General features: G+C 72.4%; 54 protein-coding genes (1 of these 54 only partly in view). 24 read left to right on the plus strand and 30 right to left on the minus strand.

Annotation, left to right across the window (positions count from 1 at the left end; translation table 11 throughout):
• Both KHA85_RS05685 and KHA85_RS05690 read right to left on the minus strand, forming a co-directional pair.
• On the minus strand, positions 1-562 hold a 562-nt coding region (locus KHA85_RS05685), incomplete at its 3' end, for an acyl-CoA dehydrogenase family protein (RefSeq protein WP_213185087.1).
• Positions 563-618: 56 nt separating this feature from the next.
• Positions 619-2790, minus strand: coding sequence for an acyl-CoA dehydrogenase family protein (locus KHA85_RS05690; protein WP_213185088.1), 2172 nt, complete (start codon positions 2788-2790; stop codon positions 619-621).
• Between the two features lie 215 nt (positions 2791-3005).
• Here KHA85_RS05690 and kstR point away from each other — a divergent pair, with 215 nt between their 5' ends.
• Positions 3006-3743, plus strand: a complete 738-nt coding sequence (gene kstR, locus KHA85_RS05695) for a cholesterol catabolism transcriptional regulator KstR (protein ID WP_213185089.1) — start codon at positions 3006-3008, stop codon at positions 3741-3743.
• A gap of 332 nt (positions 3744-4075) precedes the next feature.
• Here kstR and KHA85_RS05700 read toward each other — a convergent pair whose 3' ends face one another.
• Positions 4076-5389 carry a Glu/Leu/Phe/Val dehydrogenase dimerization domain-containing protein gene (locus KHA85_RS05700; RefSeq protein ID WP_236885246.1) on the minus strand — a complete coding sequence of 438 codons (1314 nt, stop codon included), beginning with the start codon at positions 5387-5389 and terminating at the stop codon, positions 4076-4078.
• Between the two features lie 154 nt (positions 5390-5543).
• Here KHA85_RS05700 and KHA85_RS05705 point away from each other — a divergent pair, with 154 nt between their 5' ends.
• A complete protein-coding gene (locus tag KHA85_RS05705; protein ID WP_213185091.1) occupies positions 5544-6515 on the plus strand; it encodes a LysR family transcriptional regulator in 972 nt (323 codons plus the stop codon).
• 6 nt (positions 6516-6521) lie between these two features.
• On the opposite strand, the gene thpD is transcribed toward KHA85_RS05705, so the two are convergent.
• Both thpD and KHA85_RS05715 read right to left on the minus strand, forming a co-directional pair.
• Positions 6522-7385 (minus strand): ectoine hydroxylase, encoded by an 864-nt coding sequence (thpD, locus tag KHA85_RS05710; RefSeq protein WP_213185092.1) that lies wholly within the window; start codon positions 7383-7385, stop codon positions 6522-6524.
• A gap of 108 nt (positions 7386-7493) precedes the next feature.
• The gene (locus KHA85_RS05715) at positions 7494-8486 is read right to left on the minus strand and encodes a D-2-hydroxyacid dehydrogenase (RefSeq protein WP_213185093.1); all 993 of its coding nucleotides are present in this window, start codon (positions 8484-8486) and stop codon (positions 7494-7496) included.
• Between the two features lie 85 nt (positions 8487-8571).
• Here KHA85_RS05715 and KHA85_RS05720 point away from each other — a divergent pair, with 85 nt between their 5' ends.
• From KHA85_RS05720 to KHA85_RS05730, 3 genes are read left to right on the plus strand one after another with little or no spacing between them, the layout of a single operon-like run.
• Positions 8572-9861, plus strand: coding sequence for an aspartate aminotransferase family protein (locus KHA85_RS05720; RefSeq protein ID WP_213185094.1), 1290 nt, complete (start codon positions 8572-8574; stop codon positions 9859-9861).
• 56 nt (positions 9862-9917) lie between these two features.
• Positions 9918-12914 (plus strand): FAD-binding and (Fe-S)-binding domain-containing protein, encoded by a 2997-nt coding sequence (locus KHA85_RS05725; protein ID WP_213185134.1) that lies wholly within the window; start codon positions 9918-9920, stop codon positions 12912-12914.
• The gene (locus tag KHA85_RS05730; RefSeq protein WP_213185095.1) at positions 12911-14374 is read left to right on the plus strand and encodes an NAD-dependent succinate-semialdehyde dehydrogenase; all 1464 of its coding nucleotides are present in this window, start codon (positions 12911-12913) and stop codon (positions 14372-14374) included. Before KHA85_RS05725 ends, KHA85_RS05730 begins: the two co-directional genes overlap by 4 nt.
• Positions 14375-14501: 127 nt before the next feature.
• On the opposite strand, the gene KHA85_RS05735 is transcribed toward KHA85_RS05730, so the two are convergent.
• On the minus strand, positions 14502-14777 hold the full coding sequence (locus KHA85_RS05735; RefSeq protein WP_213185096.1) for a WhiB family transcriptional regulator: 276 nt from the start codon (positions 14775-14777) through the stop codon (positions 14502-14504).
• Between the two features lie 96 nt (positions 14778-14873).
• Here KHA85_RS05735 and KHA85_RS05740 point away from each other — a divergent pair, with 96 nt between their 5' ends.
• Complete coding sequence (locus KHA85_RS05740; RefSeq protein ID WP_236885247.1) at positions 14874-15491, plus strand: response regulator transcription factor; 618 nt, start codon at positions 14874-14876, stop codon at positions 15489-15491.
• Positions 15492-15569: 78 nt separating this feature from the next.
• Here KHA85_RS05740 and KHA85_RS05745 read toward each other — a convergent pair whose 3' ends face one another.
• From KHA85_RS05745 to ehuB, 6 genes are all read right to left on the minus strand, one after another.
• Complete coding sequence (locus KHA85_RS05745; RefSeq protein ID WP_213185097.1) at positions 15570-16319, minus strand: GntR family transcriptional regulator; 750 nt, start codon at positions 16317-16319, stop codon at positions 15570-15572.
• A complete protein-coding gene (locus KHA85_RS05750; RefSeq protein WP_213185098.1) occupies positions 16316-17788 on the minus strand; it encodes an amidase in 1473 nt (490 codons plus the stop codon). Before KHA85_RS05750 ends, KHA85_RS05745 begins: the two co-directional genes overlap by 4 nt.
• An 85-nt stretch (positions 17789-17873) precedes the next feature.
• On the minus strand, positions 17874-18635 hold the full coding sequence (ehuA, locus tag KHA85_RS05755) for an ectoine/hydroxyectoine ABC transporter ATP-binding protein EhuA (protein WP_061916514.1): 762 nt from the start codon (positions 18633-18635) through the stop codon (positions 17874-17876).
• An 85-nt stretch (positions 18636-18720) separates the two neighbouring features.
• Positions 18721-19365, minus strand: coding sequence for an ectoine/hydroxyectoine ABC transporter permease subunit EhuD (gene ehuD / locus KHA85_RS05760; RefSeq protein ID WP_213185099.1), 645 nt, complete (start codon positions 19363-19365; stop codon positions 18721-18723).
• The gene (ehuC, locus tag KHA85_RS05765) at positions 19362-20093 is read right to left on the minus strand and encodes an ectoine/hydroxyectoine ABC transporter permease subunit EhuC (protein ID WP_213185100.1); all 732 of its coding nucleotides are present in this window, start codon (positions 20091-20093) and stop codon (positions 19362-19364) included. Before ehuC ends, ehuD begins: the two co-directional genes overlap by 4 nt.
• Positions 20094-20099: 6 nt before the next feature.
• Positions 20100-20948 (minus strand): ectoine/hydroxyectoine ABC transporter substrate-binding protein EhuB, encoded by an 849-nt coding sequence (gene ehuB, locus KHA85_RS05770; protein WP_197471379.1) that lies wholly within the window; start codon positions 20946-20948, stop codon positions 20100-20102.
• A 230-nt stretch (positions 20949-21178) separates the two neighbouring features.
• Here ehuB and otsB point away from each other — a divergent pair, with 230 nt between their 5' ends.
• From otsB to KHA85_RS05795, 5 genes are all read left to right on the plus strand, one after another.
• Positions 21179-21937 (plus strand): trehalose-phosphatase, encoded by a 759-nt coding sequence (gene otsB, locus KHA85_RS05775; protein ID WP_213185101.1) that lies wholly within the window; start codon positions 21179-21181, stop codon positions 21935-21937.
• 155 nt (positions 21938-22092) lie between these two features.
• Entirely contained in the window at positions 22093-23154 is a 1062-nt protein-coding gene (locus tag KHA85_RS05780; protein ID WP_308936867.1) for a metal ABC transporter solute-binding protein, Zn/Mn family, read from the plus strand.
• A 19-nt stretch (positions 23155-23173) separates the two neighbouring features.
• Positions 23174-24088: a metal ABC transporter ATP-binding protein gene (locus KHA85_RS05785; protein WP_438802043.1), complete on the plus strand. Its 915-nt coding sequence runs from the start codon at positions 23174-23176 to the stop codon at positions 24086-24088.
• Positions 24088-24936: a metal ABC transporter permease gene (locus tag KHA85_RS05790; RefSeq protein ID WP_213185103.1), complete on the plus strand. Its 849-nt coding sequence runs from the start codon at positions 24088-24090 to the stop codon at positions 24934-24936. Before KHA85_RS05785 ends, KHA85_RS05790 begins: the two co-directional genes overlap by 1 nt.
• A 24-nt stretch (positions 24937-24960) precedes the next feature.
• Complete coding sequence (locus tag KHA85_RS05795; protein ID WP_308936868.1) at positions 24961-25950, plus strand: aminoglycoside phosphotransferase family protein; 990 nt, start codon at positions 24961-24963, stop codon at positions 25948-25950.
• Between the two features lie 571 nt (positions 25951-26521).
• Here KHA85_RS05795 and rlmB read toward each other — a convergent pair.
• The 5 genes from rlmB to KHA85_RS05820 are packed head-to-tail and all read right to left on the minus strand — an operon-like array spanning position 26522 to position 30759.
• A complete protein-coding gene (gene rlmB / locus KHA85_RS05800) occupies positions 26522-27490 on the minus strand; it encodes a 23S rRNA (guanosine(2251)-2'-O)-methyltransferase RlmB (RefSeq protein ID WP_007628433.1) in 969 nt (322 codons plus the stop codon).
• A gap of 1 nt (position 27491) precedes the next feature.
• Positions 27492-28928, minus strand: a complete 1437-nt coding sequence (cysS, locus tag KHA85_RS05805; protein WP_213185104.1) for a cysteine--tRNA ligase — start codon at positions 28926-28928, stop codon at positions 27492-27494.
• A gap of 28 nt (positions 28929-28956) precedes the next feature.
• Positions 28957-29439: a 2-C-methyl-D-erythritol 2,4-cyclodiphosphate synthase gene (gene ispF / locus KHA85_RS05810; protein ID WP_007628436.1), complete on the minus strand. Its 483-nt coding sequence runs from the start codon at positions 29437-29439 to the stop codon at positions 28957-28959.
• Entirely contained in the window at positions 29436-30242 is an 807-nt protein-coding gene (ispD, locus tag KHA85_RS05815) for a 2-C-methyl-D-erythritol 4-phosphate cytidylyltransferase (RefSeq protein ID WP_236885248.1), read from the minus strand. The genes ispF and ispD overlap by 4 nt, the downstream gene beginning before the upstream one ends.
• 22 nt (positions 30243-30264) lie before the next feature.
• Entirely contained in the window at positions 30265-30759 is a 495-nt protein-coding gene (locus tag KHA85_RS05820) for a CarD family transcriptional regulator (protein ID WP_213185105.1), read from the minus strand.
• A gap of 197 nt (positions 30760-30956) precedes the next feature.
• Between KHA85_RS05820 and KHA85_RS05825 the strand changes: the two genes are divergently transcribed.
• Positions 30957-31526 (plus strand): hypothetical protein, encoded by a 570-nt coding sequence (locus KHA85_RS05825; protein WP_213185106.1) that lies wholly within the window; start codon positions 30957-30959, stop codon positions 31524-31526.
• 52 nt (positions 31527-31578) lie between these two features.
• Positions 31579-32637: a DNA integrity scanning diadenylate cyclase DisA gene (disA, locus tag KHA85_RS05830; protein ID WP_063973015.1), complete on the plus strand. Its 1059-nt coding sequence runs from the start codon at positions 31579-31581 to the stop codon at positions 32635-32637.
• A gap of 12 nt (positions 32638-32649) precedes the next feature.
• Here the strand turns inward: disA and KHA85_RS05835 are convergent, their stop codons facing one another.
• Positions 32650-33309 (minus strand): hypothetical protein, encoded by a 660-nt coding sequence (locus tag KHA85_RS05835; RefSeq protein ID WP_213185107.1) that lies wholly within the window; start codon positions 33307-33309, stop codon positions 32650-32652.
• An 84-nt stretch (positions 33310-33393) separates the two neighbouring features.
• A complete protein-coding gene (locus KHA85_RS05840) occupies positions 33394-34047 on the minus strand; it encodes a carbonic anhydrase (protein WP_061916542.1) in 654 nt (217 codons plus the stop codon).
• A gap of 38 nt (positions 34048-34085) precedes the next feature.
• On the opposite strand from KHA85_RS05840, the gene KHA85_RS05845 reads away from it, so the two are divergent.
• From KHA85_RS05845 to KHA85_RS05855, 3 genes are read left to right on the plus strand one after another with little or no spacing between them, the layout of a single operon-like run.
• The gene (locus KHA85_RS05845; protein ID WP_308936869.1) at positions 34086-34970 is read left to right on the plus strand and encodes an iron-sulfur binding domain-containing protein; all 885 of its coding nucleotides are present in this window, start codon (positions 34086-34088) and stop codon (positions 34968-34970) included.
• Positions 34971-34994: 24 nt separating this feature from the next.
• A complete protein-coding gene (locus tag KHA85_RS05850) occupies positions 34995-35309 on the plus strand; it encodes an antibiotic biosynthesis monooxygenase family protein (RefSeq protein WP_213185108.1) in 315 nt (104 codons plus the stop codon).
• Between the two features lie 41 nt (positions 35310-35350).
• The gene (locus KHA85_RS05855; protein ID WP_213185109.1) at positions 35351-35743 is read left to right on the plus strand and encodes a DedA family protein; all 393 of its coding nucleotides are present in this window, start codon (positions 35351-35353) and stop codon (positions 35741-35743) included.
• A 21-nt stretch (positions 35744-35764) separates the two neighbouring features.
• Here the strand turns inward: KHA85_RS05855 and KHA85_RS05860 are convergent, their stop codons facing one another.
• Positions 35765-36544, minus strand: a complete 780-nt coding sequence (locus KHA85_RS05860; protein WP_213185110.1) for a hypothetical protein — start codon at positions 36542-36544, stop codon at positions 35765-35767.
• Between the two features lie 153 nt (positions 36545-36697).
• The gene (locus tag KHA85_RS05865) at positions 36698-39352 is read right to left on the minus strand and encodes an ATP-dependent Clp protease ATP-binding subunit (RefSeq protein WP_213185111.1); all 2655 of its coding nucleotides are present in this window, start codon (positions 39350-39352) and stop codon (positions 36698-36700) included.
• A gap of 516 nt (positions 39353-39868) precedes the next feature.
• On the opposite strand from KHA85_RS05865, the gene KHA85_RS05870 reads away from it, so the two are divergent.
• From KHA85_RS05870 to KHA85_RS05900, 7 genes are all read left to right on the plus strand, one after another.
• On the plus strand, positions 39869-40963 hold the full coding sequence (locus KHA85_RS05870) for a glycosyltransferase family 2 protein (RefSeq protein ID WP_308936870.1): 1095 nt from the start codon (positions 39869-39871) through the stop codon (positions 40961-40963).
• The gene (locus KHA85_RS05875; RefSeq protein WP_007628465.1) at positions 40960-41241 is read left to right on the plus strand and encodes a hypothetical protein; all 282 of its coding nucleotides are present in this window, start codon (positions 40960-40962) and stop codon (positions 41239-41241) included. The genes KHA85_RS05870 and KHA85_RS05875 overlap by 4 nt, the downstream gene beginning before the upstream one ends.
• Positions 41238-43775 (plus strand): ATP-dependent helicase HrpB, encoded by a 2538-nt coding sequence (hrpB, locus tag KHA85_RS05880; RefSeq protein WP_213185112.1) that lies wholly within the window; start codon positions 41238-41240, stop codon positions 43773-43775. Before KHA85_RS05875 ends, hrpB begins: the two co-directional genes overlap by 4 nt.
• A gap of 124 nt (positions 43776-43899) precedes the next feature.
• The gene (locus KHA85_RS05885; RefSeq protein ID WP_213185113.1) at positions 43900-44874 is read left to right on the plus strand and encodes an IS481 family transposase; all 975 of its coding nucleotides are present in this window, start codon (positions 43900-43902) and stop codon (positions 44872-44874) included.
• Positions 44875-45049: 175 nt separating this feature from the next.
• Positions 45050-45541: a hypothetical protein gene (locus KHA85_RS05890; protein WP_083324251.1), complete on the plus strand. Its 492-nt coding sequence runs from the start codon at positions 45050-45052 to the stop codon at positions 45539-45541.
• On the plus strand, positions 45538-46302 hold the full coding sequence (locus KHA85_RS05895; protein WP_213185114.1) for a L,D-transpeptidase: 765 nt from the start codon (positions 45538-45540) through the stop codon (positions 46300-46302). Before KHA85_RS05890 ends, KHA85_RS05895 begins: the two co-directional genes overlap by 4 nt.
• Before the next feature lie 6 nt (positions 46303-46308).
• Positions 46309-46941 (plus strand): DUF1801 domain-containing protein, encoded by a 633-nt coding sequence (locus KHA85_RS05900; protein WP_213185115.1) that lies wholly within the window; start codon positions 46309-46311, stop codon positions 46939-46941.
• Here the strand turns inward: KHA85_RS05900 and lysS are convergent.
• The 3 genes from lysS to KHA85_RS05915 are packed head-to-tail and all read right to left on the minus strand — an operon-like array spanning position 46938 to position 50018.
• Positions 46938-48569 carry a lysine--tRNA ligase gene (gene lysS, locus KHA85_RS05905; RefSeq protein ID WP_213185116.1) on the minus strand — a complete coding sequence of 544 codons (1632 nt, stop codon included), beginning with the start codon at positions 48567-48569 and terminating at the stop codon, positions 46938-46940. The two genes, KHA85_RS05900 and lysS, sit on opposite strands and share 4 nt — an antisense overlap.
• A 21-nt stretch (positions 48570-48590) precedes the next feature.
• Entirely contained in the window at positions 48591-49550 is a 960-nt protein-coding gene (glsA, locus tag KHA85_RS05910) for a glutaminase A (protein WP_213185117.1), read from the minus strand.
• A gap of 39 nt (positions 49551-49589) precedes the next feature.
• The gene (locus KHA85_RS05915) at positions 49590-50018 is read right to left on the minus strand and encodes a rhodanese-like domain-containing protein (RefSeq protein WP_213185118.1); all 429 of its coding nucleotides are present in this window, start codon (positions 50016-50018) and stop codon (positions 49590-49592) included.
• A 237-nt stretch (positions 50019-50255) separates the two neighbouring features.
• On the opposite strand from KHA85_RS05915, the gene ygiD reads away from it, so the two are divergent.
• Positions 50256-51047: a 4,5-DOPA-extradiol-dioxygenase gene (gene ygiD, locus KHA85_RS05920; protein ID WP_213185119.1), complete on the plus strand. Its 792-nt coding sequence runs from the start codon at positions 50256-50258 to the stop codon at positions 51045-51047.
• 33 nt (positions 51048-51080) lie between these two features.
• On the opposite strand, the gene KHA85_RS05925 is transcribed toward ygiD, so the two are convergent.
• From KHA85_RS05925 to KHA85_RS05950, 6 genes are all read right to left on the minus strand, one after another.
• Positions 51081-51851 (minus strand): type III pantothenate kinase, encoded by a 771-nt coding sequence (locus tag KHA85_RS05925; protein WP_213185120.1) that lies wholly within the window; start codon positions 51849-51851, stop codon positions 51081-51083.
• A gap of 17 nt (positions 51852-51868) precedes the next feature.
• Positions 51869-52294, minus strand: a complete 426-nt coding sequence (gene panD, locus KHA85_RS05930) for an aspartate 1-decarboxylase (protein ID WP_007630228.1) — start codon at positions 52292-52294, stop codon at positions 51869-51871.
• A complete protein-coding gene (gene panC, locus KHA85_RS05935; protein WP_213185121.1) occupies positions 52295-53281 on the minus strand; it encodes a pantoate--beta-alanine ligase in 987 nt (328 codons plus the stop codon).
• Positions 53278-54231 carry a Rossmann-like and DUF2520 domain-containing protein gene (locus KHA85_RS05940; protein WP_213185122.1) on the minus strand — a complete coding sequence of 318 codons (954 nt, stop codon included), beginning with the start codon at positions 54229-54231 and terminating at the stop codon, positions 53278-53280. The genes panC and KHA85_RS05940 overlap by 4 nt, the downstream gene beginning before the upstream one ends.
• 161 nt (positions 54232-54392) lie before the next feature.
• Positions 54393-55679: a DUF6779 domain-containing protein gene (locus tag KHA85_RS05945; RefSeq protein ID WP_213185123.1), complete on the minus strand. Its 1287-nt coding sequence runs from the start codon at positions 55677-55679 to the stop codon at positions 54393-54395.
• A 122-nt stretch (positions 55680-55801) separates the two neighbouring features.
• Positions 55802-56082, minus strand: the 3' portion of a protein-coding gene (locus KHA85_RS05950) for a DUF3180 domain-containing protein (RefSeq protein ID WP_213185124.1). Its footprint extends 196 nt past the window's final position; only the last 281 of its 477 coding nucleotides appear in the window; the start codon falls outside the window, past its right edge; its stop codon occupies positions 55802-55804.

Raw genomic sequence — 56082 nt, forward strand, 5'->3', positions numbered from 1 at the left:
GGGTGACGCCGGGGGCGTCGGGGGCGACGACGACGAGGGCCGCACCCTCGGGCGTGGTCGCCGGCACGAGGATCGCGCGGGCCTGAGCCGCGTAACGGACGCTGGTGACGGTGCCGGTGAGGGTCCCGCCATCCAGGCGCACGGTCGGCGCGAGCGGCAGGGGGTTGCCGGGCTCGGCGACGGCGGCGGTGAGGATGCGGCCGTCCTCGATGCCGGAGAGCAGTCGCTCCTGCTGGTCCGCGGTGCCGAGGGTGACGATCGGCAGTACGCCCAGGCCCAGGGTCTCCAGGGCGGGGATCACCACGCCGGCGCGGCCGACCTCCTCGAGCACGACGGCGATGTCGGCGGGCGTGAGGTCGTCGCCGCCGAGCGCGGAGGGCAGGCCCAGCGAGAGCAGCCCGGAGGTGGCGAACGCCGACCAGAGGCGCTCGTCGAAGCCGGCGTCGTCGACACTGCGGCTGGGCAGCGCGGTGAGCAGTTCCTCGGCCGGGGCGGCCGTCGACAGCGCGCCGGCCACCGCCTCGGCGACGGCGGCCTGGGTCTCGGTACGCGTGAAGTCCACGATCAGTCCTGTTCGGGTACGGGGGCGGAAAAAGGGCAGGGGGTGACGGGCGGGGTTCAGTCTCGGGGCAGGCCGAGGATGCGCTCGCCGACCACGTTGAGCAGCACCTGCTCGGTGCCGCCCGCGATCGACAGGCAGCGGACCATGAGGAACTTGCGGCCCTGCTCGGTGAACTCGACGCCGCCGGTGCCGGTGAGCGTGAGGCCGAACTCGGCGATGTCCTGGCGGTGGCGCACGCCGACGATCTTGCGGACGCTCGACTCGGCGCCCGGACCGGAACCGGCGAGGCTGCGCAGCGCGGTGCGCAGGTCCAGCAGGTTGCCCACGACGCCGTCGGCGACGTGCTTGCCGAACTCGTCCAGAACCAGCGCGTCGCCTGAGACCCCGGCCACGTTGATGAGGCCGATGATCTCCTCCGCGGCGTCACCGAGGGAGGAGCCGCCGCCCATGGCCACGCGCTCGTTGGCGAGTGTCGTGCGGGCGATCTTCCAGCCGTCGTTGACCGTCCCGATCTGGAACTCGTCGGGCACGAACAGGTCCTCGAGGTAGACCTCGTTGAACAGGGCCTCGCCGGTGATCTCGCGCAGCGGCCGGGTCCGGATGCCCTCTGAGCGCATGTCCACCAGGAAGTAGGTGATGCCCTTGTGCTTGGGCGCGCCGGAGTCCGTACGGGCCAGGCACATGGCCCAGTCGGCCTCGCGGGCCAGCGACGTCCACACCTTCTGGCCGTTGAGCTTCCAGCCGCCGTCGACCTTCTCGGCGGTGGTGCGCAGAGCGGCGAGGTCGGAGCCGGCGCCGGGCTCGGAGAACAGCTGGCACCACCTGATCTTCCCGGCCATCGTGTCGCGCACCAGCAGATCGGCGTGCTCGGGGGCGGCCTGCAGGATGGTCGGCACCGCCCAGCCGCCGATCGTGATGTCGTGGCGGGTGACGCCGGCGGCCTCGAGTTCGGAGTCGATGAGCAGCTGCTCGGCCGGGCCGGCGCCCAGGCCCCACGGCTCGGGCAGGTGCGGCATGAACAGGCCGGTGTCGGCCAGGGCCTGCTTGCGCCCGTCGCCCTCCACGGCCGCGACCTTCGCCACGAGTGCGCGGATCTCCTCGCGCGTGGCGTCCAGCCCGTCGATCTCGGACAGGTCGATGTCGAGGTGGCGGCGCCTGCCGGCGAGGGTGAGCTCGGCCAGGCTGCGTCGCCAGCGGGCGGACCCACCGATGATCTGGCGCAGCGCGCTCGCGCGCCGCATGTAGAAGTGGGCCTCGTGCTCGAAGGTGAAGCCGATGCCGCCGAGGATCTGGATGCAGTCCTGGGAGTTGCGCACGGCGTTGTCGAAGGCCAGCGCCCCGGCGACCGCGGCGGCGACGGGCAGCTCGGAGTCGGAGTCGGTGAGGTCCTCCGCAGCGACGGCGGCGTCCCACGCCAGCGCGCGGACCTGCTCGGTGCGGCAGAGCATGTCGGCGGCGAGGTGCTTGATGGACTGGAACGAGCCGATGGTGCGGCCGAACTGTTCGCGGATCTTTGCGTAGTCCACGGCGGTGGCGAGCGTGTAGTCGGCGACGCCCGCAGCCTCCGCCGCGGCCAGCGTGACGAACAGCTGGTGGACGTGCTCGGTGGTGATGCCCTTGAGGATCCGGTCGGCCGGGATCGTCACGCCCTCCAGGCGAACGCGGCCGATCGAGGCCGAGATGTCGTATGGCGTCGACGGGGTGACCGTCACGCCCGCGGTGCCCGCCTCGAGCAGCGCCCAGCGCGTGGCGCCGTCGATCTCGACGGGCAAGAGCAGTCCTCCGTCGGGGGTGCCGCCGTAGGCGATGCCGGGGTCGCCGGTGACCTCACCCGAGCCGTCCAGCGTCGCGGTGTCGATGCCCAGGCACACGCCCACCGGCAGGCCGCCCTCTGCGAGGGTCTCCCCCAGCGCCTGCGCCACGGCCCCGCCCGCACGGGAGACCAGCACCCCGGTCAGGGCTGTGGACAGCACCGGGCCCGGCGCCATGTGGGCGGCTGCGGTCTCGAGCATGCAGGCCAGGTCGACGATCTCCGCGCCGGCACCGCCGTGCTCTTCGGCGATCGCGACACCGAACAGCCCCAGCTCGGCGAGTCGGGGCCACACCGCCTTCCAGGCTTCCGGATCCTCCTCCTGAACGCGTACCGTAGCCACGGGATCGGCGGACTTCGCCCAGGCCTTGATCGAACTCTGGATCTCGGTCTGGTCCGGTGTGGTGGCGATACTCACTGCAGGCTCCTCGACTCGGGCGGGGGACGCGTACCCGGCGCGGGACGCGAGGGCCCGCGCGTACACGCCTACAATGGAACGTGTTCTAGGTAACGTGTTCTAGAATGCACCAGTAGGGTCCGATCGGTACACCCGGGTCCCCGCCCGGTACGCCAACCCGAGACCGCCAGCCCGATCAGCAGTCCCGATCCGACCAGCGCAGAAGGTTCCTTGCCATGACCAAGAGCTCGACCGAGACCGGCTCCGCCGCCGCGTCCGCCGCCGCCGCTACCAGAGCCGACGAGCCCAGTACGTCGTCGCAACGCGAGCGCCGTCGCCGGATCCTCGACGCCACGTTGGCCCTGGCCGCCAAGGGCGGGTACGAGGCCGTGCAGATGCGCGCCGTGGCAGAGAAGGCCGAGGTCGCCGTGGGCACCCTCTACCGGTACTTCCCGTCGAAGGTGCACCTGCTCGTCTCGGCGCTCGCCCGCGAGTTCCGCCGGCTCGATCAGCGCACCGAGCGTTCGGCCCCGCCCGGCGACACCGCGCAGGAGCGGATGAAGGTCGTGGTGGACATGATCACCAAGTCGATGCAGCGCGACCCGAACCTCACCGAGGCCATGACCCGGGCCTTCATGTTCGCCGACGCCACCGTGGCCAACGAGGTCGAGGAGGTCGGCTTCCTCATGGACCGGATCATCGCCCGCGCGCTGGCACAGGGCGAACCGGACGAACTCCAGCTCTCGATCGCGCGCGTGATCTCGGACGTGTGGATGTCCAACCTGGTCTCGTGGCTCACCCGGCGGTCGTCGGCCGCGGACGTCGCCAGCCGGCTGGCGCTGACGATCGACCTGCTGCTGGGCACCGACGATTCGCCCCGCCGCGCGCGCCTGCACACGGCGATCGGAAACGGGAACGGCAACGGCAACGGCAACGGCAACGAGGCCGGTGAAGCCGACGCCGCCGCCGGATAGGGCCGCACAGTCTGACAGCGCGTTATGTGGCGGGGCACGTACGCGTGTCCACGCAGCCGCTCCCACTCTTGGCGTCTCGCTCCCGCGCCTGTACGCCTGAACCGCAGCCGCGCCTGACGATGGCGTCTCGCCCACCCTTCGGGGCGAGCGAGACGCCATGGAGACGTGCGGCTGTGCGGGCTGCGGCGAGTGCGCTGCGGCGGTCGCGGGAACCGGGAGCCTGGCTGTGCGGGCTGCGGCGAGTGCGCTGCGGCGGCGCGAATGCCGTGAGCCTGGCTGCGCGGGTAGTGGCGGGCGCGGGGCCCGGGCGCCTCGGGAGCCGGGGCCCGCGGTCAGGGCACGACGACCGGCGGCACCGTTCGGATCGTCCCGGAGACGTCGGCCGCCCACCGCAGCGGGCCGTTGCTCGGGTCCCAGCCGGTGAGCAGGTCCGCGACCTTCGCCGTCATCTCGCGCCCGAGACGCAGGAACGACGTCTCGGACCGGTCGTCGACCTCGCCGAGGATGAGCCACCACGCCCAGGCGACGGCGCCGGCGTTGACCACGAAGTCCGGTAGTACCGCGATCCCGCGGGCCGTGAGGTCGATTTCCGCGTCGGCGGTGGTGGCGGCGTTCGCGGCCTCCACGACGATCGGCGCCGTGACCTGCGCGCAGTTCTCGGCGGTGATCGCGTACGACACGGCCGCGGGCACCAGCACGTCGACGTCCATGCCGAGGATGCTGTCGCGGTCGAGACGCTGCACCCGGGCGGGTACGGCGGCGCGATCGATCTCGCCGAAGCGGTCGCGGGTCGCCAGTAGCGCGGGGACGTCGAGACCGGCGGGGTCGTAGAGTGTGCCGGCGGCGTCGGCGAGCGCGACCACCCGCATCCCGGCCTCGTGCAGGTACCAGGCGGCGCCTCCGCCCATGGTGCCGACGCCCTGGATCGCGACCGACGTGCGCTCGAGGTCCCAGCCGCGCACGTGCGCTGCCGCGAGACACGCCTGCGCGACACCGTAGCCACCGATGACGTCGCCCAGGAGCCCACCCGGGACCTCGGCGTTGAGCCCGCGGAAGATCCGATCGGCCGTGGCCGCGGGGTCGGCGGACCGCTCGATCGCCGCGTGGTACGACTGCCGCATGCCGAGGCGGCCGAAGACCTCGTCGATGAGGTGCTGCGGCACGCCCAGGTCCTCGGCGGTCACCCAGTGCCGGTCGAGGAACGGGCGCATCGCCTCGCAGAACCGGCCGAGCACCTCGACGGCCCGCGGGTCCTTCGGGTCGAAGTCGATGCCGCCCTTGGCCCCGCCGACGGGCAGGTCGAAGGCCGCCGTCTTGCGGGTCATGCCGCGCGCCAGGTCCTCGACCTCGCGGAGGGTGCATCCCGCGCGCATGCGGGTGCCGCCGGTGGCCAGACCGCCGACGAGCGTGTCCACGACGAGGTAGCCGCGGGCGCCGGTCTGATCGTCTTCCCAGTGCAGGCGCAGGTAGGGCTCGCGGCGGGCACCCGACGTCGCGGCCGGAGCGGTGGCCGGAGCCGCGGCCAGAGCCGTGGCCGACGTCGCGGCCGGAGCGGTGGCCGGTGCGGAAACGGTCTGTGCGGCGGGCACGGTCTGGGGACCGACTCCCGTGTGGCCGGTGGTGCCCGGGATCTCGATGGATGTCATGGTGCTCGCCTCCTCGGCGACCTCGTCCGTCGGCGGGTCCGGCGGGGGTGTCCCCAGCATGGGTTCGCGCACCCGGGCGGGTCCAGCGAGACTTCGTGGACCCGACCGTTCACTTTTCCTGCACGGTCGGGGCGCGCGCTCCTACGCTCGGGGCATGGAGCCGTCCCTGCACCGCCTGCGGTTGCTCCACGAACTGGAGCGACGGGGCACCGTCACGTCGGTCGCCACGGGCCTGGGGTACACCGTCTCGGCCGTGTCGCAGCAGCTCTCGCTGCTCGAGCGCGAGGCGGGGACGCCACTGTTCGAGAAGCGGGGTCGTGGTCTCGCGCTGACGGAGGCGGGACTCGTGTTGGCGGAGCACGCGCGCACGATCCTGTCCGCGGTGGAGGACGCGGGCCACGCGATGGAGGCGGCGAGGGCGGGCGTCGGGACGACGCTCACGGCCGGGGTGTGGGCGTCGGTGGCCACCACACTGCTGCCGGCCGGGATCGCGATCCTGTCCCGCGATCATCCGGGGATCGTCGTGCGCAGCCGCGAGCTGGCCCCGGAGGACACGACGGGCGCGGTCCGCGACGGCTCGCTGGACCTGTCGTTCGTGCTCGACTACTCGAGCTACGCGATGGCGGAGGTGCCGGACCTCGTGCGGCTGCCGATCGCGCAGGAGACCCTGCACGCGGTGGTGCCGCGCGGGTCGATGCCGTCCGCGCAGGTGTCGTTGTCCGACCTCGCGGGGGCGCCGTGGGTGGTCGCGCACCCTCGGTCACACTTCGGTCGGGCGGTGCGGATCGCGTGCCGGGACGCGGGCTTCGAGCCGGACGTGCGGCACGAGGCGGGCGAGCAGTCCACGGCGTTGGCCCTGGTCGCCGCCGGCCTCGGCGTCACGCTCGCGTCCGATCTCGGCCTGAGCACGTTCCCGGCCGACGTGGACGTGCTGCCGCTCACGGACGGGCTCACCAGGACGGTCTCCATCACCTATCGCCGCCGCGACGCCCGGAGGCGCCCGCTCCAGGTGTTCGTCGCAGCGTTCACGGCCGCCGCCCGGGAGGTCGGTCTGGACCCCCCGGGCGGCGGTGTGGACGGGCGGGACGCCCGGGACGACGCCGGCCTGCCCGACGTCAGCGCGTGAGCGGGCTCAGGGCCGACGCGCGAGGAAGTCCGGGCGCGGCGGCGTGCCCGCGAACGGCTCGGTGAGCTCGTTCTCGACGCTGTTGAACACGATGAACACGTTGGCGCGCGGCAGCGGCGTGATGTTGCCACCCGAAGCGTGCAGCGCGTTGCAGTCGAACATCGTCATGGAGCCCGCGCCGCCGGTGAGGACGTCGAGTCCGTGCTTGCGGTACATCTCGGTGATGTGCTCCTCGGACGGCACGCCCACCTTCGGCGCGGTCGTCACGAGCGACTCCTTGTAGTAGTCCTCGGGCGTCTCGCCGGCGCACTGGACGTAGTACTTGTGCGTGCCCGGCATGATCATCAGCGGACCGTTGTAGGTCTCGTTGGGCGTGAGCGCGATCGAGGCGCTGCAGGCGCGCGGCTTGGGTATGCCGTCCTCGGCGTGCCACGTCTCGAAGTCCGAGTGCCAGTAGAACGCGCCGCCGGCGAAGCCGGGCTTGTAGTTGAGCCGGCTCTGGTGGACGTACACGTCGGATCCGAGGATCTGGCGGGCCAGATCGATCGCGCCCGACTGCTCGACGGCCTCCCACACGACCTCACTGAGCTCGTGGACGTCGAAGATCGAGCGGACGGCCTGGCTGCCCTCCTCGCGGATGATCCGGGGATCGTCCTTCATCGCGGGATCGTCGCCGAAGCGCTGCAGTTCCTCCCAGCAGGCGTCGATCCGCGCGGCATCCAAGGCGCCCTCGCGCTGGATGTATCCCTTCTCCTCGAACTCGAGGACCTCGGGATCCCGGCTACTCCCCCAGATGACGGGGTCCCGGCGTTCGACGATCTCCGGGCGCCCGGTCACGCGGGTCTGGTAGTCATCAACGGCAATGGTCACTACGACTCCTTTCTCTCCTCAGCCTGAAACCCCGGCTGACTCGGGAAAACGAGGGGTGCCGCCCTCGTGGGGCCGACCGTATCCGTGTCGACGACCTCGGACAACCCGTCAACCGCTGACGTATCCTCGACTCTTGTCCACGGCGGGGCCGGGCTCGCCGCCGGCGAGCCACGTGCGCAGGTGGTCTCGGAACTGGACGGCGAGCGTGTCGCGCCAGCCCTCCACGTCGCCGGACATGTGGGGACTGATGTGCGCGCCCTCCAGCGTCCAGAGCGGGTCGCCGTCGGGAAGGGGTTCGACGACGAGGACGTCCAGGTGCGCGGAGAGCCTGCCCGCCGCGATCTCGGCCGTGAGGGCGTCCTGATCGATGAGCTGTCCGCGGCCCACGTTCACCACGTGTGCGCCGTCGGGAAGGGCGGCCAGCTCCGCGGGCCCGAGCATCCCCCTGGTCGACTCCGTCAGCGGCGCCACCATGACGAGATGGTCCACGTCGCCGAGATGGTCGACCAGGCGGGCCGAGTCCAGGACGCGGCCGAAGTCCTCGTCGTCGTCGCGTGGTCGACGTCCCGCCCCGGCCACGTCGAGCCCGACCGCCCGCAGCAGCCGCGCGGTGGCCCGGCCGATCCCGCCGGTACCCACGACCAGGGCGCGCCGGCCCGCCACCCGCGTGGTCTCCCGGCGGTGCCACACCCCCGAGCGCTGCAGGGCCTCGGTCTGGTGCAGGAGCTTGTCGTGCGCCAGGACGCAGGCCAGGACGTACTCGGCGATCGGCTCGTCGAACACTCCGCGGGCGTTGGTGACCAGCACGTCCGAGTCGCGGAGCTCATCGAAGAGCAGCTTGTCGACCCCGGCGGCGGCCACGTGCACCCAGCGCAGCGAGTCGGCGGCGTGGTAGGCGGAGGCCAGCGCCTCCGAGAAGAAGTCCCACAGGAGCAACACCTCGGCGCCCGGGAGCGCGTCGGCGAGGGTGTCCGCCGTGCACTCGCGCACGTCGGCGAGGCCGCGGATCTCCTCGAGGGTGGAGGGCGGGGCGACGCCGTCGGCGGTGAGAACGACGACGGTCGGGCGGGCGGCGCGGTCGGGATCGGGATGCGGCGTCATGGGGACACCGTAACCCGGCCCCGCGGCGGGAATCCGCAATCGTCGGATTGTTGACAATCGACCGGGGCGGCCACACACTGACCGCATGACCGCGCACCTGTCGCCCCTTCTCAAGCAGGCCACGCCCGTCGTCGTGGACCACGCCCTCGGCTCGTGGATCCACGGCACGGACGGCCGCGACTACCTGGACTTCACCACCGGCATCGGCGTGACCAGCACCGGCCACTGCCACCCCGACGTCGTGGCGGCCGCGCGGGAGCAGTGCGGGAAGATCATCCACGCGCAGTACACGACCGTCATGCACCAGCCGCTGCTCGAGCTCACCGCCAAGCTCGGCGAGCACCTACCGGCCGGCATCGACTCGGTCTTCTACGCCAACTCGGGTTCCGAGGCCGTCGAGGCCGCCGTGCGGCTGGCGCGGATGGCCACGGGCCGGCCGAACATCGTCACCGTCCAGGGCGGCTTCCACGGCCGCACGGTGGCCGCCGCGAGCCTCACCACCGCCGGGACCCGCTTCTCCGCCGGCTTCTCCCCGCTCATGGGCGGCGTGGTGATGACCCCGTTCCCCCACGCGCTGCGCCACGGCTGGACCACCGACGAGGCCGTGGACTTCGCGCTGGCCGAGCTCGACTACCTCATGGCCACCCGCGTCGACGCCCGCGAGATCGCGGCGTTCCTCATCGAGCCCGTCCTGGGCGACGGCGGGTACATGGCCACTCCCCCGCGCTACCTGCAGGGACTGCGCGAGCGCGCCGACCGGATCGGCGCGCTGCTCGTGCTGGACGAGGTCCAGGCAGGCATCGGGCGCACCGGCCGTTTCTGGGGCCACCAGCACACCGAGGGCCTCGTCCCGGACGTCATCATCACCGCCAAGGGCATCGCCTCCGGCTTCCCCATCTCCGCGATCGCGGCACCCACCGAGCTCATGGCCAAGGCCTGGCCCGGCTCCCAGGGCGGCACCTACGGCGGCAACGCCGTGGCGGCCGCGGCCGGGGTGGCGACGCTCGGCGTGGTCGAGCGCGAGAGCCTCGTGCAGTGCGCGGCCGAGCGCGGAGCCCAGCTCCTCGACGGACTGCGGCGTAGCCTGGCGGACGTGAGCGAGATCTGCGACATCCGCGGGACCGGGCTCATGCTGGGTGTCGAGTTCGGCGACGCAGGCGCGCCCGCCGGCAGCGCCGGGGCGCTCGAGGCCGCGCGCCTGGCGGCGGCCGTCCAGCAGGCGTGCGTGGACGAGGAGCTGCTCACCCTGACGTGTGGGCCGACCGGGTCGGTGGTGCGCCTCATCCCCGCGCTCGTGGTGACCGCCGAGGAAGTCGACGCCGGTGTCGAGCGCTTCATCCGGGCCGTGCACCGGGTGTGCGACGGGGCGGCGTGACCGCGCGCGTCGACGCGGCCGCGCCCGGCCGGGCCGGTGGGTCCGGCCGGCCCACGGTGGCGGTTAACGAGCTGGTCGACGCGCTCACCGCCGCGGGCCTGGCCCCAGAGGCCGATCGCCGCCGGGTCGCCGAGTACTCCTACGACGCCTCCAACTACCGGGTCACCCCGTCCGCGGTGCTCTTCCCCCGCTCGGAGGCGGAGGTCGCCACGGCGCTGGCCGTGTGCCACCGCCTCGGCGTGCCCGCGACCGCCCGCGGCGGCGGCACCTCGATGGCCGGCAACTCCGTCGGCACCGGGCTGGTGCTGGACCTGTCGCGTCACATGCACCGCGTGCTGGCCGTGGACGAGGCCGCGCGGACGGTCACCGCCGAGGCCGGCACGGTACTCACCGACCTGCGCGCGGCGGTCCACGCCGCGACCGACTCGCGCCTGACCTTCGCCCCCGACCCCTCGAGCCAGTCGCGGGCGTGCCTGGGCGGGGCGATCGGCAACGACGCGTGCGGCAACCACTCCGTGCGTCACGGCCGGACCGCCGACCACGTGGAGTCGCTGCGCCTGGTCACCGCGGACGGCCTGCGCCTCACCGCCACGCGCCGGGGCGTCGAGGCCACCGACCCGGACGACGCGGCCGCCGCCGCGCGCGCCGAGCACCTCACCGCCGAGCTGCGGGCGCTGGCCGCCGACCACCTGGCCGCGATCCGCACCGAGCTCGGCCGCATCCCCCGCCAGGTCTCCGGCTACCACCTGCGGCACCTGCTGCCGGAGGAGGGTTTCGACGTGGCCCGCGCGCTGGTCGGCTCGGAAGGCACGTGCGCGATCGTCACCGCCGCGACCATGCGCGCCGTGCCCCGCGCCGCGCGCACGGGCCTGCTCGTGGTGGGGTACGCCGACGTCGTGGACGCCGCCCGGGACGTCCCGGCGATCCTGCGCCACCGCCCCACGGCGGTGGAGGGGATCGACGAGGTGATCGTGGCGACCATGCGGCAGCGCCGCGGCGCCGACGCCGTGGCCGACCTGCCCGACGGGCGCGCGTGGCTGTTCGTGGAGCTCGACGACGACGCCAGCGACGACGACGGGAACGACGACGACGAGCACGACGACGAGGCGGGCGGCGCGGGCGGTGGGCTCGAGGCCCGGGTGGCGGGTCTGGCCGACGAGCTGGCCCGGGACGGCCACGCCCTCGACACGCTCGTCGTGACGGATCCGGTGACCCGCGCCGACCTGTGGCGGGTCCGCGAGGACGGCGCCGGGCTGAGCTCGCGGCTCAGCGATCCCGCCACCGGCGCCACCATCGAGTCCTGGCCCGGCTGGGAGGACTCGGCCGTGCCGCCCGAGCGGCTGGCCGACTACCTGGCCGAGTTCCGCGACCTGCTCGCCCGGCACGGGCTCACCGGCGTGATGTACGGCCATTTCGGCGCCGGCTGCATGCACATCCGGATCACGTTCGACCTGCGCTCGGACGCCGGGCGGGCGGTCTTCCGTGCGTTCTGCACCGACGCCGCCCGCCTCGCCGTGCGCCACGGCGGCTCCCTGTCCGGTGAGCACGGGGACGGCCGCGCCCGCTCGGAACTGCTTCCGCTGATGTACTCGCCGGAGATGCTGGGCGCGTTCGCGGAGTTCGCACGCATCTGGGACCCCGTGGGACTGCTCGCACCCGGCGGCCTCACCGCCACCCGGCCGCTCGACGCAGATCTCGCCCTCGCCGGCGTCGGGCCCGGGATCGGCCGGCGCGACCTGGGGCTGCTCACCTCCGCCGACGGCGCCCACCCGGTCCAGGCCTGCATCGGCGTGGGCCGCTGCCGCACCTCCGCCGGCGGCGTGATGTGCCCGTCCTTCCGCGCGACCGGCGACGAGAAGGACTCCACCCGCGGCCGGGCCCGCGTCCTGCAGGAGGTCGTGCGCGGCACGATCGCCGTGGACGACCCGGCCGTCGAGGAGTCGCTCGAGCTGTGCCTGGCCTGCAAGGCGTGCTCCTCGGACTGCCCCACCGGCGTCGACATGGCCACGTTCAAGGCCGAGGCGCTGCACCGCCGCTACCGCCGGCGCGTCCGGCCGCGCGTCCACTACTCCCTGGGCCTGCTGCCGCTCTGGCTGCGCGCCACCGTCCACCTCGCCGGGCCGCTCAACGCCCTGCTCGCCACCCCGGTCGGGCGGACCGCCGCCCGGCTCGGCGGGATCACCGGCGAGCGCGCGCTTCCGGCGTTCGCCTCCGCCCGCGCGCTCCGCGCCGAGCTCGCGCGCGTGCCCGCCAGCGTCTGGCACGTGCGCGACCGCCGCGTGGGCCGCGACGGCCCCCGCACCTCCGCCGAGGTCGTGCTGTTCCTCGACTCGTTCACCCGGGGGCTGCGCCCGCACGTCGCCGGCGCCGCCACCCGCGTGCTGGGCGGCTCGCACACCTCCGTCGCCTGCTCGGCCGGCCACTGCTGTGGCCTGACCCACGTCACCACCGGCCGACTGGACGCCGCCCGACGCACCATGCGCGCGACCGCGCGTCACCTCGACGCGATCCGCGGGCCGGACGGGGCGGAGGTGCCCGTCGTCGTCGTCGAACCCTCCTGCGCGGCCACCCTGCGCGGCGACCTCCCCCACCTCCTCGCCGACACCCCCGACGCCGACGTCGCCCGCCGCGTCGCGGCGCGGATCCGCTCGTCCGCCGACCACCTCGGGAAGCTCGCCGCCGAGGGGCGCCCGCCCGTCTGGCCCGGCGGCACCGCGCCCGACCGCGTCACCGTGCAGACCCACTGCCACGAGTACGCGACCTTTGGCAACCGGGTGCAACGCGCGACGCTCACCGCCCTGGGCGTGGGCTCGGTGCGCGAGGCCACCGGGTGCTGCGGCGTCGCCGGTGACTTCGGCTTCACCGCCGGCCACGAGGCCGTCACCGCCGCCGTCGCCGAACAGGCCCTCGCGCCCGCCCTGCGCGCCGACCCCGACGCGTCGGTCCTCACCGACGGGTTCTCGTGCGCCACCCAGACCGACCACCTCGGCCGCACCGGGCGGCACCTCTTCGAACTCCTCGATCCCGATCCCACCACCAGGAGGTCCTCATGACCCGCTCCGTCACCGACATCATCGCCGGACTCGGCACCGGCGTGTACGTGGACGGGCAGTGGCGCGACGCCGCCTCCGGCGCCACGTTCGACGTGGTCAACCCGGCCACCGGGCAGACCATCGCCACCCTCGCCGACGGCGGGGCCGACGACGCGATCGCCGCGATCTCCGCGGCCGGGCGGGCGCAGGAGGGCTGGGCTGCCGTCCCCGCGCGCGAGCGCGCCGAGATCCTGCGCCGCGCCTACGAGCTGCTGGTGTACCGGGCCGACGAGATCGCGCTGCTCATGACCACCGAGATGGGCAAGCCGCTGGCCGAGGCGCGCGGCGAGGTCACCTACGGCGCCGAGTTCTTCCGCTGGTTCTCCGAGGAGGCCTCCCGCATCCACGGCGACGCCCGCCGCTCCCCCGACGGTAAGACCCGGCTCATGGTGACGCAGGAGCCGGTGGGCCCGTCCATCCTCATCACCCCGTGGAACTTCCCGCTGGCCATGGCCACCCGCAAGATCGGCCCGGCCGTGGCCGCCGGCTGCACCATGGTGTTCAAGCCCGCCAACCTCACGCCGCTGACCTCCCTGTACGTGGTGGACGTGCTGCGCGAGGCCGGCCTGCCCGACGGCGTGCTCAACGTGGTGTGCACGACCGACGCCGGCGGGGTGGTGGAGCCGTGGATCGACTCCGGGATCGCCCGCAAGCTCTCCTTCACCGGCTCCACGCCCGTCGGGCGGAAGCTGCTCGAGCAGTGCTCACGCGGCGTGCTGCGCACGTCCATGGAGCTCGGCGGGAACGCACCGTTCGTCGTGTGCGAGGACGCGGACATGGACACCGCCGTCGACGCCGCGATGGCCGCCAAGATGCGCAACATGGGTGAGGCGTGCACGTCCGCCAACCGCATCCTCGTGCACCGGTCCGTGATCGACGAGTTCGGCCGCCGGCTGACCGAGCGGATGGCCGCCCTCACCGTGGGCGACGGCACCGCCGAGGGCACCGACGTGGGCCCGCTGGTCGAGGAGAAGGCCGTGGACAAGGTCGCCGAGCTGGTCGACGACGCCGTGAGCCGCGGCGCCGAGGTGCTGACCGGAGGCACCCGCGGCGAGGGCCCCGGCTTCTTCTACCCGCCCACCGTCCTCACCGGCGTCACCCCGGACGCCCGCCTGATGTCCACCGAGATCTTCGGCCCCGTCGCCGCGCTCGTGCCGTTCGACACCGACGACGAGGCCGTCGCGCTGGCCAACGACACCGAGTACGGGCTGGTCTCGTTCGTCATGACCGAGAACCTCGACCGCGCGCTGACCATGTCCGAGCGGCTCCAGGCCGGCATGGTGGGCATCAACGTGGGCGTCGTCTCCAACCCGGCCGCGCCGTTCGGCGGAATCAAGCAGTCCGGGCTCGGCCGCGAGGGCGGGACGACGGGGATCGAGGAGTTCCTCGAGACCAAGCTCGTCGCGATCCCCGTCCGCTGACAGGTTGACCGGGGGCGAGACCGAAGGAAATCCGCTACCCCGGCACCGGATCCGCTACCCCCACAGGCGTAGCGGATCCGGCGTCCGGGTAGCGGATTTTCGGGTGTCGCGCGAGAACAGGGAGGGTCTAGCCGGTGCGCACCCGGCCGGCCTGGCGGTGACGCTCGGCCTCGGTCATCCCGCCCCACACGCCGTACAGCTCACGGTTGTACGTGGCGTGGCGGCGGCAGGCGTCGATGACCGGGCACTGCGCGCAGAGCTTCTTGGCCGCGGCCTCCTTGCGCCGTCGCGTCGCCTTGGCCTCGTCCTCCCCGTTGTAGAACAGGTCCGGAATGTCCCGACACCGACCGAGATCGGCCCATGCCCACTGCTCGTCGGTCTTGGTCAACACGCTGTGCTGCATCTTTCCCTCCCACCGTCCGTTCCAGCTTCCGTCACATCGGAGGTGATTCGGCACACCCCCACGGGTGGGATGGGTCCGCACTGCTAAAGTTCCTTCATGCCTGTGACGGTCATGGTCCTCAACGACTTTCCGCTGGTCATCGCCGGTGTGGAGGCGCTGCTGGGCCCCTATGCGCACCGGGTGACACTCCTTCCCGGACACGGCGGGACACGCGTCCCCGAGCCGGTTGACGTGGTGCTGTTCGACACGTTCGGCTCCGGGCCCGGATGGCAGGACCAGTGCGCGCAGCTGGCGCGTGAACCACACGTCGGTGCGGTGGTCGTGTACTCGTTCATCACCGACCCCCGCACCGTGGATGAGGCGATGGCGGCCGGCGCGCGTGGCTTCCTCGCCAAGTCGCTGGTCGGCGAGGAACTCGTCGCGGGTATCGAACGCATCGCGGCCGGGGAGACGCTGACCGCGCCGGCTCGCGACGGGGACACCGGGCCGCACGCCGTGTGGCCCGCCGGGGACTCCGGGCTCTCCCCGCGCGAGGCCGAGATGCTCGCGCTCATCGCCCAGGGGCTGTCCAACGAGGACATCGCCACGGCCTGTTACCTGTCGATCAACACCGTGAAGTCCTACATCCGGGACGCCTACCGCAAGATCGGCGTGACGACCCGGCCGCAGGCGGTCGCCTGGGCTCTGAAGAACGGGTTCGAACCCGTCCACTGACCCGGCGTGGCGCGCCCCGGGCCTCGCCCCGGCCCCTGACGAGCAGCCGGACGGGTCGGACCGCCACGCCCGGCTGCGTCAGACCGCCGCGCCGGATCCGAGGACCCGTGCGAGCCCGTCCCTCATGTGGTCGACCAGCAGCGCGCGCGCCGGGCCCGGGTCGGCCGCGCGTACCGCGTCGGCGATCGCGCGGTGCTCGGCGAGCCTGGACTCGGCGTCCGAATACGTCCCCCGCATGGCGTGCAGGCACATGCTGGTCTCGACCAGCACCGTCTCGTGCACGCGCGACAGTCGCGGGCTCCGCGCGGCCTCGACGAGGGCGTGGTGGAAGTCCAGATCGGCCGCGACCATGGCCGCGGATCGCGGCTCGTCGGCGAGGGCCGCCATCGCGTCGACGGCGGCGTCGAGAGCGTCGGCTGTATCGGCCCCCAGTCCGAGGTCGAGCACGCGGTCGAGGGCGGCCGTCTCGACCGTCGTGCGCAGCAGATACATGTCCTCGACGGCCTCGGGGGTCAGGTCGGCGACGAAGAGCCCGCGGTTGCGGTGGGAGACCAGGAGGCCCTCCTGCGTCAACCGCTGCATGGCCTCGCGCAGGGGGCCGCGACTCACGCCGAGCGAACGCGCCAACGCCGCCTCGCCGAGCTGGGTGCCCGGTCCGAACGTACCGTCGGAGATCGCCCGACGGAGCGTGCGCGCGATGAGCGACGGCGTCGACTCGCGGACGACGGGGGCCAGGCTCGGGGCGGACTCCGCAGCGGGCACCGCGGCCGGCCCGGTGGCGGATGCTGCGGCCGACCCCGCGGCCGACTCCGGAACGGGTGTCGTCATCGGTCATCGCCCCCGGCGCCGCCGGCGTGGACCCGGGGCGTGGGCACTACCCTGCCCAGCGCGGCCTCGAGGGCGGCGCCGACCCGGACGACGAGCCGGTCCTCGAAGCGGGCCCCCACCACCTGCAGACCCACCGGCAGCCCGGAGTCGGTCGTCCCGCACGGAACGCTCAACGCCGGCTGCTGGGTCATGTTGAACGGATAGGTGTAGGGCGTCCACGAGGTCCAGTCCGGGCTGTGCCAACCCGTCGGCACGTCCGACCCCACCTCGAAAGCCGGGATCGGGGTGGTGGGCGTGATGAGGATGTCGTACCGCTGGTGGAAATCGGCCATCCTCGCCCCCAGCGCCATGCGGACGGCGACCGCGTCGAGATAGTCGGCGGCGGAGTAGTCGTGATACCGGCCCAGGGCCTCGCGCATCGACGGGTCCACGCGCTCGATCGCGTCCGGCCCGTGCGGCGCGAGGACCGCGGCCAGGCCCGCGAACCACAGGACGTGGAACGCGTCGACGGGGTCGGTCACGCCCGGGTCGGCGGTGTCGACGTGCGCCCCGAGCTCGGAGAGGACGCCGACCGCGCGGGTGACCTCGCGCTCGACGTCGGCATCGTTCCGACCGAAGCCCAGCGTGGGACTGTAGGCGACCCGCAGGCCCTCGAGCGGGCGGTCGCCCCGCGTCCCCTCGGTCGCCGCGGCCAGATACCCGCCCGGGCCGGGCGTGGTGGCGCGCGCGGGGACGGCGGACCAGTCCCGCGGGTCCGGGCGCAGCAGAGCGTCCATGAACGCGGCGGTGTCGGACACCGTGCGGGTCATCGGCCCGGCGTGCGCGAGCGTGCCGAACGGGCTCGACGGGAACATCGGGATGACCCCGTAGGTGGGCTTGAGCGCGACGATCCCGCAGAACGCGGCGGGGATCCGGACCGAGCCGCCGCCGTCGGTACCCAGTGCGAGCTGCCCGAGCCCGGCGGCGACCGCCGACGCCGCCCCACCGCTCGAGCCGCCCGGGGTCAGGGCCGGGTCATGCGGGTTGCGGGTGATCCCGGTGAGCGTGTTGTCGGTGACGCCCTTCCACGCGAACTCCGGGGTCGTGGTCTTGCCGATCACCACGCATCCGGCCTCGTGGACTGCGGAGGTCACCGGGGCGTCGTCGGGCCAGGACCCCGGATCGGCGGCCCCCGGTTTGTCGGCCAGCAGGTGGGAGCCCCGCAGAGTCGGGACGCCCCGGGTGTAGAAGATGTCCTTGATCGACGTGGGTACCCCGTCGAGCGGACCGAGCGGCACGCCGCTCCTGTACCGCTCCTCGGAACGCCTGGCCTCGGCGAGGGTCGCCTCGCGGTCGACGTGGCAGAAGGCGTTGATCCTCCCGTCCACCCGCTCGATGGCGTCGAGCGCCTCCTCGGCCGACTCCACCGGGGAGTACGCGCCGTCCCGGAAACACTCGGCGAGCTCCAGCGCCGTCAGGGTGACTGTCATGCGGGCACCTTCCACCGAACCGTCTGATTGTCGACAATCGTACAGCGCGGCGGCGCCCGGTCAAGGTCCGGGCGGCCCGCGGGCCTCAGCGGTCGAGGACCGCCTTGAGGAACGTGCGGGTCCGCTCCTGCTGCGGGTCCGTGAAGATCGCCTCCGGCGTCCCCTCCTCCACGATCTTCCCCTTGTCGAACACGAGGACGCGGTCGGCGACGTCGCGGGCGAAGCCCATCTCGTGGGTGACGATGAGCATCGTGATGTCGGTGGACTCGGCGATCATCCGGAGGACCCCGAGCACGTCCGCCACCAGCTCCGGGTCGAGGGCCGAGGTGACCTCGTCGAGCAGCAGGATGTCCGGGTCCATCGCGAGCGCGCGGGCGATGGCGACCCGCTGCTGCTGGCCGCCCGAGAGCGTAGTGGGGTGGGCGTTCTCCTTGTCCGAGAGCCCCACTGTGGCCAGGAGTTCCCGTGCCCGCGCCTCCGCTTCCTCCTTCGATCTGCCCAGGACGTGGATGGGCGCCTCGGTGATGTTCCTCAGCACCGTCATGTTGGGGAACAGGTTGAACTGCTGGAACACCATGCCGATCTTCGACCGGACGGCGCGCAGATGCTTCTGAGAGGGTTTGACCAGCTTGCCGTCCCTGAGCTGGTGGGTCAGCGGCTCGCCCTCCACCCAGATCACGCCGTCGTCCACCGACTCGATCGTCATCAGCAGCCGCAGGATCGTCGTCTTGCCCGATCCACTCGGTCCGATCAGCGCCACGCGCTCGCCGCGCCGCACGGTGAAGTCGAGGTGGTCCAGGACGGTGTGGTCGCCGAACTTCTTGACCACCTTCTCGAACACCACCATCGGGGCGTCGTCGGCGCCCGTGGAACCCGGCCCGGCCGATGGCGTGTGACCGGCGGGGGCGGCGTCGCCGGCCGGGGTGGTGTCGTCAGTAGGCAAGGGACTTCTCCAGTCTCCGGATGAGAATCGATGTCGGGTAGCTCGCGAGCAGGAAGATCACGCCGGCGAGCGTGATCGGCTCGAGGTACTGGAAGTTCCGGGCGCCGTACTGCTGCGCTGCAGTGACCATCTCCACCACGGTGATGGCGAAGAGGAAGGGAGTGTCCTTGAACAGCGAGATCGCATAGTTGCCGAGCGCCGGGACGGTGTTGCGGATCGCCTGCGGGAGCACGACCGCCCGCCACGTCCGGCCCGCGGGCAGGGACAGCGCCTGCGCGGCCTCCCACTGCCCCCGCGGCACGGCGTCGATGCCCGCGCGGTACACCTCGGCCATGTAGGTCGCGTAGTGCACGCCGATCACGCCGATGCCGATCTGCAGCGCGGTGAACTGCGGGAGCAGGAAGTAGGCGAACAGCAGCTGGACCACGAGCGGGGTGAGCCGGATGAACTCGGTCACCATCCGCAGGGGCACGGTGATCACCGCGGGCGCGGCCCGACGGAGCACCGCCACGATCAGTCCCAGTGCGGCGGCGATGAGGAATCCGACCACGGTGGCGAGCAGCGTGATCCTGAACCCCTCGAGCAGGACGGGCACGGCCTCGGCGGCGCGTTCCCAACTCCAGTCGACGCTCATCGTCCGACCCCCACTGCCTCGTCGACCCGTTCGGGACGCAGACTCAAGACCTCACGCATCGACGGCCCGACGCCGAGTCGGGACTTCGCGCCGACCTCCAGCATGTTCATGAACAGGGTGAGCACGTAGGCGATGAGGAAGTACAGCACCAGTCCGATCCCGAAGGCGAAGACGGTGTCACCGGTGACCCGCCGCAGCTCGCCGATGTGGAAGGTCAGGTCCTGGAGCAGGATGAAGTTGGCCAGTGCACTGCCCTTGAGCAGCTGGATCAGCAGGTTGTTGAGCGGCGGGATCATCTGCACCCACGCCTGCGGGAAGACGATCCGGTACAGGCGCTGCCACGACGTGAAGTTGAGGGCCAGCGCGGCCTCCCACTGCGGGGCCGGCACGGCCGCCAGCGACCCGCGCACCACCTCGGCCGCATACGCCCCGTAGTTGAGCCCCAACGCCAGGATCCCGCAGAAGAGCGGGTCGAGCTCGTAGCCGAGCAGCGGCAGGACGAAGAACAGCCAGAACAGCTGCACCAGGAGGGAGGTCCCGCGGAAGAACTCGACGATCGTCCTCGACACCCCGCGGATGAGCATGGAGCGGGAGCCCGCCGCGACACCCAGCACGAGCGCCAGCGCGAACGCCAGGGCCGCGCCACCGAGAGTGAGGTAGATGGTGGTGACGATGCCTTCCTGGAAACGCGGCCACGCCTCCAGGAAGGCATCGATATTACTGTCCACCGCCGACTACTCGACCCCGGCGCACAGGTCGGCGGTCGTCAGTTCGGGATCGGGCATCTCTTCTTCCGTGAACCCGAACTCGCCCACGATGGAGAGATACTTCTCCGGGTCGGAGGTGATCTTCGCCAGCTCCTCGTTGTAGGCGTCCAGCAGCTCCTTGTCGTCGGTACGGAACACGGTGCCGCCGGCGCCGACCTGCGGCACCCCGTTGATCTCGGCGACGAACGACTGGGTGACCTCGACGGGCGCGTCGGGGTTGTTGTTCTTCATCCAGTTGAGCGAGATCCCGGTCAGCGCGAAGACGTCGGCGCGCCCGGACGTCACCGCGTCCATCCCGTCCTGCGGGGTGGCGACCTGCATCGAGTCGATGCCCAGCTCGGTCGCGTAGTCGGACTCGATCGCGCCCGTCATGGTCGCCAGCCGCGCCCCGCTATCCGCCACCGACTGCATGTCGGTGAGGTTCATCGGGTTGCCCTCCTCAACCATGAGCGCGGTGGTGTAGTTGAACTCCGGCTCGCTGAACGCGGCCTGCTCGCAGCGCTCCGGCAGGATCGACATCCCCGCGCTGACCACGTCGAAGCGGTTGGCCTGCAGGCCGGGGATCAGGGCGCCGAAGTCGGCGTTCACGCCCTCGACGGTCTCGATGCCCAGGTTGCCGAAGATCTCCCGGTGCAGCGCGACGGTGGCGCCGGTCAGCTCCCCGTTCTCCATGAACGAGTACGGTGCCTCCCCTGCGAAGCCGACGGTCACGCTGCCGCGCTCCTGCAGCGTCTGCAGCAGGCTGGAGTCGTCATCGGTGTCCGTCGAGGTACACCCCGTGAGCGCCAGCCCGGCCACCACGACGGCGGCGACCATGCCTTTCGAACGACGGCGTACGGATGTTCTCAGCGCTGATGGTGCCATGGTCTTCAACCTTCCGATCGCGGTCGGACACCAGGCTCACCCGTGTGCCCGAATCCTCGTGCGCTCTCCGGTGCGTGATCGCCACGCCCGACTGGTGGTTCCTATGGGTTTGCTTAACGTAGCACGCGTCACATCGCCGGTAGAGGGTTTTTCACTTCGCCACCGCGCCTATCCTGAGCCACATGACGCCACCCGAGACGCTCGACGAGGCCCTCCGACGCGCTGCCGCGGCGCCCACCCTGGTGGTGGCGTGCGACTACGACGGCACGCTCGCGCCGTTCGTCGACGACCCCACCAGCGCCGTGCCCGCGCCCGGTGCCGTGGACGCGCTGGCGCGCCTCGCGGACCTGCCCCGCACGACGGTGGCGCTGCTGTCGGGCCGCAACCGCGCCGCACTGTCCGAGGTGAGCGGCGCGGGCGCGCCGGTGGTGCTGGTGGGGAGCCACGGGTCGGAGTGGGAGGGCGGTTTCGACTCGCCCCTCGACGACGACGAGGTGGCGCTGCTCGAGCGGGTGCGCTCCGAGCTGGAGGACATCGTCTCCCGCACCCCCGGCGCCCACGTCGAGACCAAGCCCACCGCCGCCGTCCTGCACGTCCGGCCGGTGCCGGATCCCGCTGCTCGCGACCGTGCGCAGTCCGAGGCCATGGCCGGGCCGGCCGCTCTCGACGGGGTGTTCGTCACCGAGGGCAAGAACGTCGTGGAGATCGCCGTCCGCGAGGCGAGCAAGGGCGCGGCCATCGAGAAGATGGTCGAGCAGACCGGCGCCGAGGTAGCGCTGTTCATCGGCGACGACGTCACGGACGAGCGCGGTTTCGCACGCCTGCGCCCGCAGGACGTGGGCATCAAGGTCGGCGAGGGCGAGACCGCGGCCGCCCACCGCGTGGCCGACGTCCCCGCGGTCGTCGAGCTGCTCGGCACCCTCGCCGACCTGCGCAGCTGACACCGCGGCGTGCGCGGCCGCCCTCGCCGCGGGCGTCGACGGCGTCCCGTCACGCACCGACCCACGCACGTCTCGCACCCCCGGATTCACACGCCGCGGCCTCCGCGGCTCTACACTTAACGACAACGGTTCCCATTACTACGAGAGTGGTGCTCGTGTCGTCGACCCCCCGCCAGAAGCGCATCCCCCCACGCCGAGCGCTGGCCGCGCTCGCGGTGACCCTGCTCGGCGCGGGCACGCTCGCCGCCTGCGGCGCCGACGGTCAGGCCGCCACCGACGACGGCGACCGCCCCCAGGTGGTCGCCTCGACGACCGTGTACGCCGACATCGCCGAGCAGGTGGCCGGCGACAACGCCACGGTGGAGTCCGTCATCTCCGACCCGGCGGCCGATCCCCACTCCTACGAGGCCAGCCCGACGGACGCGGCGTCCGTCGCCACCGCCGACCTGGTGGTCTACAACGGCGCCGGGTACGACGGATTCGTGGACCTCGCGCTCGAGAACGCCGACGACGTGCCGGTCGTGCGGGCCGTCGACGAGTTCACGCGCGTCACCGGGGGCGTCGTCGCCGGCCACGACCACGCCGGCCACGACCACTCCGACGACGAGCACGCCGGCGAGGAGCACGGCGACGACCACGGAGAAGGGGGCCACGAGCACGGTGGCGCCGACGAGAACGAGCACGTGTGGTTCAGCCTGCCCACCGTCGCGGCCGTCGCCGAGCGCGTCGGCGAGGAACTCGCCGCGATCGACGCCGAGCACGCCGACGAGTACCGCGCCAACGCCCGCGCCTTCGCCGACGCGCTCGGGCCGCTCGAGGCCGAGCTCGAGGAGATCCACGACCGCGGCCACTTCCCGTACGCCCAGACCGAGCGGGTCGGCGCGCATCTGTTCGACGCCGCACACCTGACCGACCTGACGCCGCGCGGGTTCCTCGCCTCCGTCGAGAACGACACCGACCCGTCAGCCGCCGACCTCGCCGCCCTGCTCGATCTGCTCGCCGAGCGACGGGTCGCCTTCCTGGCCTTCAACACCCAGACCGAGACCTCCGTGACCACGCGCGTCCGCGACGCGGCGGAGGAGGCGGACCTCGTCGTCGTCGACCTCACCGAGACCCTCCCCGAGGGCGCCGACTACCTGAGCTGGATGACCGGGATCGTCGACCGGGTGGCCGACGCGCTCGCAGACGCCGCCCCGATGGCCGACGGTGGGCACTGATCGGATGGTGACCGACCCGATGGGCACCGACCCCGCCTCCGATCCCACCGCCGACCCGTCCGTCGATCCCGCCGCCGACCACGAGCGCGGCGCCCCCGGGCCCGGTCCGGTCGTCTCCCTGCGCGGCGTCACCGTCTCGCGCGGCGGCCGCACCCTCATCCGCGACCTCGACCTCGAGGTGCAGCCCGGCGAGTTCGTCGCCGTCCTCGGGCCCAACGGCGCCGGCAAGACCACCCTGCTCAAGGTCCTGCTCGGCGAGCACCGCCCCGACGCCGGAACCGTCCTGGTCGACGGCCGGCCGCCCGGTGACCGCGCCACCCACCTCGGCTACGTACCGCAGCAACGCGCGTTCGACCCCGGCATCACCCTGCGCGGCCGCGACCTCGTCGCCCTGGGGATCGACGGCACACGCTGGGGACCCGGCCGGCCGTCACGACGCGCCGACAAACGCCGCATCGTCGCCGATTCCCTCGCCCGGCTCGAGGCCGCGAAACTGATCGACAAACCGCTCGGGCGTATGTCCGGCGGCGAACAACAGCGCGTGCGCGTGGCCCAGGCCATCGCCGCCGACCCGTGCGTCATGCTCTGCGACGAACCGCTGCTCAGCCTCGACCTCACCGGTCAGCGCACCGTCGCCGCCGTCCTCGACCACCGACGCCGCGAGCACGACACGGCGGTCGTGTTCGTCACCCACGAGATCAACCCGGTCCTGCCGATGGTCGACCGGATCGTCTACCTCGTCGACGGGCGCCACCGCATCGGCACCCGCGACGAGGTGTTCACCAGCGAGGTCATGTCCGAGCTGTACTCGTCCCCCGTCGAGGTGCTGCGCGTGCGCGGACAGATCATCGTGGTGGGCGACACCCAGCACCTGTGCACCGAACCGTGGACCACGGGACACCACCACGACCACACCGGGGACGGAGCGCACTGATGGACCGCCTGCTCGAGATCGCCGAGTCCCTCGCCGACACCGAGACCACCGCCTACCTGTTGCAGCAGGACTTCGTGATCTTCGGCCTCGCCGCGATCGCGTTGCTCGGCCTGCTCTCCGGCGCGATCGGGCCGTTCATCATCATGCGGCAGATGTCGTTCTCCGTCCACGGCGCCAGCGAGCTCGCCCTCACCGGCGCCGCCGCCGCGCTGCTGTTCGGGCTCAACCTCGGCCTGGGGGCCGTCGTGGGGTCGGTGATCGCGGCGCTGATGTTCGGGATCATGGGCTCGCGGGCCTCCCAACGCGACTCCTCGATCGGCGTCGTGCTGGCGTTCGGCCTCGGACTCGCGGTGCTCTTTATCCACCTCTATCCCGGGCGGTCCGGCACCAGTTTCTCCCTGCTCACCGGGCAGATCGTCGGCGTCTCCGAGAACGGCCTCGTGCAGATGGCGGTGGTCGCGGCGATCATCTGCGTGGCGCTCATCGCGCTGTACCGGCCGCTGGTGTTCTCCTCCGCCGACCCCGAGGTGGCCGCGGCGCGCGGTGTGCCCGTGCGGGCGCTCAACATGATCTTCGCCGTGCTCGTGGGGCTCGCGGCCGCGCAGGCCGTGCAGGTGGTCGGCGCACTGCTGGTGCTCTCCCTGCTCATCACCCCCGCCGCGGCGGCGGCCGCCGTCACCTCCAGCCCCGGGAAGGCCATCGGGCTGACGATCCTCTTCGCCGAGATCGCCGCCGTGGGCGGGATGCTGCTCTCGCTCGCCCCCGGCGTGCCCGTCTCGGTGTTCGTCACCACCATCTCGTTCGTCATCTATCTGGCGTGTCGTGCGGTGGCGGCGGCCCGGCGCTGACCGCGCGGTACTAGCGTCTGAGCCGTGAACAGCGACCCCAGCGCTCGTCCCGATGGTGGCCCCGCGGGCGCCAGCTCTCCGGTGACCGGCCCGGGCGCTCATCCCGCCGCCGAACTCGCGGCCATCCACGCCGACTACCCCACACTGAGCTGGGAACGCGCCGAACGGGTAGACGAGGGCTGGGACCACGTGGTCGTGATCTGCCACGGCTGCCGCGGGGACGACGCCCTCGGGCACCGCGATCTCGTCTTCCGCTTCCCCCACGACGAGCAGGCGCTCACCCAGCTGCCCACCGAGATCGCGGTCCTGGAGCACCTCGCCGGGCGCGTCGAGGCGGCACTCCCCCGCTACTCGCACGTCCCCGTCCACGGGCGGTTCGCCGGCTATCCGCTGGTGCGCGGTCAGCGCCTCACCTCGGAGCTGCTGCACAGCCTGCCCCATCCGGAGAAGACGGTCGTCGCCGGCCAGCTGGGCGCACTCCTGTCCTCGCTGCACATCCAGGACGTCTCGGCGCCACCGCTCGACCGGGTCCCGTACTCCTACCAGCCCGAGAATCTGGACTTCGTGCGCGGCATCGTGGCCCACGACCTGCCGTCGGTGTTCACGCCGGACGAGATTCGGACCGCCCACGAGATCTGCGACGAGGTCGGCGCGTTGCAGTCCACGCTGCTGCCCCGGGTGTTCCTCCACAACGACATCTACTCCCGCCACCTGTACTGGGACCGGGACCCCGCCCCCGGGCGTCTGGGGCTCATCGACTTCACCGACATGTGCCTGGGAGACCCGGCCGTGGACTTCGCCGAACTGTACGAATACGGCCCACGCTTCGTCGAGGACGTCTTGGCCCGGTACGTCGGCCGCGTCGACGACACTTTCCTCGACCGGGCGTGGACGTACCAGCGACTGGCCGCGCTCTACATGATCGCGGGCCACCTGTACTACGGGGTCGAGACGTGGGAGTACGCGCGCGCGGCGTTCGACCGCTGCCGGTCACCCCGCCGCCCGCGAGCCTGAGCTCAGACGGGGACCTGCGCCGCTCGCAGCCGCGCGTCGGCATGGCGTCTCGCTCTCGCCGCTGCCCGGCCCGAGCTCGCAGCCGCTCCCCGCGATGGCGTCTCGCTCTCGCCGCTGCCCGGCACCGGGGGCAGCCGCTCCCCGCGATGGCGTCTCGCTCTCGCCGCTGCCCAGCCCGAGCCCACAGCCGCGCGTCGGCATGGCGTCTCGCTCCCGCCGCTCCCCGGCACCGTGGGCAGCCGCTCCCCGCAATGGCGTCTCGCTCCCGAAAGTGCCCGGCCAGAGCACAGCCGCGCGTCGGCATGGCGTCTCGCCAGCCCAGATGCTCCCGCGAGACGCCATCCCGACGGGCCGCGTGACATCCGCGGACGCGAGACGCCATGCCGACGGGCGGGGTGACATGGACCGACGCGGGAGCGCAGCCGCCGGCGCAGGTGGTCAGCTGCACACGCAGGATCGCAGTCGCGGGCGCGGAACGGGATCGCGGCCGCCGGCGCGGATACACGGGGACCGCAGTGGAGGGCCCGCCGCGGGTCCGGTCAGCCGCGGGTCCGGTCAGCCGGCCAGCCGGTCAGCGCTTGACGCGCCGCTGCCGCGCGAACTCCGAGAGCACCACGCCCGCCGCGACGGAGGCGTTGAGGCTCTCGACCTCCGAGGCGATCGGGATCGACAGGATGGAATCGCAGTTCTCGCGGACCAGGCGCGACAGGCCCTTGCCCTCGGACCCCACCACGATGACCGTGGGCCCGGTGCCGTCGTAGTCGTCCAGCGAGACGTCGCCCTCGGCATCGAGACCGACGAGCTGCACCCCGGCCTTGGCCCAGTCGAGCAGCGTCCGGTTGAGGTTCGTGGCCCGGGCGACGGGGAGCCGGGCGGCGGCGCCGGCGGAGGTCCGCCACGCGACGGCCGTGATGGAGGCACTGCGACGTTCGGGGATGAGGACCCCGTGCCCGCCGAATGCGGCGACCGAGCGGATGACCGCTCCGAGGTTGCGCGTGTCCGTGATGTTGTCCAGGGCCACGAGCAGCGCGGGCTCGGAGGAACCCATCGCCATGTCGAGCAGGTCGGCGGGGTCGGTGTACTGGTACGGCGGCACCTGGAGGCCGACGCCCTGGTGCATGCCGTTCGACACCATGCGGTCGAGATCGGTGCGCGGCACCTCGAGGATGGAGATGCCCTTGCCGGCGGCCAGGTGGACGGCCTCGGTCAGCCGCTCGTCGGCGTCCGAGCCGATCGCGACGTACAGTGCGGTCGCGGGGACGCCGGCGCGGAGGCATTCCAGCACCGGGTTGCGGCCCACCACGTACTCGGGACCGTCGGCCTGCTTCTGCGCCTGACGGCGGCGCTGCTGCGCGCCCTCGGCCTTGCGGCTGGCGGCCTTGGCCCGGCGGTGTGCCGGGTGGTAGGTCCGGTCCTCGGCCTTGGGGGTGGCGCCGCGCGCCTCCAGTCCTCGGCGTCGCTGGCCGCCCGACCCGACGACCTGGCCCTTCTTGGTGCCGGACTTGCGGATGGCTCCGCGCCGACTCGAGTTCCCTGCCATGTCAGTCCTCCCGGTGGGCGAGCGACCACTTCTGGCCGTCCGCGGTGTCGGCCACCTCGATACCCGCCGCGACCAGTCGGTCACGGATGGCGTCGGCGGTGGCGAAGTCCTTGTCGGCCCGTGCCTGAGCGCGGGCCTCGAGCTCCGCGCGGACGAGGAGATCGAGTGCGGTGAGGGCGGCGTCGTCGCCGCCCGCGGCGGAGGCCCACTGCGGGTCGAGCGGGTCGACCCCGAGTACCGCGGTCATCGCCCGGACGGACGAGGCCGCGGTGAGTGCCGCCTCGGTGTCGCCCGCCGACAACGCGGTGTTGCCGGCCCGGACCCGACCGTGGATCTCCGCCAACGCGGCGGGCACCCCCAGATCGTCGTCCATCGCGGCGGCGAACGCCTCCGTCCACTCACCGACGGGCACCTCGGCGTCCGGCGCCGTGCCGGACCTGACGGCCTCGTCCACCCGCTGCACGAACGCCTCGATCCGCCGGTACGCGGCGGCCGCCTCCTGCAGTGCTTCGGGAGAGTATTCCAGCATCGACCGGTAATGCGCACTTCCGAGGTAATAGCGCAGTTCCACCGGCCGGACGGCGGTGAGGATGTTCGGCACGCTGAGCACGTTGCCGAGCGACTTGCTCATCTTCTCGCCGGCCATGGTCACCCAGCCGTTGTGCAGCCAGTAGCGGGCGAACCCGTCGCCGGCGGCGTGGGACTGGGCGGCCTCGTTCTCGTGGTGCGGGAACTGCAGGTCGAGCCCGCCGCCGTGGATGTCGAAGGTCCCGCCCAGGTACCAGGTGGCCATGGCCGAGCACTCGAGGTGCCAGCCGGGACGACCGTCTCCCCAGGGGGTGGGCCAGCTGGGCTCGCCGGGCTTGGCGGCCTTCCACAGCGCGAAGTCGCGGGGGTCGCGCTTGCCGCGCAGGTCGGCGGCCTCGCCCTGGTCGACCTCGTCGAGCCGGTGGCCGGACAGGTGCCCGTAGTCGCCCTCGGGCGCCGCCGACCACGCCGCGACGTCGAAGTAGACGCTGCCCTCGGCCGGGTAGGCGTACCCGCGCTCGATGAGGCGTTCCATGTACTCGATCATCTGGGTCATGTGCCCGGTGGCGCGGGGCTCGGTGGACGGCGGCAGCACGCCGAGTGCGTCGTAGGCGCGGGTGAACTCGCGTTCGTGGGTGGCGGCCCACTCCCACCAGGGGCGTCCGTTCTCCGCGGCCTTGGTGAGGATCTTGTCGTCGATGTCGGTGACGTTGCGCACGAACGCGACGTCGTAGCCGGTCGACAGCAGCCAGCGGCGCAAGATGTCGAACGCGACACCGGAGCGGACGTGGCCGATGTGGGGGACGGCCTGGGGGGTGGCTCCACAGAGGTAGACCGACGCGTGCCCTTCCCGGACGGGGGTGAACTCCCGGAGGGAGCGGGTGGCGGTGTCGTAGAGATGGAGCGTCACGGGGCCCGAGTCTACCGGTGCGCCCGCGTCAGGCCCGATACACGAGCGCGGTGGCGACAGCGGAGACGCCCTCGCCGCGGCCGGTGAAGCCCATGCCGTCGGTGGTGGTGGCCGAGACGGAGACGGGCGCGCCGATGATCTCACCGAGCCGCTGTTCGGCCTCGACGCGCCGGGGGCCCATCTTCGGCCGGTTGCCCACCATCTGCACCGCGGCGTTGCCGATCGTCCATCCGTGCCGCGACAGCTCGTCGCACGCCTCGCGCAGCAGTCGTTCGCCGGAGACGTCGTCGTATTCGGGCCGACCGGTGCCGACGAGGGAGCCCAGGTCGCCGAGCCCGGCGGCGGACAGCAGGGCGTCGACCAGGGAATGGGCCACGACGTCGCCGTCAGAGTGGCCCTCGCAGCCGTGATCGTCAGGGAAGTGCAGACACGCCATCATGCACGGCTTGCCCGCTTCGACGCGGTGGGCGTCGGTGCCGATCCCGACTCGGGGGATGACGGGTCCGGTCACTTCTCCTCCTGGGGGCGGCCCGCGGTGACGAGCGCGCCGGGGTCGAGCTCGGCGAGGGCGCGGGCGTGGTCGTCGGCGGTGGTGATCTTGAACGCGAGCGGGTCGCCGGGGACCGTGGCGACGCGGCCGCCGGACCGCTCCACGAGGCCTGCGTCGTCGGTGGCCACGTCCCCGGCCGCGTCGTACGCGGCGAGCAGGACGTGTGGCGCGAAGCCCTGCGGGGTCTGGACGGCGCGGAGCGAGGTGCGGTCCGGGGTGCCCACGACGTAGCCGTCGGCGTCGACCTGCTTGACGGTGTCGACGACCGGGAGGACGGGGACCACCGCGACCGCACCGGCGCGTACGGCCGTCACGACCCGCCGGATCGCGTCGGGGGGTGTGAGGCAGCGGGCCGCGTCGTGCACGAGCAGGACGTCGTAGACCGCTGCGCGGGGGTGGTGTCGGTGGGAGGTCAGCGCCGCGAGACCGTTGCGCACCGAGTCGGTGCGCTCCGCGCCCCCGGTGGTGACGACGACGAGGTGGTCGTCGTCCCGGAGGTGGGCCAGCTCCGACTCCGCCTGGGCGACGCGGTCGGCGGGGACCACGGCGACGACGTCGTCGACGGCACCGGAGGCCAGCAGGCCGGCGACGGCCCGCTCGAGCATGGTGCGGCCGTGGAGCTCGACGAACGCCTTGGGCAGTCCCGCCCCGAGCCGGACGCCGGATCCGGCCGCGGGGACGACGGCGGCCACCCTGCCCGTGCGGGCGGAGTGGCCGTCTATGCCGTGTCCGGGCGGGTCCCCGGGCGTGCGCTGACACGTCATGCCGTCTGGTGCGCGTCGGATGTCACGCCGGGGCGGCGGAGCCCAGCACCTCGTCGAGGAGGGCGTCCGCACGCTCCTCGTCGGAGCGCTCGGCGAGCGCCAGCTCGCCCACGAGCACCTGGCGTGCCTTGGCGAGCATCCGCTTCTCGCCGGCGGACAGGCCGCGGTCGAGGTCGCGGCGCCAGAGGTCGCGGACGACCTCGGCCACCTTGTTGACATCGCCGGAGGCGAGCTTCTCGCCGTTGGCCTTGTAGCGGCGGGACCAGTTTGTGGGCTCCTCCGCGTGCTCGGTGCGCAGGACCTCGAAGACCTTGTCGAGCCCCGCCTGGTCCACGACGTCGCGCACGCCCACGTACTCGGCGTTCTCGGCCGGTACCTTCACCGTGAGGTCGCCCTGTGAGACCTTGAGGACGAGGTATTCCTTCTCAGTGCCCCTGACCGTCCGCATCTCGATCGCCTGAATGGTGGCGGCGCCGTGATGCGGGTAGACGACGATGTCGCCGACCTTGAACTCCATGAGTGGCTTTCCCCTTTCGACTGACCTATCTTAGCACGCCCTCAGTCCAGGCGTTTTCCGTTTGCGCAGGTCAGCAACGTGCCGGGCGGGACGGCGAGTTCGCGGGGGCGGGACCGGGCCACTCTGCCGCAGGTCCGGACCGGCCGTGGACTACGATGAGACCGGCCTGAGAGACGACCATCCCCGAGGAGCCTGACGTGACTTCACCGAACACCGGCCTGCGCCGCACCGCGCTCGTAGTCCTGGCCGTGGGCGCCGCCCTCGGGGCGTCGGCCTGCAGCGCCGGCCAGGTCTCGCAGACGGCCAACCAGGTCGCCGCGGTCGACGGCGGACGCGGTGAGGCGGGCGATCTGGCGGTCAATGACCTGCAGGTGGTCGTCCCGGAGAACGGCGCGGAGGCCCGCGTCGGCTTCGTCGCCTCGTTCAGCGGCTACGGCCTCGGGGAGTCGGTCTCCCTGGAGAGCGTCGAGATCGACGGAACCCCCGTCCAGCTCGGCGAGACGCAGCCGCTCGAGCGTGGCTGCTCGATCGTCGTCGACGCCCGCGAGGACGCCGAGCCCGTGCCGGTGGAGGGCGTGTGCGTCGAGCAGACCACCGCGACCCTGCCGTCGGCGGACGACCTGAGCATCGGCACCTCGGTGCCCGCCACCGTCTCCTTCTCGAACGGCGACCGCATCGAGACCGAGGCCGCCGTCGTCGGTGAGATCCTCGAGGCCGGCGAGTACACCCGTCCGACGGAGTTCGTCGGCGAGTCCGAGGGGCACTGACACGTCCGCCCTCTCCGCCCGCTCGGCTGACGGTTCGTCGGTCGACCCCGAGATGCGCGCCGTGCTGCGCCGTCTCGCCCCGGGCACGGCGCTGCGTGACGCACTCGACCGGATCCGCCGCAGCGGTACCGGCGGCCTGGTGGTGCTCGGCGACGACCCGGTCGTCCAGGCCGTCTGCGACGGCGGCGTGGACCTCGACGTCGAGTTCACGCCGGCCCGCCTGCGGGAACTGAGCAAGATGGACGGCGCTGTCGTGCTGTCCACCGACGGGTCCCGCATCACCCGCGCCAACGTCCATCTCGTGCCGGACCCCTCGCTACCCGCGGTCGAGACGGGCACCCGACACCGCGCCGCCGAGCGGACGGCCGCGCACACCGGTGTGCCCACCGTCGCCGTCTCGGCGTCGATGACGACGGTCACCGTCTACGCCGGCGGTCTGGCCCGCGTGCTCGCGGACCCGGTCGTGCTGCTCGCGCGCGCCGACCAGACCGTCGCGACCATGGAGCGTCACGGCGCCCACGCCGCCCGCGCCCGCGCCCGACTCGACCGGGCGGAGATGGGCGACTACGCCTCCGTCCGCGACGTGGTGGCCATGGCCCAGAGACTGCTCCGTCTCGAGCGTCTGGGCGCCGAGCTCGCCGAGCTCACGGTGGAGATGGGCGAGTACGGTCGGCAGACCACTCTCCAGTTGGAGGAGCTGCTCTCCGACACCCCGGACGAACTGCGGGGCCTCGTCGCCGACCACCTGCGGGTCGAGCCCGTCGACGGTGACGCGCGCCCGGTCCCGACCGCCGAGCAGATCGACGCCGGGCTGGAGCGGTTGGCCGCACTCTCCGACGCCGACCTCCTCCTGCCCGCTCCCGTGGCCCGGTGCCTGGGGTTGCCGGCCGAGCCCGAGGACCTCGACGAGCACGTCACGGCCCGGGGGTACCGGATGCTCGCGCACATCCCGCGCCTCCGGCCGGTGCAGATCATGGCCCTCGTCGAACGCTTCGGTTCGGTCCCCGCGCTGCTCTCGGCCGAGCAGTCGGACTTCGCGGACGTCGAGGGCGTCGGCGCGCTCTGGGCGCGGCACGTCCGCCAGCGCCTCACGGGCCTGGGCGTCGTCTGACCCGACCGCGGCTCAGGACTCGGGGGCCTCGACGACGTTGAACGTGGCCGCCGGGCTGAAGACGTTCCCGACCAGCGCGTACACCTGGTACGCGCCCACCTCCACGGGCGTGCGGTCCGCCTCCGAGCAGGCGCCCTCCGCCGAGCGGCGGCCGGTCCAGTCGATCTGCCGCGGCTCGGGCTCGTCGGGACGCAACTCGACCTCGTCCTCGTCGCGCGGGGTCGTGCAGTCGATGCTCGACCACACCTTGGAATTGTCGTCCAGGCGGTACACCTCGAACGACAACGGCGCCTCCGCCAGGTCGCGGTCACAGGTCGTGTCCGAGACGTTGACGATGTTCACGAAGAAGCGCACGTCCTGCCCCACCGCCACGTTCGGCTCGGCGGGCCAGACGTCCAAGCGCAGGTCCTCGTCCGCGCACCGGCCCCGCGAGGCACCACCGTCGTCGTCGCGCGACGAGGTCTCGGTGGTCGACGTCTCCGAGGTGGCCACCGGCTCAGTGGAGCCCGCGTCGCCGCCGGTGGCGGTCTCCTGGGTGTCCGTCCCGGTGTCCCGCGAGGCGAGGAAGAGCGCGAGCACCACGACCAGGACGGCCACGACCGCGACGACCACCGCGGCGACGCGGCGACGCACATAGACTTCACGCGGAAGGGGACCCTGGGGTTCGTGCACGGGCCCAACTCTAGAGCCGAGCCCGCGCCCCGTCGGACCTGGGGCGCGGCGTGTCCCCCAGACGGCGCCGCCGGTGGGTGGCCGCTAGACCGCGACCATCTCCTCGCCCGGGCCGTGCGGGACGTCCTGGACGTCCCCGATGGCGCTGCGGAGGTACGCGTGACCGTCGGAGAGCTTGTAGGTGACCCCGACGATCGCCAGACGGCCCTCGTCGATCCTGTCGCTGATGATCTTGGACCGCTGCTTGAGCAGTTCGCCCGTCTCCAGCACGTGGCGCGCCTCGAAGTCGTCGGTCGTGCTCAGTCCCTCGCGACGGCCGTTGAGGATCGACGGCGACACCTTCTCGACCACGTCACGCAGGAAACCGGGCGGGATCTCCCCGGTCGCCAACGCGTCCGTGGTGGCCTTCACCGCGCCACAGCTGTCGTGGCCCAGCACGACGATCAGAGGGGTGTCGAGCACGTGCACGGCGTACTCGATGGACCCGAGCACTGCGGTGTCGATGATGTGACCCGCGGTGCGGATGACGAACAGGTCACCGAGACCCTGGTCGAAGATGATCTCGGCCGCCACCCGCGAGTCGGAGCACCCGAACAGCACAGCCTTGGGGTGCTGCGCGGCGACGAGCTTCTCGCGCCGCTCGGTATTCTGACTCGGATGACGCATCTGGCCCTCGACGAACCGGTGGTTGCCGTCGCGCAGCGAGGCCCAGGCACTGATCGGGTTGGTATGAGGCATGTCTCACATTGTGCACGTACCTTCCGGAGGGATCATCGGTGACCTCCCCCGGGGCCCACGGCATCGACACCCACTCCCTGCTCTCCTGGTTCTCCGGTGCCGGCCGTCCCCTGCCGTGGCGTGAGGACGGCGTGAGCGCCTGGGAGATCCTGCTGTGTGAGGTGATGAGCCAGCAGACGCCGGTCACCCGGGTCGAGCCGGTCTGGCGCGAGTGGCTGGCGCGGTGGCCGGGCCCGGCCGAACTCGCCGCCGCCTCCCCCGCCGAGGTGATCCGCATGTGGGGCAAACTCGGCTACCCGCGCCGTGCGTTGCGACTGCGGGAGTGCGCTGGCGTCGTCGTCGACACATTCGGTGGTGAGGTTCCCACCGACGTGGAAGACCTGCTCTCCCTGCCGGGCGTCGGCGACTACACGGCACGCGCCGTCGCCTGCTTCGCGCACGGCCAAGCCGTCCCCGTGGTGGACACCAACGTGCGGCGCGTCGTCGCCCGCGCGGTCAACGGGGTCGCCGAGGCGGGTCCGCCGTCGATCCGGCGCGACCTCGCCGCCGTGGAGGCGCTGCTCCCCGACGATCGCGAGGAGGCGGTGGCGTTCTCGGTCGCGATGATGGAACTGGGCGCGCTCGTGTGCACCGCCCGCACGCCGCGCTGCGACGACTGCCCCCTGGCCTCGTCCTGCGCCTGGCTCGCCGCCGGGCGCCCCGACTGGGACGGCCCGCGCCGCAAGGTCCAGACCTTCGCCGGCACCGACCGCCAGGTGCGCGGCCTCCTGCTCGACGTGCTGCGCGACGGCGACGGCTCCGCACCCCGCGCGGCGCTGGACGCGGTGTGGCCCGACGCCGTCCAACGCGACCGTGCGCTGGACTCCCTGGTGGCCGACGGACTCATGGTGCGGACCGGGGACCTGTACTCACTGCCCGCGTAGTCGACTGAGGGTAGGCTCACCTGCATGGCCGTCGTGAAGATCAACGCCCTCAACGTCCCGCCGCAGGCCGGTGCCGAGCTCGAGCGCCGCTTCTCCGAGCGCGCCCACACGGTGGAGAACTCCCCCGGCTTCCTCGGCTTCCAGCTGCTGCGCCCCACCGGCGGGGAGACCCGCTACTTCGTGGTGACCATGTGGGAGGACGACGAGTCGTTCGCCGCCTGGCGCGACGGGGACGCCCGCGCGGCCCACGCCGGCCAGCACGGCAAGCCCGTCGCCGAGGGCGCCAACCTGCTGGAGTTCGACGTCGTGATGGACGTCAAGCCCTCCACCTCCGCCTGATCCCCGCCCGGCCTCCCGCACCGCGCGCCGCACACCCCCGAATGGACCGGATCGCCGAGCAGCCCTTCGCCATCGCGTTCAGCACGCTGTTCGTGATCGTCTTGCTGCGCGCCAACGCCACCTACTGGCTGGGCCGGGGCGCGCTGCGCGGTGGACGGCTCAGTGAGCGGTTCGCCCACCGCCTCGAGGGGCCGACCATGCAGCGCGCCCAGCGGCTGTCCGCCCGCTACGGGGTGATCGCGGTGCCACTGTCCTTCCTCACGGTGGGTGTGCAGACCGCCATCAACTTCAGCGCCGGTTTCACCGTGATGCCACTACGCAGGTACCTGCCCGCCGTCACCGTCGGATGCGTGCTGTGGGCCCTCCTGTACTCCACCGTCGGCATGGTCGGCTGGGCGGCGATAGCCACCCTCTGGAACCGCGTCACCGCCTGACCGCGCGCGGCGGCGATCCGATCAGCCCGGGATGACGGCCAGACGGGTCAACTCCACCGGCCCCGCGCACTCGGACTCCGCGAGCGGCACCTCCTCCGGCGACAGGCCGTCCCAGCCCACGACCAGTTCCGAGCGGTTCCGCGGCCCGATCGTCGTCGGCTCGCTGTCCGCCCACTCCACCTGCGGGGCCCCGGTGGTGCGGAACCCCACGCTCACCGCGAGCGGCCGGTCGGAGAGGTTCTCGAGGTCGACCGAGAAGATGCAGTTGTAGATGGGCTCGTCGAAGAAGTCCATGACCCGGTAACGCAGCACCGAGGTGCTGACCTCGACCTCGGTCCCGAGCCTGCGCGCGTCCTCGGGCGGCAGATCGGCCGCTGGGCGGACCCGCGGGAACGAGTCGGGTCGGCCGCGCGTGGGCGGGTCGACCACCTGAGACGGCGCGGACGGTTCGGGCGGTGCGACGCGCGCTGACGGCTCCTCGCCCGCCGAGGCCACCCCCGGTGACGACCCGTCCGTCATGACGGTCCACCTGTCGCCGTCCGCGGGGAGCGCGACGAACGCCGCGGTCGCCGCCACGGCGAGGACGCCGAGTACCGCGACGCCACCGACCAGCCATGCGGTCCCGCCGCCCCGGTGCCGGTCGCCCTGCTCGCGCGGCGGCCGCCACTCCCCGGGGTGCGGCGGCCGCCACGGTTCCGGGTGCGGCGGTCGCCACGGCTCCGGGCCGTGGCCGTGGCCGTGGCCCGCAGGCGCCTGCTCGTGTCCGTGACCCGGCGGCACCTGCTCGCCCCTGTACTCCATCCGTCGCGCACCCCTGTCGTCCGACTCAGGCGCCCAGCGTAGGGGACGCCACGCGGCGCGGGGTGCCCTACGCCGGGCGAACGACCACCCGCAGACGCAGGAAGGCCCCCGCCGTGTGGCGGGGGCCTTCTCTACATCAGGCGCCGGAGGCGATCAGGTGGTGGCCGGAGCCGCGCCACCACCGCTACCCGAGGGGCCGCCGGTGGAGCCGCCACCGAAACCACCCGTGCTCGGCGGGAGCGAGTCGCCCGGGCCGGCCTCGCCGGTGGGCGCCACGCTCGCGGAGATCTCCTCGCCGTGGCGGTCCCGCGGGGCGTCCGGGCGGGGAGCACCGGAGAAGGTGAACTTGGCGTCCTCGGTGCGCTCGGACTCGCCGTCCCAGCCCTCGACGTCGATTTTCACCAGCTCGCCGGCCGCGACCTCGCCGAAGAGGATCTTCTCCGAGAGGGTGTCTTCAATCTCGCGCTGGATCGTGCGACGCAGAGGCCGCGCGCCCAGGACCGGGTCGAACCCGCGCTTGGCGAGCAGGCTCTTGGCCCGATCGGAGACCTCGATGTCCATGTCCTTGGCCTTCAGGGCGTCCCGGACACGGCCGATCATGAGGTCGACCATCTGGACGATCTGCTCCTGCGTGAGCTGGTGGAACACCACGATCTCGTCGATGCGGTTGAGGAACTCCGGGCGGAAGTGCTTCTTCAGCTCGTCGTTGACCTTCTGCTTCATCCGCTCGTAGGCGTCCTCGGTGTTGTCGGAGGACTGGAAGCCCATCCCGACGGCCTTGGAGATGTCCTTGGTCCCGAGGTTCGAGGTGAAGATCAGCACGGTGTTCTTGAAGTCCACCATTCGTCCCTGACCGTCGGTGAGACGGCCGTCCTCCAGCACCTGGAGAAGGGTGTTGTAGATCTCGGAGTGCGCCTTCTCGATCTCGTCGAACAGGACCACCGAGAACGGCTTGCGCCGCACCTTCTCCGTGAGCTGGCCACCCTCCTCGTAACCGACGTACCCGGGAGGCGCGCCGAAGAGCCGCGAGGCGGTGAAGCGGTCGTGGAACTCACCCATGTCGATCTGGATGAGCGCGTCGTCCTCACCGAACAGGAAGTTCGCGAGTGCCTTGGACAGCTCCGTCTTACCGACACCGGACGGGCCGGCGAAGATGAACGAGCCCGAGGGACGCTTGGGATCCTTGAGCCCGGCACGCGTCCGGCGGATCGCCCGGGAGACGGCCTTGATGGCGTCCTCCTGGCCGATGATCCGCTTGTGCAGCTCGTCCTCCATGCGGAGCAGACGGGTGGTCTCCTCTTCGGTGAGCTTGAAGACGGGGATGCCGGTCCAGTTGCCCAGGACCTCGGCGATCTGCTCCTCGTCGACCACGGCGGCCACGTCCATGTCTCCGGCGCGCCACTGCTTCTCGCGCTCGGCGCGCTCGGCGATGAGCTTCTTCTCCGTGTCGCGCAGGCCGGCGGCCTTCTCGAAGTCCTGCGCGTCGATCGCGGACTCCTTCTCGCGGCGGGTCTCGGCGATCTTCTCGTCGAACTCGCGCAGGTCCGGCGGAGCCGTCATCCGCTTGATGCGCATGCGGGCGCCGGCCTCGTCGATGAGGTCGATGGCCTTGTCCGGCAGGAAGCGGTCGTTGATGTACCGGTCCGCGAGCTGGGCGGCGGCGGCCAGCGCGGCGTCGGTGATCGTGACGCGGTGATGCGCCTCGTAGCGGTCCCTCAGGCCCTTGAGGATCTCGATGGACAGCTCCACGCCCGGCTCGGGAACCTGCACCGGCTGGAAGCGCCGCTCCAGGGCCGCGTCCTTCTCGATGTGCTTGCGGTACTCCTCGAGCGTGGTGGCACCGATGGTCTGCAGCTCACCGCGGGCCAGCTTGGGCTTGAGGATCGACGCGGCGTCGATCGCGCCCTCCGCAGCACCCGCGCCGACGAGCGTGTGGATCTCGTCGATGAACAGGATGATGTCGCCGCGCTGGTTGATCTCCTTGAGCACCTTCTTCAGGCGCTCCTCGAAATCGCCGCGGTAGCGGGAGCCGGCCACGAGCGAGCCGAGGTCCAGCGAGTACAGCTGCTTGTCCTTGAGCGTCTCGGGGACCTCGTTGTTGACGATGGCCTGCGCGAGTCCCTCGACGACCGCGGTCTTACCGACGCCGGGCTCACCGATGAGCACCGGGTTGTTCTTGGTGCGCCGGGAGAGCACCTGCATGATGCGCTCCACCTCCTTGGCGCGACCGACGACCGGGTCGAGCTTGCCCTCCATGGCGGCCTGGGTGAGGTTGCGGCCGAACTGGTCCAGGACCGTCGACGAGGACGGGGTGCCGGACTCGCGGCCGCCGGTGCCAGCGGGCGTACCGGAGGCCTCGGCCTCCTTGCCCTGGTAACCGGAGAGCAGCTGGATGACCTGCTGGCGGACCCGCGTGAGGTCGGCGCCGAGCTTGACCAGCACCTGGGCGGCCACGCCCTCGCCCTCGCGGATCAGGCCGAGCAGGATGTGCTCGGTGCCGATGTAGTTGTGGCCGAGCTGGAGCGCCTCCCGCAGGCTCAGCTCGAGCACCTTCTTGGCGCGCGGCGTGAACGGGATGTGCCCGCTGGGCGCCTGCTGGCCCTGGCCGATGATCTCCTCGACCTGACTACGCACCGCTTCAAGCGATATCCCCAGGGACTCGAGCGCCTTGGCGGCCACTCCCTCACCCTCGTGGATGAGACCCAGCAGGATGTGCTCGGTGCCGATGTAGTTGTGGTTGAGCATCCTGGCCTCTTCCTGGGCCAGGACGACGACGCGACGTGCGCGGTCGGTAAACCGTTCGAACATCGTGCTACCTCACATTCCTCGGTTTTTCACCACTGTAGTGGCCGGTTCTGACGCTCTGTACCGCAGGAGCAGCACGGGGTCTGTCACCAGGATTCAACGCGGCAGGTCGGGGAACCATTGCAGATTCGTGTACGCCGTCAGCGAACGCCCGGAACAGACCCCGTTTAGCATGGGCGACAGTGGAGAACAGAGACGGCGGGGACGTGGAGCGCGGACGCGGGTTCAGCATGGGGCGCACGGTCGGGGTGGTCGCGGTCGGTCTGGCGGCGATGGCCGGGCTCATGCTCTGGCTGGCCCTGGCGCTCTCGGATAAACGGGCGCTCGACGCCCGGGAGGGTCTGCTCTTCGGTACGTGGCGCGTCCTCTACGACACCTACGCGCCGCCGGCCGCCGTGATCGTGGCCGCGTTCGCCGTCGCCCTCGCCTTCGTCGCGATCGCCACCGGCGTGGAGACGACGGTCATGGCCGAGACCCGAGGGGTCTTCCACGGGCCGGTGACCATCCTTCCACGGGCCGGTGACCATCACGGTCCTCATCCCGGCGCACAACGAGGAGGACCGGATCGCCGCGACGCTCACCTCCCTGCAGACCCAGTCCGACCCGCCCGAGCGCATCATCGTGGTGGCGGACAACTGCACGGACGCGACGCCCGAGCTCGCCCGCGCCGCCGGGGTCGAGGTCTTCGAGACGAAGGACAACGTCCACAAGAAGGGCGGCGCCCTCAACCAGGCCCTGGCGGAGCTCCTGCCGGAACTCGGCGAGAACGACTGCGTCATGGTGATGGACGCCGACACCGTCCTGGACCAGGGATACCTCACCGCGGCTCGGCGCCGCTTCACCGACGACCGCGCGCTCATGGCGGTCGGCGGCCTGTTCTACGGGGTGGACGGCGCGGGCCTGCTGGGCCAGTTCCAGCGCAACGAGTACACCCGCTACAGCCGCGACACCCGTCGCCGGCGGGGCCGGGTGTTCGCCCTCACCGGCACCGCGTCCGTGTTCCGGTCGCGCGCGCTGCGCACCGTGGCCGCGTCACGCGGGACGAGGATCCCGGGCCGCGCCGGGGACGTCTACGACACGGCCGCACTGACCGAGGACAACGAGCTCACGCTCGCCCTGAAGTCCCTGGGCGGGCTCATGGTCTCCCCGCAGGAGTGCACCGTGGTCACCGAGGTCATGCCCACGTGGAAGGCACTGTGGCACCAGCGACTGCGGTGGCAGCGGGGCGCGCTGGAGAACCTCGCCGCGTACGGGATCTCCCCCCAGGCGACCCGCTACTGGTTCCAACAGCTCGGCATCGGCTACGGCGCGATCGCGCTGTCGAGCTACCTGCTGCTCATCCTCATCACCGCCCTCGCCCTGGACCAGTGGGTCTGGTACCCGTTCTGGGGCGCGCTGGGCCTGCTGTTCATGCTCGAGCGGCTGGTCGGCGTGTGGCGCGCGGACCTGCGCGCCAAGCTCGTCGCCATCACGCTCGTCCCGGAGCTCATCTACGCCACGTTCCTCAACGTGGTGTTCCGCAAGGGCGTGGTCGACATCCTCCTGGCGCGGCAGGCCAGCTGGGGGCACGTCGTGCGGGACGCCGACGGCGCGACACGGGTGGTGGGCGCATGACGCCGGGCGGCGGCGGTGCCGCACCGCACGAGATCGTCCTCGCGGGGATCCTCCTGCCCGAGTCCGTGCTCTCCTCGGACTGGTTCGCCGTCCTCGCGGCGTTCGTCGCGATCAACACGGTCATGTACGTCACGCTCGCGGTGACCAAGACGCTGCCGAAGATCCACGTCCGGGACCTCTTGCCGCGGAACTACGTCCGCTCGGAGACGCGGAGCATCCACCCGGACGCGCAGGACCGCGGCCCGCGGGCGGTCGACGAGCGCCCCGAGTCGGGGTGAGCGCCTTCGACCTCGAGCGGATCGGCCGCGGGCTGCCGTTCGAGCAGGCCCTGCCCGCCCTGGCCGAGGCTCTGGCCGCGTCCGGGGCCGCCGTGGTCCAGGCGCCGCCCGGCACCGGCAAGACCACGCTCGTGCCACCCGCGGTGGCCGGGGCCGACGGGGTGTCCGGGCGCGTGGTCGTCACCCAGCCCCGACGCGTGGCCGCCCGCTCGGCCGCGCGGCGACTGGCCACCCTCACGAGCACCGGCGTCGGGGAGCTGGTCGGCTATTCGGTGCGCGGGGACTCGCGGGTCGGCCGGGACACGCGCGTGGAGTTCGTGACGCCGGGCGTACTCGTGCGGAGGCTGATCGCCGACCCCGATCTTCCGGGCGTGGGGGCGGTGGTGCTCGACGAGGTCCACGAGCGCGACGTGGAGTCCGACCTGGCGTTCGCGTTGCTGTGCGAGGTGCGCGAGCTCCGCGACGACCTGCCGGTGGTGGCGATGTCCGCGACGGTCGAGGCCGACCGGTTCGCGCGGCTGCTCGGCGGCGCGCCGGTCGTCGACGTCCCGGCCGTCTCGCACCCCCTGGAGATCCGCTACGCGCCGCCGCCGGTCCCCCGCCTCGACGCACGCGGGGTCACCGACGGGTTCCTCGAGCACGTGGCGGCGGTGACGGCGGACGAGGTGCGGTCCTCCGGGGTCGACGCCCTGGTGTTCCTGCCGGGCGTCCGCGAGATCGAGCGGGTCGTGCGTGCGCTGGGCGCGCGGCTCGGCGACGCGGCCGAGGTACTGCCCCTGCACGGTGGCCTGGAGCCGGCCGCCCAGGATCGGGCGGTGTCCGGCCGCGGGAGCGGGTCGGGCGGCCGGACGCGCCCGCGGATCGTGGTGTCGACCGATCTGGCGGAGTCCTCCCTCACCGTGCCGGGCGTGCGGCTGGTCGTGGACGCGTGCCTGAGCCGCGAGCCGCGGCGAGACATCGCACGGGACATGACGGGGCTGGTGACGGTGTCGGCGTCGCGCGACTCGTGCGTGCAGCGCGCGGGCCGCGCCGCCCGCCTCGGCCCCGGGCTGGCGGTGCGCTGCCTCACCGAACAGGAGTACGCGGGACTGACCGCCCACCGCACGGCGGCGATCGCGACGTCGGACCTGACGACCTTCGCGCTGCACGTGGCCTGCTGGGGCGCGCCCCGCGGCGAGGGTCTGGCGCTGCCCGATCCGCCGCCGGCCGGGGAGATCGCCCGCGCGGAGAAGGTGTTGTGCGGGCTCGGGGCGCTCGACGCCGACGGACGCGCCACGGACCACGGGCGCGCCCTCGCGCGGGTGCCCGCCGATCCCCGGCACGCCCGCGCGCTGCTGGACGGCGCGGGACTCGTCGGCGCGGAGGTGGCCGCCGAGGTGGTCGCGCTGCTCGCGTCGGGTCGCCGCTCCCCCGGCGGCGACCTGACGGCGGACCTGCGTGCGCTGCGCGCGGGGCGGGCGCCGGACGCGGCGACGTGGGAGCGCGAGGCCCGGCGGCTGGAGCGGATGGCCCGCGGGCGAGCCGGCGGCGCGGCCCCGGCCGGGATGACGCCGGACGACGCCGTCGGCACGATCGTGGCGCTCGCCCACCCGGACCGCGTCGCGCGTCGCCGTGGCGACCAGTACACGTTCGCCTCGGGGACCGGCGCGGTGCTGGCGCCGGGCTCGGCGCTGGCCGGCCACGACTGGCTCGCCGTCGCCGAGGTGGGACGTGCGGCCGGGCGCGCGGCCGGTGAGGCCGGCGCGGTGATCCGCTCCGCCGCCCCGCTGGACCGGGAGGGCGCGGAGCGTGCGGCCTCACACCTTCTCGACGACGACGAGACGGCCGTCTTCGACCGTGGTGCGATCACGGGTCGACGTATCCGCCGACTCGGGGCGATCGAACTCTCCTCCACCCCGGTGCGGCCCTCCCCCGCGGCCGCCCGGGAGGCGGTGTCTGCGGCGATCAAGGCCGGCGGGTTCGCAGCACTGGGTCCCGACGACGACGCCGTCCGACTGTGGTGCCGCCTCGGGTTGGTGCACCGCGAGCTCGGAGCGCCGTGGCCGGACGTGTCCGCGGACGGGCTCTCCGAGCGGCTGGACGACTGGCTCGCCCCGGAGATCGACGCCCTCGCCCATGGCTCCCGGTTGGCGGGACGGGACCTCGGCCCGGCCCTGCGGCGCCTGCTGCCGTGGCCCGAGGCCGGCCGGTTCGACGAACTGGTGCCCGACCGACTGGAGGTGCCCTCCTCGTCGTCGTACCGCGTCGACTACCCCGCGGTCGGGACCGACGACCCGCCCGTGCTCGCGGTGAAGCTGCAGGAATGCTTCGGCTGGACCACCTCGCCGCGCCTCTGCGACGGTCGGGTCCCGGTGACGGTCCACCTGCTCTCGCCCGCCGGACGTCCGCTCGCGGTGACGCGCGACCTCGGGTTCTTCTGGCGGGAGGCCTACCCCGCGGTCCGGGCCGAGATGCGCGGCCGCTACCCGCGGCACCCGTGGCCGGAGGACCCGATGGCGGCCGAGCCGACGCGGCGCACCAACCGGCGACGCTGACCGCGCGCTAGCTGTACTGACCACGGACGTTGCGTCTCCGGTCGGCATGGCGGGCTGACATGAGGAAGACCTCCGTGTGAGGTGTGAAAGCGACCAAGCAAACACATCCACAACGGAGGTCTTCATGTCCCACGCTAACGCCCCGCTGACTCCGACGGGAAGACTGCGTCTGGCTCGGTGCGTCGTCGAGGAGGGCTGGCTGCCGCGGCGAGCGGCGGAGCGGTTTGGTGTCTCGGTCACCACCGCCCGCAAGTGGGCCCGCCGGTACCGGCAGCTGGGCAAGGCCGGGATGATCGACCGCTCCAGTCGCCCGCAGCACAGTCCGACCCGGACGCCGCGTCAAAGGGAACGCCGCGTGCTCGGTCTGCGCGTCTCCCGCCGGTGGGGCCCGGCCCGGATCGCCTACCACCTGGGCATGCAGCCCTCGACTGTGCACAAGATCCTGTCCCGCTACGGCTGCGTCAGGCTGGCGTTCACCGATCCGGCCACCGGCGCCCCGGTGCGTGCGGGCAAGCGGCAGGTGCGCCGATTCGAGCACGCAGCGCCAGGCGATCTGGTGCATGTGGATATCAAGAAGCTCGGCCGCATCCCTGACGGCGGCGGGCACAAGGTCCACGGCCGCGCCAAAGGGCGTCGAAACCGGCGAGCAGGGACCGGGTACTGGTACATCCACAACGCCGTCGACGACCACTCACGCCTGGCCTACACCGAGTTGCTGGAAGACGAGCGCAAAGAGACCGCCGCCGGATTCTGGCACCGAGCCCACGCCTACTTCGCCGACGCCGGGATCACCGTGCGCCGGGTCCTGACCGACAACGGCTCCTGCTACCGCTCCCACGCCTTCGCCGACGCCCTCGGGCCGGAGATCAGGCACAAACGCACTCGCCCGTACCGGCCGCAGACCAATGGCAAGGTCGAGCGCTACAACCGCACGATGCTCGAGGAATGGGCTTACGCCGCCGCGTACGTCAGCGAGTCCGACCGCGCGGCTCGCCTCCCGGCGTTCCTACACCACTACAATTTCCACCGCGGCCACACCGCACTACGAGGCACCTCACCCGCAGACCGCGTACACAACCTGCGTGGGCAGTACAGCTAGCACAGCCGGGACGACGACGGTGGCTATCCTGCGGATTCCCGCCTAGGATGTGATGGGCACCACACACGCGATCCACGCCGGAAGGGTGATCACAGTGACCGCGTACACGCCCCCCTCCCCACACCGCTCCCCACTGCCGACCCGGACCCCGTCCCGGACGAAGGTCGTGCCGCACGTGAGGAACCGCGTCGGCGCCCTCATCGCCGTCGCCGGCCTCGCCCTCGCGCTGGTCAGCCTCTACCTGCCGTGGTTGCGCACGGACGGCGGTGACCAGATCACCGCACTGGGCATCACGGAGATCATCGACGTGCGCAGCGTCGCCCCGGTGCTCTTCCTCGGCCTCGTCGTGCTGCTGTTCCTGGTGGGCGTCACCGCCGTGACGCGGCTCGGGGCGTTCGCCGCGGCGGGCGTCGTCGTCTCACTGGTGGTGCTGGCCGCCCACCTCGCCTTCGTGTGGACACTCATGTCGTCGACCGGCGGCGACGAACCGACCCTGTCCGGTCTCCCGACAGGCGCCTCCGTCACGTTCGGACCGTGGGTTGCCGCACTCGGGTTCGTGCTGGTGGCCGCCGGATCGGCGTGGGCCGCCCGCGCGGCCGAGTACGTCTTCCCCGACGTCGAAGCCCACGGGGCGCACGGGGCGCACCGGGCGCACGAGGACGGATGAGCAGCCGCCGCACCGGCCGCGCCCCACTGGCGGTCCTCGCCGCCGCGTCGTTGATCGGCGCCGCAGCGGCGGGTGCCGCCACCGGCTCGTCACCGGGCACGCCCGCGGCGACCGGCGCGGACGCCGCCACTGACGCGCCGGCCGACGCCCAACTGGTCGACGCCCGCCCGGCCGCTGTGACGGTGACGGACCCGCCGCCCCGGCCCGCGGCGGTCGACTCGCGACTGGTGACGTCCGTCGCCAGGGAGGTCCTGGCGGGCCAGGACCGCGACCCGGGCCTCACGGACGTCGATCTCATCGCCCGCGACGTCCTCTCCGCCGGGCCCGTCGACGCCGCAGACGCCCACCGGCTCACCCTCGAGACCCTCCTGGGCGACGGCCCCGGGCCACCGGCGGCGACCGACGCCCCCGCGCCCCCGCAGTGCCCGCCCAGCGCCCGGGCGTGCGTCGACGTGGACGGCAAGCGGGCGTGGATGGTCGACGCGGGCCGCGTCACGTACGGTCCGGTCCCCGTCACGACCGGGAAGCCCGGGTACGAGACCACCCGCGGCACACACCACGTGCTGCGGCACGTGCGTCACGACCACAGTCGGCTCTTCGACTCGCCCATGCCGTACTCGACCTACTTCACCGTGGGTGGGATGGCCTTCCATCAGGGACGCCTGGACGAGCCCTCACACGGGTGCGTGCACCTGGGCAGACACGCCGCCGCGCACTTCTTCGACCACCTACGGGTCGGCGACCAGGTCGTCGCGTTCTGAACCGACATGACCGGCTCCCCATCACCCCTCCCGCGCCTCTCGGCCCCCGCCACCCGGGCGCTCGCCGCCGCCGGGATCACCGATCTGCGCCAGCTCGACGGCCTACCCGAGAAGGAGATCCTGGCCCTGCACGGCGTGGGGCCGTCCCAGCTCGGCGTCCTGCGGGACGCGATGGCCGCCGCGGGGCACGCGTTCGCGGACCCCGTGGCCCGGCCCGCGCCCACCGGCCGCAACGACAACTCCGCGTTCCTGCCCGGCGCGGCCTCCCCCCGCGACTGGATCGCGGAGCTGCCCACCGCCCGCCGGGCCGAGGACGGCCTGCGGCTGCTCGAGTTGTTCGACGACGCCACCGGCGCGGAGGCCGTGACGTGGGCCGGGTCGATCGTCGGCTACGGCCACCATCACTACGTCTACGACAGCGGCCGGGAGGGCGACACGTTCGTCGTGGGCTTCAGCCCCCGGGCCTCGAGCCTGACGCTCTACGGGCTCCTCGGCCTGCCCGACGAGGACCACCTCCTCGCCCGGCTCGGTCCGCACAAGACCGGCAGGGGCTGCCTCTACGTCACCAGGCTCGACCGCGTCGACGAGCAGGTGCTGCGCGAGATGGTCGGGGAGGCCTGGGCCCGGGGCCCCGCCTAGTCGCGCGGGAGCGGCTTGACCATCGGGAACAGGATCGTCTCCCGGATCCCCAGCCCGGTCAGGGCCATGAGCAGCCGGTCGATCCCCATGCCGAGTCCGGTCGTCGGCGGCATGCCCTGCTCCATCGCGGCGAGGAAGTCCTCGTCGAGCACCATCGCCTCGTCGTCGCCGGCCGCGGCCAGGCGGGCCTGGTCCTCGAAGCGCTGCCGCTGGATCACCGGATCGACCAGCTCGGAGTAGCCGGTGGCCAGCTCGAAGCCGCGCACGTACAGGTCCCACTTCTCGGTCACGCCGCGGTCGGTGCGGTGGTCGCGCGTCAGCGGGGACGTCTCGACGGGGAAGTCACGGACGAAGACGGGCCCCTCGAGCTGGTCGGCACACAGGTGCTCCCACAGCTCCTCGACCAGCTTGCCGTGCAGCCACCCCTTGCCGGACGGCACCTCCAGGCCGACCTTCCCTGCCAGCTCGGTGAGCTCGGCGACGGAGGTGTCGACGGTCACCGTCTCTGCGCCCGCCGTGGCCAACTCGGGATGCTTGCGCTCCAGCGCCTCGTTGAGGGACGGGTACATCCGCATCTCGCGCCACTGACCGCCCAGCTCGTACTCGGTGCCGTCGGCGAGCGTGACCGCGGTCGAGCCGAACACCGCGGTGGCGACCTCCTGGATGACCTCGCGGATCATCGTGGCCGAGGTGTCGTAGTCGCCGTACGCCTGGTACGTCTCCAGCATCGCGAACTCCGGGCTGTGGGAGGAGTCCACGCCCTCGTTGCGGAAGTTGCGGTTGATCTCGAAGACGCGCTCGATCCCGCCCACCACGCAGCGCTTGAGGTACAGCTCGGGCGCGATGCGCAGGTACAGGTCCAGGTCCAGCGCGTTGGAGTGGGTGACGAACGGCCGGGCCGCGGCGCCGCCGTGCAGCGTCTGCAGCATCGGCGTCTCCACCTCGAGGAAGCCGCGCTTCTCCAGCGCGTCACGCAGCGCGCGCACGACCTTGATCCGCGTCAGCGCGTTGCGGCGCGCGGTGTCGCGCATGATGAGGTCGGTGTAGCGCTGGCGGACGCGGGTGTCCTCGCTCAGCTCCTTGTGCGCGACCGGCAGCGGGCGCAGGGCCTTGGCCGCCAGCACCCACTCGTCGGCCATCACCGACAGCTCGCCGCGCTTGGAGCGCACCACGCGACCCGTCACCGAGACGTGGTCGCCGAGGTCGACGTCCTGCTTCCAGGCGTCGAGCCGCTCCTGGCCCACGTTGGCCAGCGACAGCATGGCCTGCAGCTGCGGCGTCAGCGGCCCCGACTCGCCCTCCGGTACCGGGGTGGACAGGTCCGCCGACGGGTCGACCCCGTCCTGGAGCCGGACGAAGCACAGCTTGCCGGTGTTGCGGATGAACAGCACCCGGCCGGCCACCGACACCACGACATCGGTCTCCTCCCCCGGCTCCAACGCGGCGAAGCGCGGGTCCGAGGCGATCTCGGCGAGCCCGTGGGTGCGGGGGACCTCGACGGGGTACGCCTGCTCCCCGGAGTCGAGGAGGCGCTGCCGCTTGTCGCGGCGGATACGCAGCTGCTCAGGGGTGTCGTCGGCGGGCTCACCGGTGGCGGCCCCGGGCGCGGCGGGAGTCGAGTCGGTCACGACTGACGAGGATAGTCGTCCCTACGCGGCGGGATCGAACCCGTAGCCACCCACCTCGTCCAACACGTGCAGGTGCAGTCGGTCTGAGAGCTCCTCGATCGCGGCCGCCGCACGCACACTGTTGCCGTGCCCGTCCAGCCGCGGCGAGAAGGCCGCCACCCCGAGCCGACCGGGCACCACGGCGAACAGGCAGCCCGACACCCCGCTCTTGGCGGGAAGGCCCACCTGGTAGACCCAGTCGCCGGCCGCGTCGTACATCCCGCAGGTGAACATCACGCTGTTGGCGTAGCGCGTCGCCCGGTGCCCCAGGATCTGCTCGTCACCGTCCAGTGCCTGTCCCCGGTTCGCGAGCACCGCGGCCATGTGGGCCAGCTCGCGGGTGTCGACCCGGATCGCGCACTGACGGCTGTAACCCGCGACCACCTCGTGCGGGTCCTGCGCCAGACTGCCCGCCTCCGCCAGCAGATGCGCCAGCGCCTGATTCCGGTTGGCGCTCCGGGACTCGATCTCGATGATCTCCTCGTCCACCTCGACCTCCCGGCCCACCAGGCGGGAGAACAACCCCCTGATCTGTTCGAAACGGGACTCCTCGTCGTCGTCCTCGTCCCCCACCAACGCGTGCGCCGCCAGCGCGCCGGCGTTGACCAGGGCGTTGGGCGCGCGGCCCGTGCCCGCCTCCAGCGAGATCTCGTTGAACGCCTCGCCCGACGGTTCCACGCCGATCCGGGCGGCGACCTCGTCGACACCCTTCTGGTCCAGAGCGAGCGCGTAGACAAACGGCTTGGAGGCGGACTGCAGGTCGAACAGGAGATCGTCGTCACCGGCCGAGATGATCTGGCCGTCCATGTCGCAGACCGCCAGCGCGAGGGCGTCCGGGCTGGGGTGCTCGTAGTCGCCGAGGTGCGGCACCAGCTCCCCGGAGGTGTCGTCGCGGACCTCGTCCAGGATCTCGGCGAGGAGGTCGGCGGAGATGTCCGTCATGCTGCGACCGTACCGGCGCGCGCCCCCGGGCGCCCCCGGTCAGTGCGCGGAGATGGCGGAGCGCTCGCGCAGCAGGTGCTCGGCGTCCGAGAGCAGGGCGAGCGCCCGGGCGGCGCGCAGCGCGTCGTGGCCGCCGTCCACCGCACGGACCCCGCGCACGCCGCGCGAGTGGAGCTCGAGGGCGAACAGTTCCGCGTCCAGGCCGTCGTCGCTGACGAGGACCACCTCGCGACCCTCACCGACCGCCGCGAGGGGCGCGGCCGAGCGGGGGTCGATCAGGTCCACGGCGGGCCGGGCCTCGACGGCGATCGCGCCGGCGAGGACGCCCTGACGCTCGCGCTGTGCGCGGGAGCGGATGTCCACGACCAGCGCGCCCGCCCGCACGGCGGCAGGGTACTCGGCGGCGGTGAGGACCGTGTCGCCGGGGGCGGCGGTCGTGTTGGTGAAGGTACGGACGCGTGAAGTCATCTGGTGCTCCCGGGAGGGGTGTCGGCGTGGGACTGGCTGAGGGGCTGCCGGCCGGGAACACCAGTGCTGAACCCGCACGGATGGCGCCGGACCGGCCGGGGGCATTCGTCGCGCGTTCATGACGGCAATAGTAGACAGACCGGTCTATCTACCGCAAGAGCGGAGACGCGGAAGGGGTGGGACACTGGCGCCGCCCTGATAGTTGATGCATCATGTACAGAGAACGAAGGAGTAGCGATGACCCCCTCACCCGCCCGCCAGCCCGCCGTCTTCATCGGCCACGGTGTCCCCCTCAACGCCCTCGAGGTCAACGAGTGGACCCGCCACTGGGCCGCGCTCGGCGACTCGCTCCCCGAGCGCCCCCGGGCGGTGCTGGCCGTCTCGGCGCACTGGTACATCAACGCCACGGCCGTCACCGCGATGAGATCCCCGCGCACCATCCACGACTTCTTCGGCTTCCCCCGCGAGCTCAACGAATTCGAGTACCCCGCCGCCGGCGCGCCCGAGCTCGCTTCCGAGGTGGCCGAGGTCGTCAAGCCGACCTGGGTGGGCGCCGACCTGGACTCGTGGGGCCTCGACCACGGGACGTGGTCGGTGCTCGCGCACGTCTTCCCCGATGCCGACGTGCCGGTCGCCCAGTTGTCGGTGGACGCCACCAAGCCGGCGAGCTACCACTTCGAGCTGGGCACGAAGCTGGCCGCGCTCCGCGACTCCGGCGTGCTGGTCCTGGCCAGTGGCAACGTCGTGCACAACCTCGGCGCGGTGGACCCGTCCCGCGGCAACGCCGGCACCGACTGGGCGCACCGCTTCGACGATCACGCTCAGGACCTGCTGACCTCCCGGCCCGAGGACGCCCTCGCGTTGCTCGAGCATCCGGACGCGCAGGCGTCCGTGCCGACCGCCGACCATTTCCTGCCCCTGCTGTACACGGCCGGGATGGCAGCCGAGACCGGCGAGACGCTCGACGCCTTCAGCAAGGGCTACGCCTGGGGGTCGGTGTCCATGACCAGCTACCGCTCCGCGGCCTGACGGGGCCGCGGCCGGGTTTGGGCGACCGGGCGGTCAGCAGTTGCGGTCGAACACCAGCCGCAGTCCTTCGAGCGCCAGCTCGGGTTCGACGTCGGTGATGGTCCGCGACTCCTCCGCGACGACGTCCGCGCGCAGCCCGGTGAGCACGACCGACGCGTCGGCCAGCTCGTCGACGTCGGTGCGCAGGCGGTCGACGAGGGCGTCGATCTGGCCGGCGAACCCGATCACGATCCCCGCCTGTAGAGCGGCGACGGTGTTCTTGCCCAGCGCTCCACGTGGCCGCACGACCTCGATCTTGCGCAGGAGGGCCGTGCGGTCGGCGAGGGCGTCGACGGAGATGTCGATACCCGGCGCGATCGCCCCGCCGAGCAGCTCGCCGCGCGCGGAGACCGCGTCCACGGTGGTCGCCGTGTCGACGTCGACGACGACGACGGGCCCGTCGAACAGGTAGTGGGCGGCCAGCGCGTTGACCACGCGGTCAGAGCCCACCTCCCGCGGGTTGTCGACCTTGAGCGGTACCCCGGTCTTCACCCCGGGCGCGACGACGACGGCCGGCAGCTGCGGCCAGTAGTCGGCGGCCATCCTCCGGAGTTCGCCCGTGACCGACGGGACCACGGACATCGCGGCGATGCCGGTGAGCTGCTGAGCGCATTCCCCCAGTAGTCCGCGGATCGTCAGGGCGAGCTCGTCGGACGTCACCGCCGGGGAGGTGCGCATGCTCCAGGTGCGCTCGAGCGGGCCGCCGCCGGGGTGGAAGACGCCGAGTCGGATGTGCGTGTTACCGACGTCGACGGTGAGCAGCATGTCCGGTGCGGGCCGCGTCAGACGGCGGCCGGCTCGGGCACGCGCGGGTTCTTCAGGCCCGAACCCTCGGGGACGTCCGCCGGGTCGGTGCCCTCGGTGAGCATGCGGTTCTCGCCGTCGACGAACACGACGCGGGGCTTGTACGCGCGGGCCTCGGCGTCGTCCATCTGGGCGTAGGCGATGATGATGACCAGGTCGCCGGGGTGGACGAGATGCGCGGCGGCGCCGTTGATGCTGATGACCCCCGAGCCGCGCTCACCGGTGATGGCGTAGGTGGTCAGACGGCTGCCGTTGTCGATGTCGACGATGTCGATCTGCTGGCCCTCGAGCAGGTCGGCGGCGTCCATGAGGTCGGCGTCGATCGTGCAGGAGCCGACGTAGTGCAGGTCGGCCTGGGTGACGGTGGCGCGGTGGATCTTGGAGTGGAGCATGGTGCGCTGCATCTACAGGCCTTCCTTCAGGTCTTCGGCCATCTCGGCCTGCTGGGCGGCGACGGTGGCCTCGGCGGCGGCGAGGAAGCCGGTGCCGATGGCCACGCCGACGTTGTCGATGAGTCTGGTGGTCCCGATACGGGCCGCGACGAGGAGTCGGCCGGGGCCCTCCTCCGGCGGTTCGCCGAGGTCTGCTCCCCGCAGCTCGAGGTAGTCCACGGAGACCTGGGGGCGTTCGCCCAGGACCGCGCGGGCGGCGTCGACGACGGCCTGCCGTCCGCCCTTCGCCGCGAACGTCCCAGCGACCAGGGCGGCGTTGAGAACGGTGGCGAGTTCCCGTTCGTCGTCGGAGAGGTAACGGTTGCGGGAGCTCATGGCCAGACCGTCGGACTCGCGGACGGTGGGTACTCCGACGATGCGGACGTCCATGTCGAGGTCCGCGACCATCTGGCGGATGAGCACGAGCTGCTGGTAGTCCTTCTCGCCGAAGAACGCCTGGTGCGGTCGGACGATGTTGAACAGCTTGTTCACCACGGTGAGCATCCCGGCGAAGTGGCCGGGGCGGGCCGCGCCGTCGAGGATCTCACCCGTCGGTCCCGGCTGCAGTGTCGTCCGCGGACCCTCGGGGTACATGGCGGCGGCGCTGGGCGCGAAGACCAGCTCGACGCCGGCATCGGCGAGGCGGGCGACGTCCTCGTCCAGCGTCCGCGGGTAGGCGTCGAGGTCCTCGCCGGGACCGAACTGCAGCGGGTTGACGAAGATCGATACGACCACGACCGAGCCGGGGGTCCGGCGGGCGGCCTCGACCAACGCGAGGTGACCCTCGTGGAGCGCCCCCATGGTGGGCACGAACGTGACCTGCCTGCCGACCTTGCGCAGGGACTCGGTGACGGTGCTCAGGGTGGCCGGGTCGTGGTGGACGGTCAGCTCACCGCGGTTGTAGCCGGTGGCGGGACGGCCGGGCACCGCGGTGCGCACCGGGTACGTCGTGGAGGTCATCGAAGCTGCTCCGTGAGGTCGGGCGCCAACAGGTCGGTCACGTCGGGGCCGGCGCCCACGCGGTCGGCGGTGCGCAGGGCGAGCGCCCGGTACCCGGTGGCGATACCGCCGTCGACGTCTTCGAGGGCGTCGAGGTGGCGGGAGACGGTGACGGCGTCGCCGCGCATCACGGGCCCCGTCAGCGCGGAGTCGCCTGACGCCAGGACGTTGTCGAGGGCCGCCCGCAGCAGCGGCTCGAGCGTCCGGCGGGCGAGCGCCTCGGCGTCCGCACCGAGCATGCCGTCGGGATCACCCTCGACGGCCCCGCCGGGCAGGACGGAGAACGAGGCCGCGAGCGCCTCGGCCGCGTCGTTGACGAGAGTGACCAGGTGGTTCGCCCCGTGGGCGAGGGCCGCGTGGTACAGGGCGCGGTGGGATTCGGCGACCGTGACGGGCAGACCGCCGGTCTCCATGACCAGCATCTGGCCCACCACGAGGCCGACCTCGTCCGGCGCGGTCAGGGCCCACGAACAGCCTTCCATGCGGTCGACGTCGGCCGATCCGCCGGTGAAGGTCATGGCCGGGTGGGCCGCCACGACCACGGCGCCGGCGTCGGCGGCCGGGCGCAGGACCTCCGCGCCGACCGCGCCCGCGACGTGGACGACGATGTGGCCGGGCCTGAACGCGTCCGCCTCGGCGAGTTCGGACACGACGCCCGGGAGTGCGGCGTCCGGCACGGCGAGAATGAGGAGTTCGCCGGCCGCCGCGACCGCAGCGGGGTCGGCGATGCGGGCTTCGGGGAGTCGGCGCGCGGCGAGGTCGCGCGACCGTTCGGAGCGGGCGACCAGCGCGGACACGACATGGCCACGGCGCTCGAGGGCGGCTCCGACGGCGGTACCCACCCGGCCGGCGGACACGAGGGCTATCGACAGGCGGGCAGGGGGTGTTCCGGTGACGCCGTGGTCGGACATCTCAGAGGTGCTCCAGTGCTCGATCCGTTCCAGGCCCGCTCACTGTTGGCGGGTCCCGGACATCTCGCAGGCGAGAGTAGTCCTGTGGACGGGCCGAATCAGTATCGAGTGGCGCACCTCACAGAACCGGAGGAGTCGCTCGCGCGTCAGTCCTCCGCACGTCAGTCTTCCGCGCGGCGGCGGCGACGGCTCGGCTTGGGCGCGTCGCCCTCCCCCAGGCGTGCCATGAGCTCGGCCACGGACAGGCCGCGGCCCTCGCCGTGGCGGCTCGCCGGCGCCGACTCGGACGCGGTCTCGGCCTCCGACCCCGGCGCGGGCTCCGACGAACGCCGCGCCCCGGACGTCGACTCGCTCTTCGGCGCGGACTCGCGCTTCGGCTCGGTCTGCGACGCAGGCGTCGATCCGGTCGGCGACGCGGGCTTCGACTCGGTCTCCGGCGCCGCCGCCGGGCCGTTCGAGCTCGGGACACGGGGCGGCTGCCCGGACGCGGAGCTCGCGGTTGCGGAACCGGAGGTCGACGAGCCGGTGGGGGCGGAGCCGGAGGTCGACGAACCGGTGGGCGCAGCGGAGCCGGCGGGGCGCGCCCGGCCGGCGTCAGGCGCACGGCGCGGTTCCTGCGTGCCGGCCACGGGCCGCACGGCGGGGCGACGCGGCTCCCCGGCCGGTGCGCCCGCTGCGGCCCCACGACCGGTGACCGGGGAGAGCCGCTCGGTGCGCTCTGTGCTCGGGGTGGCATCCGGCGCGACCCCGGCCACCGACGGTTCGGTCGGCGTCGAGGGACGTCCCGACGGCGTCGACCGCGAGAACGGAGCGGACTGCCCGGGCCGGTCGGAGGCCGTCTTCTCCGTGGACGATTCCGTGTCAGTGGAGGTCCTCGCCCCGACGCGCGGCGGAGTCATCCCGGGGGTACGACGGCGGGGCGACACGCGCTCCGACGGGACGGACGGCAGAGACGAACCCGCGCCGAGCTGACCGGCCGGGCCGGGGCCGCCCACGGCGAAGCGGTCCTCGGGCAGGCTGACCCCCAGCGTCGACAACTGCTCGCGCAACGCGGCGATCTCCTGACGCAGCGCGAGCACCGAGTCCTCGGTCTCGGCGCGGACGCTTTCGCGCAGCTCCTTCTCCACGACCAGTTCGTGCTCGCGGCGCGCCGAGATCTCGCGCTCGAGCTGCAGCTCGTAAACGGTGTGCAGGTCCCGGACCCGGGCGGCCTCGGCTGCGGCCTGCCTGCGGTAGCGCGCCACGAGGAAGGCCCCGATGAACGCCGCCCACAGGGCGGACAGCGTCCCGATCCGCATCCACACCGGGTTGTCCGAGAAGACCATGACGACGGTGGCGATGAGCGCCAGGACCAGCAGCACTCCTAGAGCGATGCTCGCCAGTCCGCGATCGTCGCCGCGCGCGGGGCGAGCTGACCGGGGCTTGTCCATCGCGCCGTCGGAACTCATGCCCCGCATGATACTCAGAGAATCACGGGTCACACAGGTAACCAGCGCGTGTCCGCTCCAACGGGGTCGACGAGAGTCGGGTCTCCACGCGGGATCTCACCCGCCGGTCCCGCGAGGCGGGCTCAGGCGGGTTCGGCCAGCCCGCCGTTCTCGTCGTCGTCGGGAGGGGTCTCACACGCCGACTCCAGGAACAGGCCGGCCCCCACCAGGACCGCCCCGGACACCAGGACGGCGAGAGACGCGGGGAGTTCCGCCGCCGCGGCCGCCAGCTCGCCCAGGCGCGGGAGGAAGAACAGGGCCAGTCCCGCCCCGAACCCACCGGTGGCCGCCCCGAGCACCGCCGAGGCCTGCCCCAGCGCCGCGCACCGGGCGATCGTGAGCGGGTGCATCTGACTACGGTCCT

It is taken from the genome of Dietzia massiliensis (assembly GCF_018390595.1).
In the GTDB taxonomy this organism is placed as follows: Bacteria; Actinomycetota; Actinomycetes; order Mycobacteriales; family Mycobacteriaceae; genus Dietzia; species Dietzia massiliensis.

Coding starts and splice junctions, on each gene's coding strand:
- kstR (WP_213185089.1), top strand. CDS start 3,006: ATGACCAAGAGCTCGACCGAGACCGGCTCCGCCGCCGCGTCCGCCGCC.
- KHA85_RS05700 (WP_236885246.1), bottom strand. CDS start 5,389: ATGACATCCATCGAGATCCCGGGCACCACCGGCCACACGGGAGTCGGT.
- KHA85_RS05705 (WP_213185091.1), top strand. CDS start 5,544: ATGGAGCCGTCCCTGCACCGCCTGCGGTTGCTCCACGAACTGGAGCGA.
- KHA85_RS05715 (WP_213185093.1), bottom strand. CDS start 8,486: ATGACGCCGCATCCCGATCCCGACCGCGCCGCCCGCCCGACCGTCGTC.
- KHA85_RS05720 (WP_213185094.1), top strand. CDS start 8,572: ATGACCGCGCACCTGTCGCCCCTTCTCAAGCAGGCCACGCCCGTCGTC.
- KHA85_RS05730 (WP_213185095.1), top strand. CDS start 12,911: ATGACCCGCTCCGTCACCGACATCATCGCCGGACTCGGCACCGGCGTG.
- KHA85_RS05735 (WP_213185096.1), bottom strand. CDS start 14,777: ATGCAGCACAGCGTGTTGACCAAGACCGACGAGCAGTGGGCATGGGCC.
- KHA85_RS05740 (WP_236885247.1), top strand. CDS start 14,874: ATGCCTGTGACGGTCATGGTCCTCAACGACTTTCCGCTGGTCATCGCC.
- KHA85_RS05745 (WP_213185097.1), bottom strand. CDS start 16,319: ATGACGACACCCGTTCCGGAGTCGGCCGCGGGGTCGGCCGCAGCATCC.
- KHA85_RS05750 (WP_213185098.1), bottom strand. CDS start 17,788: ATGACAGTCACCCTGACGGCGCTGGAGCTCGCCGAGTGTTTCCGGGAC.
- ehuA (WP_061916514.1), bottom strand. CDS start 18,635: ATGGTGGTGTTCGAGAAGGTGGTCAAGAAGTTCGGCGACCACACCGTC.
- ehuD (WP_213185099.1), bottom strand. CDS start 19,365: ATGAGCGTCGACTGGAGTTGGGAACGCGCCGCCGAGGCCGTGCCCGTC.
- ehuB (WP_197471379.1), bottom strand. CDS start 20,948: ATGGTCGCCGCCGTCGTGGTGGCCGGGCTGGCGCTCACGGGGTGTACC.
- otsB (WP_213185101.1), top strand. CDS start 21,179: ATGACGCCACCCGAGACGCTCGACGAGGCCCTCCGACGCGCTGCCGCG.
- KHA85_RS05785 (WP_438802043.1), top strand. CDS start 23,174: ATGGGCACCGACCCCGCCTCCGATCCCACCGCCGACCCGTCCGTCGAT.
- KHA85_RS05790 (WP_213185103.1), top strand. CDS start 24,088: ATGGACCGCCTGCTCGAGATCGCCGAGTCCCTCGCCGACACCGAGACC.
- rlmB (WP_007628433.1), bottom strand. CDS start 27,490: ATGGCAGGGAACTCGAGTCGGCGCGGAGCCATCCGCAAGTCCGGCACC.
- ispD (WP_236885248.1), bottom strand. CDS start 30,242: ATGACGTGTCAGCGCACGCCCGGGGACCCGCCCGGACACGGCATAGAC.
- KHA85_RS05820 (WP_213185105.1), bottom strand. CDS start 30,759: ATGGAGTTCAAGGTCGGCGACATCGTCGTCTACCCGCATCACGGCGCC.
- disA (WP_063973015.1), top strand. CDS start 31,579: ATGCGCGCCGTGCTGCGCCGTCTCGCCCCGGGCACGGCGCTGCGTGAC.
- KHA85_RS05840 (WP_061916542.1), bottom strand. CDS start 34,047: ATGCCTCATACCAACCCGATCAGTGCCTGGGCCTCGCTGCGCGACGGC.
- KHA85_RS05850 (WP_213185108.1), top strand. CDS start 34,995: ATGGCCGTCGTGAAGATCAACGCCCTCAACGTCCCGCCGCAGGCCGGT.
- KHA85_RS05855 (WP_213185109.1), top strand. CDS start 35,351: ATGGACCGGATCGCCGAGCAGCCCTTCGCCATCGCGTTCAGCACGCTG.
- KHA85_RS05860 (WP_213185110.1), bottom strand. CDS start 36,544: ATGGAGTACAGGGGCGAGCAGGTGCCGCCGGGTCACGGACACGAGCAG.
- KHA85_RS05865 (WP_213185111.1), bottom strand. CDS start 39,352: ATGTTCGAACGGTTTACCGACCGCGCACGTCGCGTCGTCGTCCTGGCC.
- KHA85_RS05875 (WP_007628465.1), top strand. CDS start 40,960: ATGACGCCGGGCGGCGGCGGTGCCGCACCGCACGAGATCGTCCTCGCG.
- KHA85_RS05885 (WP_213185113.1), top strand. CDS start 43,900: ATGTCCCACGCTAACGCCCCGCTGACTCCGACGGGAAGACTGCGTCTG.
- KHA85_RS05895 (WP_213185114.1), top strand. CDS start 45,538: ATGAGCAGCCGCCGCACCGGCCGCGCCCCACTGGCGGTCCTCGCCGCC.
- KHA85_RS05900 (WP_213185115.1), top strand. CDS start 46,309: ATGACCGGCTCCCCATCACCCCTCCCGCGCCTCTCGGCCCCCGCCACC.
- glsA (WP_213185117.1), bottom strand. CDS start 49,550: ATGACGGACATCTCCGCCGACCTCCTCGCCGAGATCCTGGACGAGGTC.
- KHA85_RS05915 (WP_213185118.1), bottom strand. CDS start 50,018: ATGACTTCACGCGTCCGTACCTTCACCAACACGACCGCCGCCCCCGGC.
- ygiD (WP_213185119.1), top strand. CDS start 50,256: ATGACCCCCTCACCCGCCCGCCAGCCCGCCGTCTTCATCGGCCACGGT.
- KHA85_RS05925 (WP_213185120.1), bottom strand. CDS start 51,851: ATGCTGCTCACCGTCGACGTCGGTAACACGCACATCCGACTCGGCGTC.
- panD (WP_007630228.1), bottom strand. CDS start 52,294: ATGCAGCGCACCATGCTCCACTCCAAGATCCACCGCGCCACCGTCACC.
- panC (WP_213185121.1), bottom strand. CDS start 53,281: ATGACCTCCACGACGTACCCGGTGCGCACCGCGGTGCCCGGCCGTCCC.
- KHA85_RS05940 (WP_213185122.1), bottom strand. CDS start 54,231: ATGTCCGACCACGGCGTCACCGGAACACCCCCTGCCCGCCTGTCGATA.
- KHA85_RS05945 (WP_213185123.1), bottom strand. CDS start 55,679: ATGAGTTCCGACGGCGCGATGGACAAGCCCCGGTCAGCTCGCCCCGCG.